Genomic DNA, 56,577 nt, shown 5'->3' with positions numbered 1-56,577 from the left:
GACTTTACACTTTCCGGCCAGTCTGAAAAATCATCGACACCGACCAGAAGATTCGTCAGCCCGAGAAATTCCATGATTTCGGTATTGCTGGGACATAATGATATGACTCTCAAATGATTCACCTGCTTTTAATCTAATTCAACAATCCAAGCATTAAAGGAAATAGTGAAGAAGCAATGTCAATAATATACCTGTCAACCCGCCGAAAAACACTTCGATTGGCTTGTGGCCAAGCAATTCTTTCAGTTCTTTCTGTTTCTCTTTTTCAGGCTTATCCTGCCAGCCTTTTGCCTCCTGGGCGAATCGGCCGAAATCTGCCACAAGCTGGTTCAGGACGATGGCCTGCTCTCCCGCCTGCCTGCGGACACCGGATGCATCAAACATCGTGATAATCGCAAAAACAGCTGCGACTGCGAAAACGGCTGAATCCAGCCCGGTTTCAAGCGCTACGCCAGTTGCAAGTGCTGTTACCGCAGCAGAGTGGGAGCTAGGCATTCCCCCTGTACTCGTCAAAAGCGACCAGTCAATTTTTCTCGTCGCGATATATTGAATCGGAACCTTTACGAACTGCGCGAAAAAAATCGCAGCCAGTGAAGCCCATAATGGGAAATTCGTTAATAATTCCATGGCTGTGCCCCCTATATATATAAAAGTACCTTTTTAAGTAATACCCAAGTTCAATTATAACATTACAGCAAATTTTCAAGGTTTGATAAAATAGTTTTAAAACTTCAGGATTGGGGTGAAGGATTTTGACGGACTACCCAGCTGAATATTACGAGTTCTTTATTAAATTCAACGAAGGGGACTATTATACCTGCCATGACTTGCTTGAAGATATGTGGATGACCGACAAAGGCAATTTATTTTTAAAAGGACTGCTGCAGATGAGCGTCGCGATTTACCACTACAGTTATGGAAATGTGAAAGGAGCCCGGCTGATGATGCAGGCGGCTCACGACTATTTGCAAACGTACCGTCCTGTATACTGGGGACTTGATTTGGAAAAGGTCTATCCCTTCATCGAAGAGTGCCTGAGCACATTCCCAGCAGAGCTTGATCGGGTTCCGTATGAAGATGTTGCGATCCTGCCAGAGCTTCCGGTTTTATATTTGTATTTGGATGATTAAAAATGTACAGCAAGATTAGGAAGTCGAAATATTTTAAGAGTTTCGATATAATGAACTTATCAATGTGTAGGGGTGAATGATTTGTTTAAAGTGGAGAATCAATTTAATTTTTCAAACAGCCATGAGTGTCTGGTGATTGGCGTGTTCAACAAGCCGTCCGGTCTTGAAGGCGCCTTGGGAGAAGCCGACCAGCTTTTTGACGGACAGCTGACCGAACTGGTGAAAAGCGGTGATATTTCAACCAAGAAAAAAGCGATTTCCAAAATACATACTTTCGGTAAAATTGGTGCGAAAAAAGTTTATTTTGTCGGCCTTGGACATGAGAAGGAATATAATTTCGAATCATTAAGGGACGCATTTGGCCGCTTGTTCAAAACGGCAAAACAAGAAAAATGGACCGAAGCTGCCGTGCTTTTAGATACTTTTACAAGCGAGAAGGTTGAGCTTAATGATGCAGCGCATGCGCTAGGGGAAGCGTTCCCTATGGCCACGTATGAATTCGAAGGCTACAAGCAAAAGTCAAACGAGCCGGAAAAGCGGATCGAAAGCCTGACTGTATACAGTGCAGACGAAGAAGGCGAAGTGGAAGCAGCGGTTGAGGTTGGCTATATTTTTGGCAAAGGAACCAATTCGGCACGTACACTCGTGAATACTCCAGGAAACCTTTTGACTGCGACAGACATGGCTGAATATGCGCTGAAGCTGGCGGAGAAATACGAATTCGAAGCAGAAATTTTAGAAAAAGAAGAAATGGAAAAGCTAGGCATGGGCGCGCTTCTGGCAGTCAACCAGGGATCTACACAGCCGCCTAAGATGATTGTCCTGAAGTATCAGGGAAAAGAAGAATGGAAGGATGTAATCGGCCTTGTCGGCAAGGGTATCACCTTTGACACAGGGGGTTACTCAATCAAAACGAAGTCTGGCATCGTTGGCATGAAGTCCGATATGGGCGGCGCGGCAGCGGTACTTGGCGCAATGGAAATCATCGGTGAAATTAAGCCGGAGCAAAACGTAGTGGCGGTCATCCCATCGACAGATAATATGATCTCAGGTACAGCATTCAAGCCGGATGATGTCATTACATCCATGAGCGGAAAAACAATTGAAGTGTTGAACACAGATGCTGAAGGCCGACTTGTACTGGCAGACGCGATGACATACGCGAAGCATCATGGTGCGGACTATCTGGTGGATATTGCAACCCTGACAGGCGGTGTCATTACGGCGTTAGGGCTGCATACATCCGGAGCTTTGACGAACAATGAAGCGTTTTTTGAACAAGTGCTTGAGGCTTCATATGAATCAGGAGAGCCAATCTGGCGCCTGCCATTGTTCCAGCGTGACATTGAACGTGTCCGCGGCAGCAAGATCGCAGACCTGAATAATTCTCCTGGCGCTGAAGGCCATGCAATCATGGGTGGAGCGTTTGTCGGCGAATTCGCAGAAGGCACTCCATGGGTGCATCTGGACATCGCCGGAACAGCGACTACAAGTAAAGAGTATGACCTGGGACCAGCAGGCGCCACCGGCGTCATGGCCCGCACACTGGCATTGCTTGTCGAAAGATTCGAGACATCAGCTGAACAAGAATAATACATGGAAACCCCCGAAGCTGCGGCTTCGGGGTTTTTTATTGCACTCCGAACCCCGTCCTGGCTATAAATTATCATCTATTTCCAAATACTATTACAAACAAACCCATTGACATAAAAAACAATTCTATGATAATTTAATACTTGTCATTTTAATTCTCTACCAATTTACCAGACTAAAGTAAAATAAACATATCACCGAGAGGAGAACTCATTATGAATGCAGTTGTGATTGCTGTCCTGGCCATGCTGATCCTGAGCCTGCTTCGTGTCAATGTTGTACTGGCATTGATTGCTGGAGCGCTGATTGGCGGTTTGACTGGCGGCTTAAGTATAGAAAAGACGATTGAAGTATTTACTGGAGGGCTTGGAGGCAGTGCTGAGGTAGCGCTTAGTTACGCGCTGCTTGGGGGTTTCGCAGTTGCGATTTCCAAGACGGGCTTGCCCAATCTGATTGTTGACAGGATGGTCGGCATGATTGGCAAGAACGGAGAGTCGAAAGCCAAGACGTATTCTAAAGTGATTATAGTCATCCTGATCTTAATGATGTCGATTTTTTCGCAAAACTTGATTCCAATCCATATCGCGTTTATACCAATTTTGATTCCGCCGTTGTTGATCATCTTCAACGAACTGAAAATCGATCGCCGTTTGATTGCGTCTGTCCTGACATTCGGCCTTACGGCGCCATATATTTTGCTGCCGGTAGGATTCGGCGGTATTTTCCACGATATCCTGGCTACGAACATGGCTGACAGCGGACTGGACATCGATATGGGCGATATCCCGACAGCGATGATGCTGCCTGTTGCTGGTCTTGTTGTTGGTTTGTTGATCGCCATCTTCGTATCTTACCGAAAGCCTAGAATCTATCAGGATCATCAAGTGGTCCAGGTTGAGAAAAGTGAGTATTCCAAAGCCGGAATCATTTTCTCAATCATTGCGATTGTCGCAGCGCTTGCTGCCCAGCTTTACTTTGGCTCAATGATCATCGGTGCACTCGCAGGTATCATTGTCGTGTACGGTAGCGGTGCGATCAAGTGGCGAGAAGCCGATAATCTTTTAACAGAAGGCATGAAGATGATGGCGTTCATTGGATTCGTCATGCTTGCTGCTTTCGGTTTCGCCGATGTCCTGAAGGAAACAGGCCACGTTGAAACACTAGTAGGGCAGGCTGCTGACGCAATTGGCAATAATAAAGCACTAGGAGCACTTGCGATGCTTGTTGTCGGACTGCTCGTCACTATGGGGATTGGCTCTTCATTCTCGACAATTCCGATCATCGCCACAATCTTTGTACCACTAAGCCTTCAGCTAGGATTCAGCCCGATGGCAACAATTGCGATTGTTGGAACGGCAGCTGCACTTGGAGACGCAGGTTCGCCTGCCTCTGACAGTACACTTGGACCGACCGCCGGTTTGAATGCTGATGCACAGCACAACCACATCTGGGACACGGTTGTTCCTACGTTTGTTCACTATAATATTCCGCTGATCATTTTCGGCTGGATCGCCGCAATGGTTTTATAGTTCTGAAAATAAGCCGTCTTGCTCATCGGGCAGGGCGGCTTTGTTTATTTTAAAATGAACTTTCGGTAGGATAATAAAAAGGGGTGATCAATCATGTATTTCGGAAAAAAACGAAAAAAGGGCCCTTCGGACAGAGTCCCGCCGAACCAAAATGTCACGACCTCTTTCCCTGTCCTGCATTATGGCAATGTGCCGTATTATAAGAATCTGGAAGAGTGGAACTTGAAGATTTTCGGTCTTGTAGAAAAAGAAGTGATTTTATCCTATAAAGAACTGATGGCCTTGCCGCAGACGACCTCTGGCAATGACATCCACTGTGTGACTGGCTGGTCCAAGCTTGATAATGTCTGGGAAGGAATTGCCACTCAGGAGATAGCTAAGCTTGCCATGCCAACGGAAGCAGCTAAATATGTCATTCTCCATGCTGAAGAAAATTGGACGACGAATCTGCCGATCGAGGATTTTCTAAAAGAAACGAGTCTGCTTGCCCATTCCCATAACGGGGCGGAGCTAACCCCGGAACATGGTTATCCATTGAGGGCGGTCATTCCGCATTTGTATTTTTGGAAGAGCGCAAAATGGGTCAGGGGCATTGAATTTTCATCTGAAAACCGGCCCGGTTTCTGGGAAGAAAATGGCTACCACATGTACGGAAACCCATGGAAGGAACAGCGGATGACCTGGGACTAGGCATTTTTTCTAGTTCCAATGGACAAACGCCCATTCCATACCCTCAATGTTCGCATATGAAGTAATGTAGGCAAATATATGAGGGAGGTAGCTTTATGCATAGAAGAAGACCATTCTACGGTGGCAGACGTCCATTTGGTTTTGGTTATGGTGTTGGAGGTCCATTCATTGGAGGAGTATTGGGTGGCCTATTAGGCAGCGCATTACTATATCCACGTCCATATGCTTACGGATACGGCGGTTTCCCGCCATACGGCTATGGATACGGATATGGATATCCGTATTATTAAAACTCGAAGTTATGGCCGCTGTATGGAACAGCGGCTTTTTTTGTTCTCATTGCCATCTCAGCTGGGTGATGATATGGCAGCATTCCTTATCTCCTGCAAAATCCACAAAGTTCATCGTGAGTCCGTCCGGATTGTAAGTAATTTTGGGTTTCTTCTTAATCCCGGTTGACTCAATCAATCTTTCAACTTCTTTTTGTTGAGATTTCTGTGCGGCAGCCATTAATTCATTAGAGAAAGATGTGGATGTAGTGATTTTCGTCATCACAAGGTTAGCATCTCCCATTAAGGCGATGGCTTTATCAGCTGAAGTCCTGAACAGTGTCGCGTTCACTTCTGGAAATGGACGAGCTGAATCATTCCCCACTTTCCTGTTTTTTTGAAAAAATAAACAATGCATAAGCAGCTTCCCCTTCCTAACGGGTAAGTTTCCGACCTTTTTCAATGTATGAACATAAGGCCTTAAGTATGTAGACAGGAAAAGCTAAAGCACTTCAAAAAGGAAAAAAAAGAGGTGAATGACGGGGAGAAGGAGAATTCTTATACATATTAACTTCTATTGTGAAATAGAATCGGACCAAGGTGGGATGGAGGGAGGAGACCTATGGACCTGGACCTGGTTATCCATGTTATTGAAGATAATGGCTATTTCGGGTTGTTTTTTTGGCTATGGTTCGGGGTTTTCATTATTCCTGTTCCCAATGAGGTTATCCTGATGACTGTGGGCCTCGCTTCGGCTAAAGGGGCATTGAACCCAATGCTCGCATTTTTGGTCACGTATATGGGGATTTCTGCAGCCTTTACCTCAAGCTATTTGCTGGGAAGAATAATAGGAAGAAGAGTGCTTCGGTTATTGAAGAAAAAGAAGCGATTCGGCAATTCAATTGAAACTGCGATGAAGCTAATGGAGAAGTACCATGCTTTTTCCTTATCGTTAAGCTGCTTTGCTCCAGGAATCAGATATGTGCTGCCAATGATGTATGGCTTCAGCAGGCTCCCATTCAAAACCTTTGCTATTTTTGCCTATAGCGGCGCTTTCGTGTGGGTCTCCATCATTTTTGTGCTAGGCTATCTATTTGGAGACAAGATGGACATAATCATGAAGTACAACAAAGAAGCCTGGCTGGCAATCATCGGTTTCGCGTTCATCACCCTTGTTATCTTCCTCCGCCGGAGAAAAATAAAGAATGCAATTGTGCCTGAAGAAGTGGTCCTGCAGGAAAGGCAGCATAAATAACTGCCTTCCTTTAGGAACAGTTCATTAGAGGGTAATGCCTTTGATCTCATCCATGTTAAGCGGACTTGCTAAAACTCGTTTCGGTGCTCGACTAGGTCAATCGCACCCAGAACGATATGGGCCAATCCAAAACCGAAAATGGTGTTGGAAACCATTTTATCGATTTTACGATTTTGTTTCATAGCGTAACCTGCTGCTGTCACTGCCGTTCCTAGCACCGCAGGAATCATGCCTTCACGAACTCGGTTCATAGGGATCACCTCATATTCATGATGCGTCCTTTTAATAAGGACAATTATAGTTTCTCCTGGTCTTGAACGTAAATTGTTTGCCAAATATAAGGAGGTAATGAAATTGGAACTTAATAACACACTGCTTGGCTCACTGGGAATAGAAATAACAGACCTGCAAAAGGGAAAGGTTGTCGCTACAATGCCTGTCGATGACCGGACAAGGCAGCCATTCGGCCTTTTGCATGGAGGAGCCTCTGTAGCACTGGCTGAGACAGTCGCCAGCGTTGGAGCATTCGAACTGGTCGATAAGGAAAACGAAGTAGTCGTCGGCCTCGAAATCAACGCCAACCATATAAAGGCAAAAAGAGAAGGTGTAGTCACAGCTGTCGGAACCGTCCTCCATCAGGGAAAAACAACCATGGTTTGGGATATAAAAATCACCGATGAAGAAGAAAACCTTGTTTGCATTTCAAGATGCACAATCGCCGTCATAAAACGCAGAAAATGAACCAGCCGACTACGGCTGGTTTTGTTTTTGCGGAAGGGCAGCCTTAATAGCTCCGGGGACATCACTTGTGATTGAGGCAGGTTTGGTGGGAGAAGGAGAAAAGCTGTCAAGAAAAGCTCGTTATTGTGACAGGTTTGGTGGGAGAAAAGGGAAAAGCTGTCAAGAAAAGCTCGTGATTGTGACAGGTTTGGTGTGACAAGGAGAAAAGCTGTCAAGAAAAGCTCGTTATTGTGACAGGTTTGATGTGTGAGGGAGAAAAGCTGTCAAGAAAAACTCGTTATTGTGACAGGTTTGGTGTGAGAGGGAGAAAAGCTGTCAAGAAAAACTCATTATTGTGACAGGTTTGGTGTGAGAGGGAGAAAAGCTGTCAAGAAAAACTCATTATTGTGACAGGTTTGATGGGGGAAGGAGAAAAGCTGTCAAGAAAAGCTCGTTTTTGTGACAGGTTTGATGTGTGAGGGAGAAAAGCTGTCAAGAAAAACCCGTTATTGTGACAGGTTTGGTGTGAGAGGGAGAAAAGCTGTCAAGAAAAACTCGTTATTGTGACAGGTTTGGTGTGAGAGGGAGAAAAGCTGTCAAGAAAAGCTCGTTATTGTGACAGGTTTGGTGTGAGAGGGAGAAAAGCTGTCAAGAAAAACTCGTTATTGTGACAGGTTTGGTGTGAGAGGGAGAAAAGCTGTCCAGAAAAACCCGTTATTGTGACAGGTTTGGTGTGAGAAGGGGAAAAGCTGTCAAGAAAAACTCGTTATTGTGACAGGTTTGGTGTGTGAGGGAGAAAAGCTGTCAAAAGAAGTCTCAAGTTCAGACAGCTTTTACAGGAATACCGGCAAAGCTGTAAGAAGAAGCCCCAGGTTCGGACAGCTTCCACAGAAAATCCAGCAAAGCTGTCAAAAGAAGTCTCAAGTTCAGACAGCTTTCAAAGAAAATGCAGTAAAGCTGTCAAAAGAAGCCCCAACTTCAGACAGCTTTCACAGAAAATCCAGCAAAGCTGTCAAAAGAAGCCCCAACTTCAGACAGCTTTCACAGAAAATCCGGCAAAGCTGTCAAAAGAAGCCTCAACTTCAGACAGCTTTCACAGGAAACCCGGCAAAGCTGTCAAAAGAAGCCCTAGGTTCTGACAGCTTTCACAGAAAATCCAGCAAAGCTGTCAAAAGAAGCCTTAGGTTTAGACAGCTTCCACAAGAAATTCCCGCTAACCTGTCAAAAGTCACTCTAAATACAAACTATCCATATCTCCTTCGATCTCAACTACGTTCCGCAGCCTGGCATTATGATAGGAAGAGGGTGTCATCTGCAGTAGTTTGTTACGGAGCGAGCAAAGACCGGGGAAATCAATCCGCGCTGCCAATCCGTATAGTTTCATTTCCTCTTTAATAAGTTTCATGCGCTCCTGTCTGTGTGTTTCGTATTGTGAGAAAGCTTTATCAATGGTTTCTTCGGTCCTGATCCATTTTGCAAGGTATACAGCATCTTCAGCGGCCTGTGATGCTCCCTGGCCTATATTGGGCATGGATGCGTGTGCTGAATCGCCGAGCAGCAGGATTTTTCCCGTATGATGAGGTGTTAAAGGCTTCAATTCATATAAGTTGTCGTAAATGATATGGTCAGGAGGGGTGTTTTCCAAAATTTCCTGTATGGGTTCATGATAGTAGAAATAGTTGAACAGTAAATCGATAGGGGACCATTCTTGCATGTCGCTGTTTTCTGTAGAGGATTTTTTCAATGCGTACCAAAACACTTGATTATCTGTTAACGGAGCAATCCCGAATCTTCCCCTCGGTCCCCAGGTCTCCGTATAGGCTTCCACCTTCATTGGCGGATCTTCTAAAATGCCTCTCCAACACGAGAAACCGGAATACACCAGGCTGCTGTCTGGAAACAGCTTTTTTCGGACCTGTGAAGCTGCACCGTCGCAGCTAATAAGGCAGTCTGATTCAACCAGGGTGCCGTCTTCGAAAAATAATGTCATACTCTCATCTGTTTTAAAATCAATCATATGCTTATCCAAATGAAAGGAACCAGGAAGGAGTGCATCTGCCAAAATTCTATGAAGTTCAGAGCGGTGGATGAAAAGATAATTTGGGATGTGAGATGGTGCATGATAGTCGAACTCAGCGATGGTCTTGCCAGAATCAGATTTTAGCAAACAGCCGTCAGCATCTAATCCGCACTCACGCAATTTGGATCCCAACCCCATGATGTAGAAGGCCCGAATGGCATTGCCGCTTAGGATGATGCCGGTATCAGGTTCAAGTATCTTTTTCTCTTTTTCATACACCTCTGCCTGCATTCCTATTCTTTGAAGAGCAATCGCTGTACTTAACCCGCTGATTCCGCCGCCGACAATTGAGATTCTTGCATCGTTCATAATACTTAACCTCCATTCCGCAAAACAGGAATCCTGATACTTACCTTAACTATACGTGACTAATCCTTTGCTTGGTATGGATAAAAATTGAATTTTCCATGGACAAAAAAAGCCACCAGGTGGATATACCTGATGGCGCTTGATCATGATTATTTTAAATGTTCTTCAGCTTTCATCTTTTTCCGTGCTTTTGCAAGGTCGTCCTGGACTGTCCGGTCTGACAGCTTAACTCCGCTGTTATAGGCGGCCCTCGCAATCAGATGTCCTGCAACAGGAGAGGTCAGGAAGATGAACAGAACTCCCAGCAATAATCGGGAATTGAAATGATGTTCAATAAACCAGAAGTATATAAAGGTACCCAGCAATACGAGCATGACTCCCATGGTGGCACTTTTCGATGCTGCGTGGTTCCTTGTATAAACGTCGGGAAGCCTGATCAGCCCAAAGGCTGTCACAAGACTTAGGAATGCTCCGATCAGGATGAACAATCCTGCAAAAAACTTAACGATCTCCATTTCTGTCATATTCCATGATTTCTCCCTTCTCAAGGAATTTTGAAAAGGCAACTGTCCCAATGAATGCCAGGATACCAATCAACAGGATGATATCCAGGAAAGCACTCGTTTCAAGAAACACGGATACTAGAGCAACCACAGAAACGAGACTGATGCCGATTGCGTCAAGGGCGACTACCCGGTCAGCCACAGTCGGACCCTTGATCACACGGTAGATCAGGCCGATCATTGCAAGAGATATGAAGGTAATTGAAATCCACATAACAGCTTCGAACATTATCGGCTCACCTCCATAATCGCTTTCTCAAACGTATTTTTGATACTCTGGATCGCTTCATCCGCATCGCTGATATCCATCGCATGAACATACAATATCCTGTTGTCAGGTGAAATATCGACGACGAGGGTTCCCGGAGTCAAAGTGATCAAGTTTGCGAGCATGGTAATTTCCCAGTCTTCCTTCAATTCTGTTGGGAATGCGAAGATGCCTGGTTTGATATTAAGCTTAGGCCTAAGTACAGCCTTTAAAACTGATATATTCGAAAGAATCAGTTCCAAAGTGAATATATATATCAAGTTCAATACGGCGCTAACTCTCAATAAATAGAACCGTGAAGTGAAGAAGCGCCGGAATATATAAATGATGAGCAGGCCAAAGAAATACCCGACGAAAAAGGAGGCCGGGGAATAGGATGTCTTAAGGAACATCCAGACAAAGGCCAGAATGAAATTCAGCAAGATTTGAAAAGCCATAGCTCATCACTCCTTTAAAACAGCATTAATGTAGATTTCCGGATTGGCAAGAGTTTCGGCGGCTGTTGAGATAACCGGATAAATTGCCTCAGTTCCGAACCCATATAAAACAGCAAACACGGTGAGAATAGCTGGTGCTGCAAGCAGCCATTTTACAGGTGCTTCATCTTCATTCTTAAAGGCTCTTGGCGTTCCCCAGAAGCCTCTGATGAAGATTCTCATGACTGAAAACAGTACAAGCAAGCTTGACATTAGTACAACAAAAGCACCGATATAGTTTTCTGTTTCAAAACCAGAACGGACAATCATCAGTTTGCCTGCGAAACCGCTGAGCGGCGGAATTCCCGCAAGCGCTGCTGTGGCAACGAAGAATGTCCACCCAAGTGCAGGGTACCTGTTGATCAACCCACTGATTTTTTCAAGGTCGCTCGTTCCAGTGATAATGATGATAATCCCGATCAACAAGAATAGCGTCGCTTTTATGTTCATGTCATGAATCAAGTAAAAGACTGAGCCAGTGAGTGATTCGGGTGTCAGGACAGATACGCCGAACAGGATGACACCGACTGCAACGATAATGTTGTAGATAATGATTTTTTTGATATCAGTATAAGCGAGAGCGCCAATGACACCGGCAATGATTGTCATGACAGCAAGGATTTGCAGCAATTGATGCGTATAGCCTGCATCATGGTAAAAGAATAATGTATAGGTCCTTGTGATTGAATATACGCCGACCTTGGTCAACAATGCCCCGAACAGCGCCATAACAGGTGCTGGCGGCGCGTAATACGAACCAGGCAGCCAGAAATAAAGCGGGAAGATCGCACCTTTTAATCCGAAGACAATCAGGAACAGGATAGCGATGACTGTGATGATTCCTGCACTTCCAACCTCGCTAAGCCTTACTGAAATATGCGCCATATTCAGGGTGCCTACGACTGAATATAAATAGGCTACAGCAATGACGAATAGTGCTGACGAAATGACGTTCACGAGTATGTATTTAATCGATTCGCGGAGCTGGATTTTCGTCCCGCCCAGAACAAGCAATACATATGATGACATCAGCATCACTTCGAAAAATACAAACAAGTTGAAAATATCACCTGTCGTAAATGCCCCGTTGACGCCAACAATCAAAAAGTTGACGACCGGATAGTAGAAAAACCTTTCACGTGCCTGTCCTATTGATTTGAAGGAGTAAAACAAGGACGCGAAAGCGATAATGCTTGTCGTCAAAACAAGCAGGGAAGAAAGCATGTCCGATACAAGCGTGATACCATATGGTGCTTCCCAGTTGCTGAGATCCATAGTCTGGATGCCATTCCGATAAACATGGTTTGCCAGCATGAAAGAAGCAACAATCGTGATCAATCCGCTTATCGCTGAAATCCAACGCTGGGCCATGATGTTTTTACTGAAAAAAATAAGTACAACCCCTGTAATCAGAGGAATCAAGATAGGTAAGATAATTAGATTATTCATGTCCTTCCTTTCCTCTCAAGCGATCCATATTATCGGTTCCAAGCTCCTGGTAGGCACGGTACGCCAAAACCAGGAAGAATGCCGTGACGCCAAAGCTGATGACGATCGCTGTCAGAATCAACGCCTGTGGCAGCGGATCGACATAGGATGGAGCATGTTCCCCCAGGAGGGGAGCAGCACCTCTTTTTAACCCTCCCATTGTAAGCAGGAGTAGATGGGCGCCGTGACTCAATAGCCCTGTTCCGATGATGATTCTGAGCAAGCTTTTCGAAAGCATGAGATAAGTGGCTGTCATAAATAAGATTCCTATTAGAAAAGCCATTAAAATTTCCATTATTCGCTCTCTCCAATCGTTTGAATAATGGTCATTGTCACACCAATGACGACCAGGAAGACTCCTGTATCAAACAGGACCGCTGTGTGCAAAGATGTTTTGCCCAAGAGCGGGAAGTCCACATAAGTATAGGCATGCGTCAGGAACGGCATATCAAAAAATAACGCTCCGGCACCTGTTCCAATTGCAAACAGCAGACCGACCGCCACGACTTTAATATAATCGACCGGCAAAATCGTCTTGACTGTCTTGATATCGAATGCAAGCAGGAGCAGTACGATTGCTCCTGAGGTCATCAATCCGCCGATGAATCCGCCACCCGGATAATAGTGGCCTGCGAAAAACAGGTGGATGGAAAACAGGATGATGACAAATAAGGTGAACTTCGTGACAGTCTGGAGGATTACATCATTTGTTTTCATCCAATTCTTTCCCCCTTGTCAGCCGAAGCTTGATCATCGCGAATATCCCAAGGGCTGCGATGCCAAGGACGGCAATCTCAAACATCGTATCAAAGCCGCGGAAATCAACAAGGATAACGTTGACCATATTTTCGCCGCCAGCTTTTTTATAAGTATTTTCAATATAATACTCCGAAATGGAGCTGAACATCTTGTTGCTATGGGCAGATAAAGCAATCACCGTTACAATTGCCCCTACGCCAATCGAAATTAAGGCGTTTGTAGCCTTGAAGCGGATTCTCTCTTCATCTCTCCTGATTTGCGGCAAATGGTAAAACGCAAGCAGGAATAGAGCAACAGATACCGTTTCAATGACCAGCTGTGTCAATGCTAGGTCCGGTGCCCTGAATATGACGAAGAACAATGCGACCGTATAGCCAACAGCGCCAAGAAGGATGATGGAAGTCAGCCTGGATTTGGCGAACAGGATGGTAATCGCTGAAACGGCCATGATTAGTACAAGCACGACCTCAAAAAAGCGGATAGGTGCTACTTTGCTCAAATCAAGCTTGAATGCGTCCTTGTAAATCATGGTCGCAGCCAAAGCCAAAATTAAGAATGAAAAGATATAAACGAGATATGACCGTATAAATCCGGTCATGTACGACTTTGTAAAGTTTCTTGATGTAAGCTCCATGAGTTCCAGGCCTCGATCATAGATACGATTCAGTGCCAGGCGCTCAGGGAATTTACGGTAAACTCCAGTCCATTTAGGCATGAACTTATAGAGCAAAATCCCAATCGTGATAACACCGATTGTCATGAACAATTCAGCCGTTGGTCCGTGCCAGTGAGAGATATGGACATCGAAACCTTCCCCGCTTTCTAGCAGTGATGGCAGGATCGAACCCATTGCCGGCGAAATGATGTTATGTGACAGTACATTCGGGAAAATCCCGAAAATGATCACAAGTGAAGCCAGGATGACTGGTGAAATCAGCATTCCGATCGGTGCCTCATGCGGCTTCTTCTCCAGCTTTTCAGGCTGGTATTTGCCCATGAAGGTCTTGAATACATACATCATGCTGTACAGGAAAGTGAAAACACTGGCTGTCCAGGCAATGACAGGGAACAGGATGCCCCATGTGTCCATATTGAAAATATCCATTTCGGCAATGCGCAGCATGCCAGTAAAGAACATTTCCTTACTCAGGAATCCATTGAACGGAGGAATTCCGGCCATGGAAAAAGTCCCGATGACCGCAAGCGTAAATGTGATCGGCATGAAATTCATCAAACCGCCAAGCTTGCGTATATCCCTTGTCCCTGTTTCATGGTCAATGATCCCTGTTACCATGAACAGGCTGCCCTTGAATGTGGCATGATTGATCAGGTGGAAGACAGCGGCTGTGACGGCAACAATATAATAGCCATTTTCAATCGTTCCATAATGCAGTGCAGCAGCGCCGGCGCCAAGAAGTGACATGATCATGCCGAGCTGGCTGACGGTTGAAAAAGCAAGGATCGCTTTTAGATCCGTTTGTTTTACGGCAGAGAACGAACCCCAGAATAATGTGATGACCCCAACACCGGCAACCAGCCAGACCCAGGTGCCAGAATGGGCGAACACAGGAGTCATACGGGCAACAAGATAGATTCCCGCTTTGACCATCGTGGCAGAGTGCAGGTATGCACTGACAGGCGTTGGTGCTTCCATTGCATCAGGAAGCCAGATGTGGAATGGGAACTGAGCTGATTTTGTAAAAGCCCCCAGCAGGAACAGGATCAGTGTCGCCGTGAATAAAGGATGATTCATGACTTCATTGGACATTTGAATTGTTTCGGAAATGCTGAAAGTGCCTGTGATGATATAGAGCATCAAGATGCCCCCAAGCATTGACAGTCCACCGAAAACCGTGATCAGCATCGATTTTTGCGCACCGTAACGAGAACGTTCACGATGGTTCCAGTAGCCAATCAGCAAGAAAGACGAAAAGCTGGTCAATTCCCAGAAGGTATAGAGAACAATCAGGTTGTCCGACAAAACGACTCCCAGCATCGCGCCCATGAACAAAAGCAGGTAGACATAGAAAGTATTGAGTTTTTCTTTGTCCGGATTTAAATAATAAATCGAATACAGCACAACCAATGCGCCGATTCCGGTGATCAGCAGGGCAAACAATAGCCCAAGGCCGTCAACTTTTAACGTGAAATCAATCCCAAGCGAGGAAATCCAGGGTACGGTCTCCATTACCGTTCCGCCATGTCCTGTTGTACTGATGAACTGCAGGAAATAGGCAAACAGCACAGCCGGAAGCGGCAGCAGGAACCATCCCGTATGAATACTCTTGAAATACTTATGTAAAAATGGAATTAAGATCGCGAGTAAAAGCGGTGATAAAACTGCAAGGTGAAGTAAAGACAAAAGATAATACCTCCTTATTTAATTCCGTATTCATGGCTTAACATTATATTTTTTGCCAAATAAACCTAGTTCATGCCCTCAACCCACTGATGTGAAAATTATATCGTAAAAAAGTTGGGGATGCATGTCATCGACCTTGAAGAATCAAGGTTTTATCCATTGCTGAATAAAAACATGGTTCTTTTTGCATACTAACAGTGAATAGGGGGGATAGCCATGGCCCGAAAGCTGATTGTATGCGTTGGGATATTCCTGAGTTTGTTCACGGGGTTTATGTTTCTTGATCGTATGGATGAAAAAGAATTGTCAAATAAAGGTCCTGGGGTGCTGAAAATCCAGCAATCAGATTTGGACGAGGTTGAAACAGCGACTTATGTACCGTTCGGTTCAAGAGAATACGTCCGGATTGTTCCACAGTAACACCAACCTTTTTATACGGACGAGACGCAAAAAGGTTTCAATAAAAATTAAAGTTCCTGCAAAGGGGCTTTTTTTCTTTGGAGAGTTTTTCTGTCAGTTGCTTCTTGCGGTGTTTTGCATTTCATATTATTGTTGCCGGTCCCCGTCATTTCTTTCATAATGATAAACAGGAAATGAAAGAATTGAGTGAATCGTTTATATGAGAAACCCTTACCTAACAAGCTACTTCCCATTGCTGTCGATCATTATGTTCAGTCTGGCCCTGTCACTAAGGACTGAAATCGAGTTAGTCTCCATCCTAAAAAATGCCGGGATTTATGATGGCATGCTGGAATTCTTTTCAGACACAGGAATTAAGCTATCACTGCTGGCATTGCTGATGGTGGTGTATTTCATGGTGTTCGCAGCTCTGAAGCTGATTGCCGATACAATCAATGAGGTCAGCCTCTTATTATTTTCGAGGGATCACGAAGGTGAAAGCCTGAAATTGATTCGCAAAGGCTCTGTTATTTATTTTGTTGGCGGGATTGCAGCACTGGCCAGCTTCTTTAGTTTCACCGGGATCGGCTCGATATTTTTATTGGCTACATTGGTCTATTTCATTTATTTCGTCTATAAAATCAGCCCTAATCTTACATTTGCCGGCATTATCGGAACAGTATTCTTCCAGGTCATCCTCTGGAGTACCCTCGTACTTGGCGTAATGTATCTCGCGGTAAAAGTATATAACAGCCTGCTCGCAAGCTTACCGATTTAGAACGTTAATTGCAGTTCTTTACCCCCGGTTATGCCCGTCCAAAGGAAGATGACAGACAGGAATAAATAAGAGCAGGGAAAAAATGCATCATAGACGTGATGACGGACAGAAATAGAAAAGAGAAGTAAAAAAGTGTCCATCATAGACGTGATGACGGACAGAAATAGAAAAGAGAAGTAAAAAAGTGTCCATCATAGGCATGATGACGGACAGAAATGGATGAGAGAGACAAAAGTGTCCGTCATAAAAATGATGACGGGTGATTTACGATGAACCGGGCGGAAATTTTTCTGCCCGGTTTATTTTTTCATGATATCGCGCCAAATTAATAGATGCGGCGACTGATGGTTGATATATTCCATGCTTTCCGGCTTGTCTTTGCCGATCCATACTCCTGCTGTGTAAGGGCCGTTGAAGCCGATGAACCAAAAATCTTTGAAGTCATTGGTTGTGCCAGTCTTGCCGCCAGCTCCAAGTCCTGCACCAGCTGCTTTTCTTGCTGTCCCGGTGGTAACCGTCTTTTGCATCAGGCTGCGGACTTTTTCAGCGGTGCTTGGATTCCATGCCTGTACTGGCTCGTCATTCCATCTATAAAGAACCTCTCCATCCGCCCCTGTTACCTTGGAGATTGCCCGTGGTTTAAGATATAGGCCTTTATTGCTGAAAACTGTATAAGCTGAAGTCATTTCAAGTGGACTAACCCCGGTCGTGAATCCGCCAACTGCCGCGGCCAGCACATGGTCCTGTGTTGTTACTTTTTTTAGTTTAAAAGGTGCCAGGTCACTGAAGGCTTCATCCACGCCAACCTGCTGGAATATCCGAATTGCCGGTGTATTGTAGGAATGGATGAATGCCTTTTCTAGGGTGACCATTCCGTAGTTTGATCCCCCGTAGTTCCTTGGGCAATAACCCTTGATGCAAAGAGGACCGGCGTTGATTGGAAAATCTTTGTTTGCTTCGAATCTTTCAAAATAAGGTGCATATACAAGCAATGGCTTGATTGAAGAGCCTGGCTGGCGAAAGGCCTGGTATGCGCGGTGGAAGTCACCGCTCTGATAACCCTTCCCTCCTGAGACCGCCACAATCTGGCCTGTTTCATGGTTGATCACCACGGCAGCACCTTGAACCGTTGCATCTGGGAGACGGGATTCAACAGCCTGGACTGCCTGTTTTTGCAGTACAATATCCAGATTTGAATGGATAGTCACCCCTGAACGCAGCAATTCTTCCACCCTTGTTGTTAGTTCCTCGTTGTCATCAAGATTTTCCTGTTCGGAAACCAGTTCCCTCAGCTCGTGTAGAGCATATGAAGAATAATCCGGGTATGAATTTTTTCTGGAATCGACTTTAAGGGTGATAGGTTCTTTCTTTAGATTTTCGGCTGTTTCAGGTTTGATTTTTCCGTGTTGTGCAAGCTGGTCGAGAAGCCGTTCCTGGCGTTTTTTCGCCCGGTCGAAATGCTCGATCGGGTCATAATAGGACGGATTATTAGGAATCGCAGCAAGGAAAGCCTGTTCGGCCTGTGACAGGTCCAAAGGGGCTTTTTTAAAATAAAAGTCCGCTGCAGCCTTAATCCCATATGCATTATTGTGAAAATAAATCGCATTCATGTATTGTTCGAGAATTTCCGGCTTGGTAAAGGTCTTCTCCAGCTGGTATGCATATAAAACTTCACTCAGCTTGCGGTTATAGGATTTGTGATGGTTCAGGTACTGGTTCCGCGCCAGCTGCTGGGTAATGGTGCTCGCGCCTTGTTCAATGTCGTCTGAGTGAATATTGATCGCGAGCGCGCGGCCAATTGCCGGCAAGTCAAAACCGGGATGCTTTTCAAAATTCCGGTCCTCAGAAACAATGAATACCTCTTTTATAAAATCAGGGATTTCATGCCCGGCAGCATAGCTCCTGTTCATTGGACGATGGATCTCTGAAATGACTTCGCCGTTATTGGCAAGGATCAAACTCGTCTGTGAAAGCTTCGTCTCCGTTAGATCGATTTTTTCATCAAGGGTTTTGCTTATGCTTACCGCATTTCCCGCTTCTGTATAGGTTAAAATCACAACTGCAATAAACGCAGGGATCAATAGTAGTATCAAAAGATAGCCTGTTATAATCCTCACGGCAATTCCTTTCTGCATTCAATTTGTTTTTTTGTCACTCATCATAATATCGGAACGAATGAGAGGAGATTTACTTTCTTTTTCAAGTTGAAAAAATGCTGGATATAAATTGCAGAAAATTTAAAAATTTATTAAAAAACATGCTATAATAGATAAAATAATCGACCGAAAAGCATATACTGGTTACATACAACTACTGGCTTTTCAGAAAGTTGGGGAAGCATGAGCGAAAAAGAAAGGACAACATTATTTATTGATTTTGAGTTTACGATGCCTGACCGGAACAGCAGAAGAAAGGGCTTTTATCCTGAAATCATTGAAGCTGGCGCTGTCCTCGTCGAGAATGGCAAGGTGGTTGAACAATTCTCATCTTATGTTCGGCCGCTGCGTTTTCCCATTTTGACAGAACGCTGCCGCTCGTTCCTGAACATCACTCAAGAGCAGGTGAATTCAGGCATTACTTTCAAGGCTTTGGTTGATAAGCTTAAGTCAATGGGTGGGAACAAGAATTGCCAGATTGTCACCTGGGGCAATATGGACATGAAGGTCTTGCAGCAAAATTGCCAGCAAGCGACCGTGGGATTTCCGCTGCCGGGAAAGCAAATCGATCTTTCGATGGAATACAAGCGTTTCTTCGGCGACCAGAATCAAACAGGTCTATGGAAGGCCGTGCAGGAGTATGGCAGGGAAGGCACAGGCAAACACCACCGCGCTCTTGATGATGCATTGACGACCTACCATATTTACAAGCTCGTCGAAAAAGACAAACAATATCTTCAGAGACCCGAACCCGCAACAATTGGGGATATGGTCGATTTTTCCAAACTGCTCAATAAATTCGCATAAAAAAGCCAGATTGGAATGAACAATCTGGCTTTTTGCGTCTGTGCTGTTTTTGGTTGAATACAAAATGACCCTTATTTAAAATAATCTTTTTCCAAAGACTCTAGGTTTCTCAGGCTTTGCTGTGCCCAGGCAGAATCATCGCCTTCAAGTTCGGCACGCAGCTTGCTAGTCGCTTCTTTTAAGGAGTCGAGGTAATCAGGGATTTCGCCCTCGAATGGCTTGACCATTTTTTCCGGGATGTTGGCCTGTTCGCGGAAGGACAGTGCTTTTCTTTCATGGAAAAAACCAACACCTGCGTCCTTCGGATTATGGAGGTCTCCCTGCATAGGATGTTTTGCGACAGCCAATACGCGGACAAGATAGTGCTGTGGACGGCGTTCCGTGATTTCGCCTATGTATTTGCCGGTTTTATAAATGGCGGTAACTTGATCGCCAATGTTTAATTCAGCCATGTTGAAGCTCCTTTCGGGTTCGTGATAATTTCTTATATTATAGCAAAAAAGACAGATGCAAAACATTTTGTAATCGTTTAAAGTGACTATAGGAGGGATACATACAATGACTAAAAAAATATTGGCAGTACTTTTTGCAATGATGCTAGTCCTCGCTGGCTGCGGCAGCGCTGACGAAAAGCAGGAAGCAGACAAGCCGAACGAGGACAAGACGAATGCTGGACAAGCTGTCGAGGAAGATCTCGATTATCCGCAAGCGACAGCAGAGGTCCAGGATGGTGAGAGGCTTGTGGAAATGGTCACGTCCATGGGAACTGTTAAAATCAAGCTTTTCCCTGAGCAAGCTCCAAAAGCGGTAGAGAATTTTATTAAGCACAGCGAAGAGGGCTACTATGAAGGAGTCACATTCCACCGAGTGATCGATGGCTTCATGATTCAGGGGGGAGACCCTGATGGAACCGGAATGGGCGGCGAAAGCATTTACGGGGAACCGTTCGAAGACGAATTCTCCAAGCAGCTTTTCAACATCCGTGGAGCATTATCAATGGCCAACTCGGGTCCGAACACGAATGGCAGCCAATTCTTCATCGTCCAAAACAAGGGGCTGGATGCTAGTTTGCCTGAGCAGATGAAGCAGGCAGGTTATCCTGAAGAAGTCCTGAAGATGTATGAAAATGGCGGCACCCCTCACCTTGATGGCAGGCACACTGTATTCGGCCAGGTAGTCGAGGGAATGGATGTTGTTGATAAAATTGCCGCTGCTCCAACTGGCGCTGGGGACAAGCCAGAGGAAGACGTCGTCATCGAAAAAATCAATGTGTTGGAATAGGAAGTTGTTTGCGGTTGGACGTAAATCCAAACCTTGATATAATGTTTGGAGAGCTGAAGAAAGGAAGATGAGAATGAGTAAGTGGTTTGTCATCTCATTATTTTTATATTTTCCGGAAGACAAGACAGAATATATCCCGGCCGCGATCACGTCACTCGTTTTCCTGATCGGTGCTGTCCTGACGATGAGATACATCATCAAAGTTTCAAAAAGGGAAGCGAAGAAAGCAAAGGAACACGAGCAGGCAATCATGAAGCAAATGAATGATACCAAGGAGAACAGCTAATATTATTGGCTGTTTTTTTTTGGGTAAATAATTGGAAAGATTTTTAGGTTCCAAAAGGATTTCGAGGTATCCAAAGTTTAATTGACTAATTAAAATTAAATATATGGCTCTGTGAAGCTAATGCTGATTTTTACATCCTGTTGATTGTAGTGGAAGGCACGTAGACTCCTCCGAAAATGCTAACGCATTTCCCTCGTGCGTGGGCTCTGATTCGTGGAAGCTAATCAATGTCCTGCGGGAGGCCGGGTGAGACCCCGCAGGAGCTTGCCCGAGGAGGCTCAGCGCTAGCCCCGCGGAAAGCGAAGTGCCTGGAACGAAAATCAACAGTCTTATTTGACAGAGGCAGAATATAACAAAATTATTTATAAAACAGGTTTAACAACAACAAAACCAGGGTAAAAGTCATGTTTTCATTATTTTACTAAAACGTTATAATACAATTTATATTCTAAATTAAGGTTAGGGGTATAAATTGAAGAACTTACAGATAGAGAAGATTGTCGATCAGATTCTTGTTCAATCTGGCAGCAGTGTGAAAGTGGAACTTGAGGATTTTTTCCCGGGAGACCGTTTTGCGGGCGGGAAATATAATTTCGGAAGTCATACAATTACTTTATATATTGAAGAGATCAAGGCGCAATGCCTGCAGGTCTTTTCGTCTATGGATCAATTTGAAGATTATCTTGCTATTGTGTTTGCTCATGAGATTGGGCATGCGGAGGATTGCGAACTTGCGGAGCTGATCCAGAAGATGGAGGAAGCCGGCAATGATGTGCTGAGGAAGAGGATTGCCCTCCAGATTGAGAGGAATGCCTGGGATTACGCACGCATGCTGATTTCGCAAGATCTACACCCGTTGATGGACACGATCATAAGCTATTCCTTAGAGCCATATTACGAAGCGCTGGAAGTGAGCGCATAAAAATGGAGCTGTCCCGAATGGGACGGCTCCATTCTTGCTTTCAAAAAGTCTAGCTGAATGCCCTTTTCAGCCTTTCAAGTCCTTCATTCAAGGTTTCACGCGGGCAGGCGAGATTCATCCGGACGAAGCCTTCGCCGCCTTCGCCATACTTCGTACCAGGTTCCAGTCCGAGTTTGCCTTTTTCGAGCAGTTGATCCTTGATTTCCTCGTCGCTCAAGCCAAGCTCACGGCAGTCGATCCACAGGAGGTAAGTCGCATCGGCTTTCATCGGCTTGAGTACTGGCAGGTGTTCGGCGATAAAATCTGTTGCTATTTTCATATTCTCATCCAAGTAGTCAAGCAGCTGCTCCAGCCATTCTTCGCCTTCTCGGTAGGCAGCTTCCATCCCGGCGACCGCAAAGGCATTCAAAGTGAAGAATCCTTGCTGCTCCTGGACCTTTTTGAATCTTTCCTTCAGCTCCTTGTTCGGGATGAGGGCAGCGGATGCCTGAAGCCCGGCCAGGTTGAAGGTTTTGCTTGGCGCAACGAAAGTAGTGGTAATCTCCCTGAACTCTTCTTTGATCGAGGCGATGGGAATATGGACATTTGGCTTGAACACGAGATCTGAATGGATTTCATCGGAAACAATCAGAACGTCATACTTCACACACAGGTCACCGATCTTTTCCAGCTCATCCTGCGTCCAGACCCTGCCTCCAGGATTATGCGGGTTGCAGAGAATGAACATTTTCACGCCATCCTGCAGCTTGGCTTCAAAGTCGGCAAAATCCATTTCGAATCGTCCGTTTTCAATCAATAAATTGGAAGTCAGCAGGGTGCGTTCATTATTTTTGACCATGTTGAAAAAAGGTGTATACACGGGAGAATGAACAAGTACCTTATCGCCTTTTTCCGTAAAGGCGCGGATAGCCGTGCTGATTGATGGAACGACACCTTCGCTGAAAACGATCGATGATTTCTTGAATTCACAATCATGGCGCTTTTTCATCCAATCCTGGATGGCTTCTGTCACAGACATCGGGACAAAGGTGTAGCCAAATATACCATGTTCAATCCGCTCCTGCAGTGCATCGGTAACTGCCTTTGGAGGATGGAAGTCCATATCTGCAACCCACATTGGCAGAACATCATCCTTGCCGAAAACCTTATCAATCGCATCCCACTTTACTGAATGCGAATTGTTCCTGTCCACTACCTTGTCAAAATTTATTCTTTCCACTATGTACGCACCGCCTTCTCCTTGAAAAATTTATCCTACTCTTACTTTATGATAAAATATTTTTAAAAAATAATCAGGTGATTGAATTGGAATCGAAAGAACTTAGCTATAAATTAATAGATGTTTTGAATAAATGGGACCCTTTCAAGGTAGGCGCAGGCCAGTTCGACCCGGAAATCGCCGATATCCTTCAGGCTGTCCATGATTACAACGAAGCAGATAAAATAGCCCGCAGGATCCAGTCCGTTTTCGAGTTTTCATTCGAACAGGTCCTGCCGTTTGACCAATGCTTTTCAGTCGCAAACACTCTTCTGGCGATCAAAAATGAAGATGTATGCTCCTTATAACACTTCCTATACGAATTGAAACGGCAGCCATCAGCGGCTGCCGTTTGCTGTTGCTTCAGCTGTTTCCTCTGCTGCTATGAACCCGTTGATCAGTTGATGGACATCTTCTGGGCGCTCCTCGGGCACGAGATGACCGGTTTCTTTTAAAATGACGAGTTCTGAATTCCTCAAATCCTTGTTCAACTTTCGCCCGATCATGACAGGGACGACTTTATCGTGTTCGCCCCAAATCAACAGGCAAGGTGCTTTGATTTTCCGTAAATCTTCTGCTGACAGGTCGCCCTCCCGGTGGCGGATCATCATCGTCAAGGCTTTGAAAATATCATCCTCCAGGAATGGAGAGAGATAGCCATATAGCATTTCATCATTGATCATCGAATGGTCATACACGACGTTCTGCAGGTTTTGTTTTACACCAGATCGGGCCAGGTGAAACTTGACATACAGTTGGAAGTACGGGATGTAGCTTGAAAGGACTAGCGGAAGCTTTGCCTTTTTCAAATATCCCGAACTGCAAAGCAAGATGCCTTTTTTCGCATACTCCGGATGATGCAATAGAATATTCATGGCAATTTGGCCTCCCATCGAATGCCCTACGACATTGAATTCGCGGACGCCAAGGGATTTCATGAGCTCGACGACTGTTGCGGCCAGATTCTCATAGGAATATTTGAAGCTGGAGACCTTACCGCTCTTTCCAAAAGGGGGAAGATCTACCGAAATGACGTTATAATCCTCTTTTAAAAGGGGGATTAAATGCCTGAAGCTGAAAGTAGAGGAAAGAAAACCATGCAGCAGAACCAGGGTTTCCTTTGCGTCTGGGTTCTGATAGTGCTCATAGTAAAGGTCGATTCCTCTTACGGTTTTATTCCTGGCGAATTCCATCGGCTCTCACTCCTGACATGATTAGCGAATTAGGCAAGGTATGCCTTTTATTTTCCCCGCAAAACGAAACTTCACACAAAAAAATGCCATTAAACCCAAAAAAAATATGGACACCAATACAGGTGCCCATTAAAAAGGGGGGAATACTAGAAAGCCTTATGGGACTAGGATAACCAGATTGGCAGAATAGTATACATTTATTTTCAAGTTTTTTGCGAACTGATGAAAAAATAAAGCAGGCAGAGATCTCTGCCTGCTAAGGAGCATTGTGATTTTGCGTGTTACAAGCTGCTTGGCCTTTGGTCGAGTTCTGGCGGTGCAGCGTAATAAATTTCTCCCATCAATTCTGATGCAGGGACATCGAGGGCTGTCGAGATCTTTAGAATCGTCTGCAATTTAGGTGTCTGCTCGCCGCTTTCGTATCTTTGGATTGTCCGCGTACCTACCCTGATTTTTAAAGCGAGCTCCTCCTGGGAAATTCCGACTCGTTCACGGCACATCTTGATATTCTGTCCAATTGCAGTCATCGCTCATCACCTCCAAAAATAAATATCTCTTACTATAAGTTTATCATTAAATTTTTGAAAATATCGACAATAATGTGAACGTTTTCTTAACTTTAGATTATACCAATGGATTGCAGAAAAACAATGCCGATACCTACTGGTACGATGTAGCGGATGGAGAAGTACCAAATGTTGAATAATAACTGATTGCTTTCAGTGCCCTCATCCATTTCGCGCCTGACCATTTTACGTGGAAGCACATACCCGACGAATATAGCAATGAAAAAAGCTCCCAGCGGCAGGGCAATATTGCTGGTCAGGAAGTCGGCGAGATCGAAGAAGGTTTTTCCGAAAAATTTCACGTCGGATAAAACACCGAAGGATAGGGCATTCGGAATTCCTGCAGCAAAAACAAGCAGACCTCCAATCCAGGAAAACTTTTTACGCTTATTCTTGTCTCCTTTTGACAGTACGGCAACGATGATCTCGAGAATCGAGAATGCGGATGTCAATGTCGCGAAAAGCAGCAAAATCAAGAAAATCGTCAGGAATACCCCGCCAAATGCCAGTTCATTAAAAACGGCAGGCAGTACAACGAAGACAAGTCCAGGGCCAGCTTCCGGTTCGAAACCGAATGCGAATACAGCCGGGAAAATGACAAGTCCGGCGAGCAGCGAGATAAGAATATTCAACCCGACTACTGAAAACGCTGATTTTGCCAGGCTTTCACCTTTGGACAAATAGGAAGCATATGTCACCATGACAGAAAGTCCGACACTTAAAGCGAAAAATGACTGTCCCAGTGCCATTAAAATAGTTTGCCCTGTAACCGCTGACCAGTTTGGCTTCAGGAAAAACTCTACCCCTGCCATCGCTCCATCCAATGTCAGGGACCTGATTACCAGGATGATAAAAAGAATGAACAGGGCGGGCATCATGTATTTGCTCGCTTTTTCAATGCCCTGCTGGACACCGCCCTGGACGACCCATATGGTCAGGACAAGGAATAGGAGCTGAACAGCAACAGCTTCAACAGGATTGGATATGATGCTTTCGAATGTTGCTCCGTATTGAGCCTGTGTCAATCCTGACAGTGAACCTGTGAAGCTCCGGCCTAAATAGGAAAGAATCCACCCACCAACTACACTATAGAAGGACAGGATCAGGAAAGAAGCAATGACACCGCCATACCCAAGCAAAGGCCATGCGCTTTTCGGAGCCAGGTGTTTATAAGACATAACGGCGTCCTTTTGTGTGTTCCGGCCAATGATAAATTCAGCCAGCAAAATAGGTGCGCCTATAAATATAGTCATCAGCAAGAAGAAAATCAGAAAGATTCCGCCGCCATTTGTACCTGCCATATAGGGGAATTTCCAAATCGCTCCGAGACCAATGGCCGATCCCGCAGCAGCCAGAATGAAACCTAGCTTTGAAGTCCATTGTTCATGCTTATTCATAGAGAAAACTCCTTTATATAAAAGTCTGAATATTTATATTTTCTGACAAAATAAAAAAATACCTTTTCATGTTACTATTTTTTCAGGAAAAAGCATAGCATTTTCAGGCTTTAGTCAATTATTTAGCTTTTTGTTATTTTTTTGAAACAAAAGAGGAAATACGCCGTTTTATAGGTAAAGTGATTTTCGCTTTAAGGCGACGGGAACGCAAGCGGCCGCAGCCGTCGCTGTTAAAATCTTAAAAAGATAGGTAACCAGTTTGGGGGATCCAAAATGAATGATGATGAATTAGTGTTCCGGGCGAGGAATGGCAATATGCAGGCTTTCGCGGAGTTGATCGATATCCATACTCCAACCGTCAAGCGCTTTGCCTTCCAGCTTGGGAACAAATACGACGACATAGATGATATCACCCAGGAAGTGTTCGTCAGGGTCTACCGCTTCCTCGACCAATTCTCACATGCGAAGTTCACGACCTGGCTTTATAAAATCACATTGAATGTGACGAGGGACTTTGCCCGGAGTAAGCAAAGGCAGATCAAGAAAGTGCTGAAGATTGGCAAGGAACGTTCATACGACGGGAAGACAGCAGAGGAAAGCATCCTTCGGTATGAGGAAGACAGGACATTGCATGAGTGCATTCAAAAACTTGATGAGAAATACCGCATCCCGATTGTCCTCTTTTATTTTCACGATAAAAGCTATGACGAAATCGCGGAGATTACCGGTGCATCACTGTCAAATGTAAAGACGAGGATGTCCCGAGGAAAGGAACACTTGAAGAAGCTGCTCACTCTAGCTCAAAAGAAGGAGGGTGCAAACCATGGATGATCAGTTATTGGAGAAGCGACTGGAGAGCTTGAAAAGTGCATACGACGACATGCCAGAAGATGAAAATCGTTCAGCGATCCTTGCGGCGATCAAAAAAGACCAGAAGAAGCAGAAACAAAATAAGTGGTTTCACTTGCGGTACGCCGCAAGTTTTATAGGTGTCGGGATGATTGCTGGTGTCCTGATGATGCAATATATCGGAGATCATGCACCTTCTGAAGAGGAAACTGAACAGCACCAGGCAGCATCCAGTGAAAATAGTTCCGGTGAGTTGGAAAAATCAGATGTAAAAGAAGTATTTGATGACTTGGAAGAGTATTATCAGGAGCGGGAACTCCAGACGAAAGAAAAGCTGGGCTTCTTATCGGGATTTGAAAATTATCTGTATCGAAATATTCCGATGGAACTGAATGACTCGGAAAGTGCTTTCCTATCAGACCTGGAAGCCTATAAGCAAACAGATTTGGAGGATACAAGGAAAAGGCTTACCAGTGAGATTGATCAAGCTTTCACCATGCCATCAGAGATGATCGATAAGCTTTTGCAAGAAAAAAGTGACGATGTTTATATAAGTGGGCCGGAATTCATTCTCCTTAACCAACTGGAGTCTTTTTTGGGGGCCTATTATCTTTCGATGACCTATTATGAAGATGATATAAATAAAGCCATTGAGAAAGAAAATGCCGATGAGGTTGTGAAGAAGATGAATGCTGGCGGAGAAGGTCTTTCTTCCCCAGGTTTAAAAGAGATGTCATCCAAGGCTGTTGATAATGGATATGCTTTTAGGGAAGAAGAAGGCAGGATCGTACCATATGTGAATTTTAGCGGCCTTGCAGACCGCCTTCGCGGTGCGGTGAATGAAGATTTTATTAAGTATTTGGAACTTAGGACCAACAGAGTTCAGGATCGAAACGGAGAGATTATATCCTTTGAGGGGCTGGCAGATTTACTGGTGAAGCTCGAAAAAACGATATCAGCAGTGAAAAATCCAATCATCGAGGAAAGAATGAGGAATGACGCAAAGTCGCTATATGCCCTTTTCGTTGTAAGCCCCTATATTTATGACAAAAATGAAGAGTTAAAAAGTGAAGCGAAACAATCATATTTATATATGCTGGAAACCTATCCAGAGACCGATACAGCAGCTGCGGTGAATAGTATGTTCAAAAAGATGCAAAGCAACCAATTCCAAAAGCCTGCAGATGGCGAGAAGCTTGATTACCCAAGGTATTTGGAGATTCCAGCTCATTTAAAACGAGAGGACGTCATTGACAAAAAAGTGCTTCCGCTGCCGGATCCATTGCTTTCGAGCTATAAAGAATTCGCAGCCAAGAAGGATTTCAATATCCTGAAAAATTACGGACCGTTTGAAATTATGCAATTGTACTTTCATGCGGATGAGACTGGTGATTATGAAACCAAATATGCCCTGTACAGCAAGAATGGCGGCCAGCCTCCAAAAGATCAGTATATTGAGGAGATGAAGGCGGCGGAAGTGGACATCAGCGTAATCTTAAAGGGATATGAGTATGCTACACTTTACTACTCAAACGATGATCCGGAAAAAATCATCGGGATCCAGCTCCTTTACAATGACCGCACTGATGCCCCGGTCTTTCAGATGGTCCAGGAGGACGGATTCTGGAAAGTCCAGTTTTTGCCATTACAATAATGGAAACACTCATATAGAATTATCTTATTCCTTTTGATAAATGCTACAGAATATGATATAATTTTTAATTGCGTATTAATGGGATAAAATAAAACAATATTTAGGAGTGTTTCCATGTCAGAAAATATTCAAGTAGGCAGCGTTTTAACAGGTAAAGTTACAGGAATCCAGCCATACGGCGCTTTCGTAGCATTAGATGAAAATACACAAGGTCTAGTGCACATTTCCGAAATCACACACGGTTATGTTAAGGACGTTAACGAGCACCTTTCTGTTGGCGATGAAGTGAAAGTGAAAGTTTTGTCAATTGATGAAGCTGCTGGAAAAATCGGCTTATCAATCCGTGCAACTGAAGAAGCACCAGAACAGCCACAACGCGCTAAAAAGCCACGCAGCAAGCGTCCAGCAGCTGTAGTTCAGCACCAGGACGACTCAGCTCAAGGCTTCAACACTTTGAAGGATAAGCTTCAAGAGTGGATCAACCAGTCAGATATGGCTAAAAAATAAGCTTCAAAGCGAAAAACCGGACATTTTTGTCCGGTTTTTTATTTGTTATATATCGATGACTTCGGCAAGGAATCAGGAGTGAACACAAAAGTGGTAAAAGGTAATCTTGTGGCTCGAACGGAACCCTTATGTATGAGAAATGGCAAGCATAAGGGTATCTATCGTGTAGAACGGAACCCTTATGTGGGTGGAATGGCAAGCATAAGGGTATCTATCGTGAGGAACGGAACCCTTATAGAGAAGAAAAGCGAAGCATGAGGGCCTCTTGCGGCTCGAATGGTACCCTTATGGAGAAGAAAAGCGAAGCATAAGGGAGTCTTGCGGCTCGAATGGTACCCTTATAGAGAAGAAAAGCGAGGCATAAGGGTATCTTAAGGCCCGAACGGTACCCTTATGGAGGAGAAAAGCGAAGCATAAGGGCCTCTTTCAGCCCGAACGGTACCCTTATGGAGAAGAAAGGCGAAGCATAAGGGTGTCTTTCAGCCCGAACGGTACCCTTATAGAGAAGAAAAGCGAAGCATAAGGGTGTCTATCAGCCCGAACGGAACCCTTATGGAGAAAAAAAGTGAAACATAAGGGTGTCTATCAGTCCTTTAGGGAATAAAACCTCGAAACAAACCCGCTACCTAGTGTCCACCGGCCTCACCCTCCCATCCCTCGCAGAGAAAACTAGCTGAACCGAGGACATCCTCTTAAAATAAACCAACTTTTGTCCGTCATTCTTTTTTAGGGGGTTAAAATGAAAGAGCTTACAGGTTACAATATGATTGTCTAACCAATTTTTTCATTGGAACGGAGGAAAGTTCATGACGATAACAAAAACTAGCTCGCTGATCGAGCAGACTCAAAAATACGGTGCGAATAACTATCATCCGCTGCCAATCGTGATTTCGAAAGCAGAGGGGGTTTGGGTAGAGGATCCTGAAGGCAACAAATATATGGACATGCTGAGTGCGTATTCGGCAGTCAACCAGGGACATCGCCATCCAAAGGTCATCCAGGCGCTTAAAGACCAGGCTGATCGTGTGACTCTTACTTCAAGAGCATTCCACAATGACCAGCTAGGACCGTGGTATGAAAAGATCTGCAAGTTAACGAATAAGGAAATGGCTTTGCCGATGAACACTGGAGCGGAAGCTGTTGAAACAGCTATAAAAGCAGCTCGCCGCTGGGCTTATGATGTCAAAGGCGTTGCGGACAACCAGGCTGAAATCATTGCTTGTATCGGCAACTTCCATGGCCGCACAATGACAGCGGTTTCCTTATCATCTGAAGAAGAATACAAACGAGGATTCGGCCCAATGCTGCCAGGGATCAAACTGATTCCTTATGGTGACCTAGAAGCATTGAAGGAAGCAATTACTCCAAATACTGCAGCGTTCCTGATTGAACCGATTCAGGGTGAGGCAGGAATCGTCATTCCGCCGGAAGGCTTCATGAAAGCTGCATACGATGTATGTAAAGAAAATAATGTCCTGTTCATTGCCGATGAAATCCAGGCCGGTCTCGCAAGGTCCGGAAAAATGTTCGCGTGTGAATGGGAGGGGATCGAGCCTGATATGTACATCCTTGGAAAGGCATTAGGCGGTGGGGTGTTCCCTATTTCATGTGTAGTCGCCGACAATGATGTATTGGGAGTATTCAACCCAGGTTCCCATGGATCCACTTTTGGCGGCAATCCAATGGCTTGCGCAGTTTCCATCGCGTCCCTTGATGTATTGATTGATGAGAAGCTTGCGGACCGTTCGCTTGAACTGGGTGAATATTTCATCAGCAAGCTTCGTGAAATCGACAATCCTATCATCAAGGATATCCGCGGCCGCGGCTTGTTCATTGGCGTCGAGCTAACAGAGCCTGCACGCAAGTATTGTGAAGAGTTGAAAGAAGAAGGCCTGCTCTGCAAAGAAACGCATGATACGGTCATTCGTTTTGCTCCGCCGCTCGTCATCAGCCAGGAAGAACTGGATTGGGCAATACAGAGAATAAAGAAAGTTTTATCATAAAAATGAGAAAACCCGCCTTCATTGGCGGGCTTTTCATTTGATCCCAATTATCGAGTAGCCCTTGGTTCTGCCGCTCTCTCTTCTCTTTCGCTTGGTGCGAATAGAAGTCCGATGTTTATAAGACCGGCAAGACCGACTAACCCATAGATGATTCGAGCCAATGCTGAATCCTGTCCACCGAAAATTGCTGCAACAAGGTCAAATTGGAAGAATCCTACTAAACCCCAGTTGATGGCCCCGATAATGGTAAGTACTAGTGCTGCACGTTGAATACCGCTCATGGATGTTTCCTCCCTTAAAATTAAATTTGTTCTTTTATAGATTGTTTCAGCACGAAATGAATTATTCATTCGTCCTATTTTTATTACCTACCCTCATGAAAAAATTTGTAACATTTCGCAGCACATTGGAGCACATTAAGAAGTGTATTTTTTGCAATGGTTTTAGAAAAAGAACATAATAATCCCTAGAGGAAGGTGATTTAAATGGATAACTTTACTTTTTACAATCCAACGAAACTGATATTTGGCAAAGGCCAGCTTGAGGAATTGAAAAACGAAGTCCCTCAATACGGAAAAAAAGTCCTGCTGGTATATGGCGGTGGCAGCATCAAACGAAATGGTCTTTATGATTCTGTCATGGACACTCTTAAGGAAATTGGCGCTGAAGTATTCGAGCTTTCCGGCGTTGAGCCAAACCCTCGTCTGTCGACTGTCCATAAAGGCGTGAAGATTTGCAAAGATGAAGGAATCGAATTCTTGCTGGCAGTTGGCGGCGGCAGTGTCATTGACTGCACAAAAGCAATCGCTGCAGGTGCGAAATATGATGGAGATGCCTGGGATCTGGTCACAAAGAAGGCTTTTGCAGCAGAAGCCCTTCCTTTTGGCACCGTACTCACTTTGGCAGCTACTGGCTCTGAAATGAATGCAGGTTCTGTCATCACAAACTGGGAAACGAATGAAAAGTATGGCTGGGGAAGCCCGGTCACATTCCCGAAATTCTCCATCCTTGATCCAGTGAACACTTTTACCGTTCCGAAGGATCAGACGATTTATGGAATTGTGGACATGATGTCACATGTATTCGAACACTATTTCCACCTGACCGAAAACACGGAGTTCCAGGACCGCATGTGTGAATCCTTGCTTTTAACAGTGATGGAAACAGCACCTAAACTGCTTGCAGACCTGGAAAATTACGAATATCGCGCAACGATCCTTTATTCAGGAACGATGGCCTTGAATGGAATCTTAAACATGGGTTACCGCGGTGATTGGGCGACTCATAATATCGAGCACGCTGTATCGGCCGTGTATGATATCCCACATGGAGGCGGCCTGGCGATCCTGTTCCCGAACTGGATGAAGCATAACCTTAAGGTAAAACCGGAACGTTTCAAGAAAATGGCTGTCAGGGTCTTCGGTGTGAATCCAGAAGGCAAGACGGACGAAGAAGCTGGTTTGGAAGGAATCGAAAAGCTGCGTGAATTCTGGAACAGCATAGGTGCCCCATCAAGACTTGCCGATTATGACATCGATGACAGCAAGCTTGAAGTAATGGCTGACAAAGCAATGGTCAATGGGGAGTTTGGCAACTTCGCAAAATTGAATAAAGATGATGTACTGGAAATTTATCGTATGTCATTATAAAAAAGCTGTAGGACCCAGGAGCATAACCTGGGTCCTTTCTTTGTAAGGCTAAAATAAGTCATCGGGATCATTTTTCAAGGATTTTCGAAAGAGTGATCGGGATTATTTTTCAAGGGATATTCGAAAGAGTGATAATTTCACTATATACGGATAAAAAGAAAGTATAATGGTTTAAAATCTGCAATCAGGGAAAAAAATAACGGAGTCATCTAAAGAGTAAAAAATAATTCACATTGTGTACGCTTACATCTGAGAGTGTTTCTTGATTATTGGGACCCATTTCGATAAAGTGATAGAGAATATAAAATAATGGAGGATCAGACATGACACATGTTCGTTTTGATTACTCAAAGGCGCTTAGCTTTTTTGGTGAACACGAAGTTACATACTTAAGGGATTTTGTAAAAGTAGCCCATCATTCATTACATGAAAAGACTGGTGCAGGCAGCGACTTTTTAGGCTGGATTGATCTGCCTGTCGACTATGATAAAGAAGAATTCGCACGCATCCAGAAGTCAGCGGAAAAGATTAAGAGTGATTCTGATGTCCTGCTTGTGGTTGGGATTGGTGGCTCTTATCTTGGTGCACGTGCTGCGCTTGAATTTTTACAGCACAGCTTCTATAACGCTCTTCCGAAAGAAAAGCGCCAGACACCGCAAATTATTTTTATCGGCAATAACATCAGCTCAACTTATATGACAGATGTGATGGATCTTTTGGAAGGCAAGGATTTCTCCATCAATGTCATTTCAAAATCAGGAACAACGACGGAGCCTGCGATTGCATTCCGTATCTTCCGCAAATTGCTTGAAGAAAAGTATGGAGTCGAAGAAGCACGCAAACGCATTTATGCGACAACGGATAAAGCACGCGGTGCATTGAAAACTCTTGCTGACGAAGAAGGCTATGAATCATTTGTGATTCCGGATGATGTCGGCGGACGCTATTCTGTTTTGACAGCAGTAGGCTTACTTCCGATCGCTGTCAGCGGTTCAGATATCGAAGCGATGATGAAAGGAGCAGCACAGGCGAGGGAAGACTTCGGCAAATCAGAGCTTGAAGAAAACCCTGCCTACCAATACGCTGCAGTCCGCAACGCTCTTTACAATAAAGGCAAGACAATTGAAATGCTGATCAACTATGAACCATCACTTCAGTACTTCTCTGAATGGTGGAAGCAGCTGTTCGGCGAAAGTGAAGGGAAGGACCAGAAGGGAATTTATCCTTCTTCCGCTAACTTCTCAACAGATCTTCACTCCCTTGGACAATATGTCCAGGAAGGCCGTCGTGACCTGTTCGAGACCATCATCAAGGTGGAAAAGCCTCGCCACGAAATGACGATTGAAGAAGCTGGAAGCGATCTTGACGGCTTGAACTACCTTGCTGGCAAGACAGTTGATTTCGTCAACAACAAAGCGTTCGAAGGAACGATGCTTGCCCATACAGACGGAGGCGTACCAAACCTGGTTCTGACGATTCCACAGCTAGACGAGTATACATTCGGATACCTTGTATACTTCTTCGAAAAAGCATGTGCAATGAGCGGCTACCTGCTTGGCGTGAATCCTTTCGACCAGCCAGGCGTTGAAGCATACAAAGTGAATATGTTCGCATTGCTTGGAAAACCAGGCTTCGAAGAAAAGAAAGCAGAATTGGAAAAGCGACTTAAATAGAACTGAAAAAGGAGTACCCTGTTGGGTGCTCCTTTTTTACGGTTCGAAAACTGGAAAAAATCGCACGGAATTTCCAAGTCGCCAATAAAATTGAATTTTCGCCAATAAACTTGTGAAAATCGCCAATATAAATATTAAATCGCCAATAAAATGATGGAAATCGCCAATAAAATTTTATTTTCGCCAATAAAGGTAAAAATCCAGCAGCTACTACCCGCTTAAAGATGGTTTCCAAGCTAATCGAATCGTTCATCGCTCATTAAATGGCCGCTTTTGGTTAAAACTAAGCAAAAACACTTGGAAAGGCGGAAACGACCATTGATTGAGATACAATCTGAGCTTGAGGGCAAACATTTTGATCTTTTTAAACTGGAGCAGATGCTGAAACCGTTGGGGTATTCGATCGGAGGAAATTGGGATTATGACCATGGCGCGTTCGATTATAAGATAGATGACGAAGTTGGGTACCAATTTTTGAGGCTTCCATTCAAGGCAATTGATGGGCAGCTTGATTCGAAAGGCTGCACTGTCCAATTTGAACGGCCTTTCCTGTTATCGCACAAATATCAGCGAGGGATCGATGACCATGCGGAGATTGGGAATGCCAGCGCATCCTTCAACCAGTTCCAGGAACCGGTCGATAAGGATGCGAGCTTTCCGGAAAAGTACATCGAAGTAGGTCGTTCGCTTGTCCGCGAAGTAGAATCTGCTTTGTTGCATTAATCGTCATTTAAAATGGCGAGTAACTGATCATCGTATTTAATTTTGATATTGTTTTTGGGGTTGACGATCACGTCATCCCCTCTTTTACGTCCAATTAATATAATATTCCGTTCTTTCAGCAAAAAGTGGCTAGCATCCTGAAAATTCTTGTCAATCAGAGAAGCTTCAGCCTCTATATACGTCAGTCGTTTCCCATTCAATTCCCCCAGCAAATCCAATAAAGGGTTCACAACCTCGGCGGAGGCGATGCTGTTCAAAAGTACTGCACTGGTTAGGGAATTCGCGGGAATCAGCTCATCAGCTCCCGCTCTTCTCGCATTATTGATTTGTTCGCTCGTTTGTATTTCAGCAATACAGCGGATTTCCGGGTTCAATCCTTTTATGGCTAGAAGCGTGAGGATCGTATTCATATCGGCCTGCAGCTCGTCCAGGTTCTGGTCTGAAGTTATAATGACTTTTCTGGCTGTAGTGATGCCTGCATTCAATAAAGTTTCATCCTTGTTCGCGCGGCCTCTGATGAAATGGACATTATCGTCTTTAATGGGGTTTGACCCCAGTGTATCGTCTACCAGTATGATGGAGTCATCCGCCTCTATCAGCGAGTGGATGACTGAACGAGACCTTTCGTTCCATCCGATGATGATAATATGGCGATTTCCGCGATAGCCTACCTTTCCCTCAGCATATGCATTTTGTTTGGTCACCGTCGCAGCTGATAGATGGATGAAATACGATGATAAAAATCCTGTGCCAACCATAAGAAGCAGGATTGCTGTGATTCGTCCCCATGTAGTTACGGGGTAGAAATCTCCGAATCCCACTGTTGATGCAGTAATGATCGCCCACCAAACACCATCAAAGATAGTCGGAAAGCTTCTTGGTTCTACATAATGAATGACTACACCAAACAGAGTGATCATTAAAGCGGCAATCATAAGGATCCTTGCTAATATTGGCAGCTTTATGAAGCGCATATATAAGTGATTAGTCATATCTTACTCCCCCTCTTATTTCTCGTATTATGTATGAAAACAATATTTACTTTTCCCTCGTTTTTGCCTTCAAAAACGGAATTAACCAGATTTATGTAATTCTATTTTCGTCGAGCAGATTCTTTTTTACACAAGAAAATTCAAGAATAGTCACTAGCCCGTACCCAAATTGCAGTATATACATATCTTAGGAAGTAAAGGAGGGATTATTATATGTCATTCAATTGGGGATCCAATGTGCTTCTTTTCGTTGCTTGCATGCTTGCAGGCTGGGTATTGATGAAATTCGGACCGATGCTGCTGACCCTTCCCGGAGGTCTCTTTGGGATTATCGGCGTTATTGTCATCGTACTCTTCGCTTTTGTCATTATATTTATTGGACTGAGGGTCTTATTCAGAGGCGGCTGGCGCAGCTGACGTTTCCTTTTAAAAGAACCTGTCTAACCGGCAGGTTCTTTTTCTGTGCGCCCGGCATGGGTGCAGTCTATAGGGTGTAAGTCCCGAGCCATGAAGGCAGTAGTAGTGGTTAGCTTAACGCAAGGGTGTCCGCGGTGACGCGGAATCTGAAGGAAGCGAGCGGCAAACCTCCGGTCTGAGGAACACGAACTTCATATAAGGCTAGGTACCATTGGATGAGTTTGCAGAACAAAACAAAGTCCTTACTGCCGAAGGTGGTACAGAGTAAATGAAGCAGATAGATGGAGGGAAAGACTGTACTCTTACCCGGGGAGGTCTGATTGGAAAGCCAAGTACACTTGGTAACCTATCTAGCAATAGATAGCTGAACAATCAGAAGTCAGCAGAGGTCATAGTACTTTACCGGCTCGAGACGGTAAGGGAAGGACTGAACAATTAGGAAGAACGAGAACTAGGCATACAATTCCTGTGTAGAAGCAGACAATCCGAAAGGACTTACTTGAAGGAGGAAGTGGTGAATCCACAGGGGACTTCATGAGGGTGGAGCAGGAATAACATAATTAGATTTCTACGTTCACGTCGAAAGGAAATATCACATGTTAATGAATCTGATTCTATCACGGGAAAACTTAATAGAAGCACTTAAACGTGTGGAGAAGAACAAAGGGAGTCACGGCATAGATGGAATGTCCGTAAAATCCCTACGAAGACATCTCTATGAGAACTGGGACACCCTTTGTGATTCTTTAAGGAAAGGTACCTATCAACCTAACCCAGTACGTCGAGTCGAAATCCCGAAACCGAACGGTGGAGTAAGGTTACTTGGAATACCTACCGTGATAGATCGTTTCATCCAACAGGCAATCGCCCAAGTTTTAACTCCGCTTTTTGACCCAACCTTCTCGGAACATAGTTATGGGTTTAGGCCAAGCCGAAGAGGCCATGACGCTGTACGTAAAGCAAGGGGATATATAAGTGAAGGTTACAGATGGGTGATTGACATGGACTTGGAGAAGTTCTTTGACAAAGTGAATCATGACAAGCTGATGGGGATATTGGCAAGCAGAATCCAAGACCGATTGGTCTTGAAGCTAATTCGAAAATATCTCCAAGCAGGAATCATGATAAATGGTGTAGTCTACGATGCAGAAGAAGGAACACCACAAGGAGGTCCCCTGAGCCCTCTTCTTTCGAATATACTTTTGGATAAGCTTGATAAAGAACTAGAAAGGAGAGGTCACAAGTTTGTCCGATACGCCGATGATTGTAATATTTACATGAAATCGAAGAAAGCTGGAGAACGAGTAATGAACTCCATTACATGCTTCATTGAGCAGAAATTAAAGCTCAAAGTAAACAGAGGGAAATCAGCGGTTGACCGCCCGTGGAAACGAAAATTCCTTGGCTTTAGCTTTACGGTTAATAAGAAACCGAAGGTTCGAATAGCCAACGAAAGTGTTAAAAGGCTAAAAGCTAAAATACGAAAGTTAACATCCCGTTCTAAACCAATCCCCATGGAAGTTAGAATTGAGAAATTGAATCAATTTCTAACGGGATGGTGTGGATATTTTGCATTAGCTGATACACCAAGTAAATTCAAAGAATTTGATGAGTGGATTAGAAGAAGACTCCGTATGATTGAATGGAAACAATGGAAGAACCCGAAGACAAGAGTAAGAAAACTCAAAAGTCTTGGCGTTCCAGACCAAAAGGCATACGAATGGGGAAATTCCAGAAAGAAATTTTGGAGAATTGCCTCAAGTCCAATCTTACACAAAACCCTCGATAACTCTTATTGGAGTCATCGAGGGCTCAAAAGTCTATATCAAAGATATGAATTTCTACGTCACACTTAATTGAACCGCCGTATACCGAACGGTACGTACGGTGGTGTGAGAGGTCGGGGGTTAGTCACCCCCTCCTACTCGATTGCCCAAAGTGAGATAAACTTGGACATTCATAAATATATTTTTAAAGAGTGAAAGGGATTGGAGTGATGCACATGCAGGAATTTATTTTGGCTGTGTTGGACTGGCTGTCGAGCCTTGGCTATATTGGGATTGCAATCGGGTTGATGCTTGAGGTCATCCCAAGTGAAATCGTCCTTGGTTATGGCGGGTATATGATTTCAGAGGGGACGATCGGTTTTACCGGTGCGGTCGTTGCTGGGACGATTGGCGGGACAATTGCACAGCTATTCCTCTATTGGTTGGGCTATTTTGGCGGCCGGCCGATGCTGGAGAAATACGGGAAGTATTTATTGATCAACAAGCACCATCTGGAAGTATCCGAAAAATGGTTCAACCAATATGGTTCAGGGGTCATTTTTTCAGCAAGGTTCATACCGGTGGTCAGGCATGCGATTTCAATACCTGCGGGAATTGCGGGCATGTCATCCATAAAGTTCACGTTCTATACCATTGCGGCAATGATTCCATGGACAGTATTCTTTCTTTATCTAGGCATCGTCCTCGGTGAAAATTGGTCAGAAATCAAGGACATTGCAAAGCCGTTCATCATCCCTGTCAGCATTATCGCGTTAGGGGGAGGTGCAGTATACATACTGGCAGCCCGAAAACGAAAGAACCTTTAACGAGCTCAGGATTTTTCCTGAGTTTTTTATTTGGCCAGAACTCATAAATCATAGCAGTTTAGTAAAAGTTAAGAAAAGGAAATAATCAATCCGAATGGCAGGGAGTAGATGGAATTTGTTAAAGGAAATGCTCAGGCTGCTCAAGAAACAGCAAAAACAACCTGCTCCCCCAGCGGAAAAACTGACAGGGGAGCAGGATTCCCTGAAGGAACAGAAGTTTTCACGAAGTCTTGAAGACAATTTGTCTGTGATCAAGAAGCTTTATAGCATTCCTGACAACAAGGATGTAAAATTGCGGGAATTGCACCTTGAGGGTTTTGGTAAAAATGCCGCTCTTATATTCATCAGTACAATCTCAGATGTTAAGAGTATTGAAGAAAACATCCTAAAGCCTTTGACGGAAAATACCTCATCAAGTAAAAAAGTTAAGGATGTAGTTTCCATCCAGATGGTCCATGAAATAGATATTTTCAAGGATGCTGTCAAGGATGTGAATAAAGGAAATGCCCTGCTGATATTGGATGGTGAAGCAAAGGGCTATATCCTTGACTGTCCGGAATTCCAAAGCCGGGCCATTGACAAACCCGAAAGCGAAATTTTAATCAAAGGTCCGAAAGAAGCTTTCAATGAAAAAGTAGTGGCAAATATCTCGCTGCTCAGGAAGAAAATCAGAAATGAAAACCTGATTGTCGAAGTCATCGAAGTATCGCAGCGCTCACACAATGATGTTTACATTCTTTATATTCGTGGCCTTGCCAATGAAAAGCTGGTGGACAATATCAAGGAACGATTGGGCAGTCTTGAGGTTAATGCGGTTCAAAACCTTTCGCTGCTCGAGGAATACATCGAGGAGAGGAATTACTCGCTGTTCCCGAGCGTGTTGACGACAGAACGCCCTGATCGGGCAGCCTCTTTCCTTGAAGATGGTTATATTGCTTTACTTATGGACAACTCACCTGACAGCATGGTCCTGCCGGCAACGTTCTGGTCTTTTTTCCATAGTCCGGAAGATCACTATTTGAGAATTCATTATGGCAATTTCACAAGAGCCTTAAGAATGGTTGCACTTTTCATTACGCTTTTCACTTCAGCCATCTATGTTGGGATAACTACGTTCCATGCGGAAATGATTCCACCAGACTTGCTGCTCGCGATTGCCTCTTCCCGTGAAAAAGTGCCATTTCCTGCAGTTATTGAAATTTTGATTATGGAAGCTGCTTTTGAGTTGATCCGGGAAGCGGGACTGCGTGTTCCCAGTCCAATCGGTCCGACGATCGGCATCGTTGGGGCGCTGATCCTTGGACAGGCTGCCGTTGAGGCGAATATCATCTCTCCGATTGTCATTATCGTGGTGGCATTAGGAGGCCTAAGCTCCTTTGCTGTTGCGGATTTAAGCCTGAATTTCGCTGTAAGGCTCATCCGTTTTGCTTTTATCTTGAGTGCTGCTTTATTTGGCATATATGGGATGACAGCATTCTTTGCTGCGGGTATTTTTTATTTGGTGTCACTCAAATCCTTCGGTGTTCCATACTTAGCACCGCTGTCTCCAACTTATCAATCTTCCAAGGATACTATTTTCAGGCGGCTGGTGAAAAATGAAAAATTCCGGCCAGGTTTTTTGAAAACCGCCGATTCACAAAAAAAAGCGATGGGGCAAAAGTAATGAAACAAACAGAGGGGAAAATTGGGATAAAAGAATATGTGGCGATCATTGCCTTGACAGTTGGCACCAAGCTTAGTGACGATACTCCAACAATTATTTTTGAAAATGCAAGGAATGCTGGTTGGATTGTCGTATTGCTAATGGGGGCAATGGCTTTTATTCCAGTTTTCCTGTTGATCAAAGTTTTTTCAGCTCATAAAGGAAAGAATTTGCATGAGGTTATCATCCACATATTTGGAAAATTTTTCGGAACTATTATTTCAATTCTTCTCCTGGTGGGAGGAGTTGCTTTTATTACCGTTGATTCAGGTATATACGTTGATATAATCGGAACCATGTACTTTACGAAGTCCCCTCCCAGTATCATTTATGTCATTTTGATGCTTGTCTGCGCCTACGGGGCAAAAAGGGGAATTGAGCAGATTGGAACCGTGGCTTGGGTATTGCTGCCGTATTTAAAAATTACATTATTAATAGCGCTGATAGTCAGTATGAACGCTGGACATTTTGGTTTTATTTTTCCGATTTTGGGCGAAGGCAGTATGGAGATTCTGAAGGCCTCTGCCAAAAATATATCAATCTTTGCGGATTTATTTTTTATCGGGTTGATTGCTCCGCTGGTAACATCTTTCAAGGATTTTAAAAAAGGCACGATTTTTGGACTGATCATGGTCACAGTGGAAATAAGCCTGGCGATGTTCACATTTGTGATGCTTTTTGATTACACAACTGCCGAGATGCTTAGTTACCCTTTCCATGAAACAATCAGGTATATCCAGATTGGCTTCCTGCAAAATGTGGAAACCTTATTTTTCCCTTTCTGGCTCGTGGCTACATTTATAAGGTTTTCGTTTTATTTATATATCAGTGCGGTGCTTCTGGGAGGAATCCTGAAAATAAAGGAATTTGAATATTTGATTCCATTAATAACAACCATGGTCATTTTAATTGGTTTTGCACCAGAAAGCCCATCAATCGTCCTTTTTAACATGAGACAGAACCTGTTGATGCTGCTCAGTCCGGCATTTTTATTCCTGCCGCCGCTAATGTGGCTAATCGCGAAGATACGGGGAGATTTTAAAAATGGAACAGTACAAGAATCTAATTAAAATCTCTATTATGGTCATCATCATCCTTTCTCTGACAGGCTGCTGGGATAAGAAAGAACTGGACCAAAAAGCCTATGTGATTGGCATTGGTCTCGATACACATGAAAAGGAAGGGAAAATTACAGTGACTTATTTAATCGCCAATCCTGAGGTAGGCTCGCAGCAATCGGGAGGCGGAACACCTGAATCACCGGAGGAAGTCATATCGTTGGTGGCCGATGATTTCATCAGTTCGCGGAATACAGCGAATACAGTCATCTCAAAGGAAATTTCTTATGACTTGTTAAGTGTCATCATTGTATCGGAGGAGTTAGCAAGGAAACCTGATTTTATCAGGGTGATTTATTCTGCAGCAAAAGACAGGGAAATTAAAAGAAACACGGATTTGCTTATAACAAAAGAAAGCGCCGAAACATTCATCTTGAACAATAAACCATTGCTTGAGACCAGGCCTCATAAATTTTTTGAATTCATGATCGGCAGGGGAAAAGAGACAGGAATGATTCCAAACACAGATTTGAATGATTTTTTCAAGGTGGCAGAAAGTGACGCAGATCTATTCCTGGGAATTTACGCTACTACTGAAAGGGGACGAGATAAAGACATCACTTCTGATGATGATTTCATGGCAGGGGAAGTCCAGTTTGGCGGAAAAACGAATGATGCACAGTTCATCGGATCTGCTGTTTTTAAAGAAGGAAAGATGATTGGCAAAATCACAGGAGAAGAAACACGGATATCATCACTGCTGGACAATACATGGAAACTGGAAGATTTTAAAACAACATTCAAGGATCCATTTGATGAACGGTATCGAATTTCTGCAAGATTCTCCAAGCAAAGAAAGAACAGGCATACATTCAAGCAGCGGCACGGTAAAGCAATCATAGATATCAACGTTCCGGTCTATGTTGAAATACTCAGTGATCCGAGTATGGTCAACTTTGCAAAAAATAAAGATAAAATAGCCGAATTGAAGAAGTCGATGACTAAAACAATGGAGGAACATCTATCACAATATATTAAATATACTCAGGAAGAGTTCAAAGGTGACACTTTCCATTTGTCAGTACCGATCAGGAGGGAGTTTTTGACCCTTCAGGAATTCCGGGATTTTGACTGGATGAAATCCTATCCTAACGCTGAAATAAACGTCAGTGTCGATATCCGATTCGGTGAGTTTGGCCGGCAGACGAGACTGCCAAGTCTTCAAGAAGTGAGGGACTAAGATGATTGTATTGATATGGGGAGCTGTGTTCCTGGTATCTGTTTATTCCTTCGCCTTTGCAGTGACCATCTGGAAGCAAAAAAACAAAGCAGGAGCGATTGTAGTTAGTCTGCTTTCAGTTGCTGTGCTGATCCTGCCTTATTTTACTTATATAAAATAAACAAACTGGATTGGGAAAAAAGGGTTAGCATCCGGGTTGTCTCTTCGGATTTTTAAAAGTTATTAACATTGTGATAATATAGATATAATTAATATTAAATGGGGTGTAGGGGATGAGCCTGGTTGGATATAACTTCGGGAAAATTCTTAGGTCTACTAGGGTTTTTAAAGGTTTGACTGAGACACAGTTGGCTGAGGGGATCTGTACTGAAGAGGATATCATTCAATTTGAAAAAGAAGAGAAATATCCAACAATCGATCAATTATCGAAAATGGCATCAAAGCTCGAAGTCGAGTTCAACCATTTCTTCGATATCGCTTCCACTGATACTTACAATTACGCCATCGGTGTTACCGAGTTAATAAAAAAGTATAAAAGAGAGCGGGATTACGCCGCAATCAATGAAATAATCCAGAAGGAACAGGATAATCCGCTGTTCAAACATACATCATTCAATCAATTCCTGGTATGGCACCAGGGGATATGCAGCTATTACCTAGAGGGAGATAGACAGAAATCTATTGACTTGCTGAGCAAGGCTTTGGACATGACCCATAAGGAAGAGGCTGCAATGACAGAACGTGAAATTGAGATTTTGACGAGCATGGCGATCATCGAAAAGGATAGCGGAAACCTGGACAAGGCGGTCGAGCTTTTTCATGAAGCTTTGAACCAGTTGACAGAGCTTCCTCAAGTCCAGGATTCAAAAATCTGGCTGAGGATTCTCTATGGCCTTGCCCAGGCACTGTCAAAACTTGAGAGATATGAAGAATCCCTCATTTATTCCAGCAAGGGAATCGATAATTGTATTTATGAAGAAAATATGTATTTATTTGGAGAACTTTATTATCAAACAGGCATGAATTACATCAAATTGGGTAAAGAAAACAAAGGCAAGGAATATCTTGAAAAAGCAGTCACGATTTTCAAGCTGCAGAAGAATGACAAGTTTGCTAGTTTAGTAAGAGATGAAATGGAAAAATTATTGAAGTATTGTTAATAGTTACACCTAGGCTTAGGAGGTATAAAATGAAGAGAACATTAATTCTGCCCCTTATAGCAGCTTTTGTTGCAGGAATGTTCGGTTGGAATTCAGCGGATAAGAACCTGGCCGACCTGCCATCCCAGCATTCGCATACCGGCACGATGATCGCCGATTTGCCATCGCAGCATTCACAAAACGGCACGATGATCGCCGATCTGCCTTCCCAGCATTCACAGGACGGTACGATGATTGCTGATTTGCCATCCCAGCATTCGCAGGACGGTACGATGATCGCCGATTTGCCATCGCAGCATTCACAAAACGGCACGATGATCGCCGATTTGCCATCACAGCATGAACTTAATAAAGCTTTAGTTTAAGGAGTTTTTGAAACAGCCTGGGCCATTTTGGTCGGGTTGTTTTTTAATGCATTAAAAAATATTTTTAGCTAAAATAAATCAAGTACATAAGAAAAAGGCTCTGGATTTTTTCCAGAACCCTAATTCGTGACAGGAAACAACCACTTCAATCAATGATATCCATATGGTTGTTATCCATCATATTAAAGTTTTTACTCTGCATGGCACCGTTTGTTCCGTGGCAATCATTGTACATTTGCTTGACCTCTTCAGCGGAGAGGCCTGGGTGCATCTTTTCGATCAAAGGCTTCATTTGCCCAAAATTAAAAGTACCCTTACCGTCTGTCCCTTCTTCTGCGAAGGCAGCAGTACTGGCTCCTAAAATTAATGCTGCGCCTAAAAAACTTAAGATCAGTTTTTTCATGCCTTGGTCAGCTCCTTTCGTTTCATATGGTTATTTTAGTGGGACAGTTTGCAAAAACTTAGCAGAAGCAGTGACAAATTTATGGATTTTTTACCGGAGGCATACAAATGACATTATTAGAAACTTTATCGAGCCAGCCGGTCTGGGTTGCAATTTTCATCAGCCTTGGAGTCAGTATCACCATTTCAGTCCTGGGGGTCATCCCCAGTGCGTTTGTAACCGCTGCGAATATCATTTATTTTGGTTTTGGTGGCGGTCTTGTCCTTTCAATCATTGGAGAGGCTGCAGGGGCGATCATCAGCTTCTTTCTTTATCGAAAAGGAATAAAAAAGCTTTCGCAAAAAGTCCCAAGCTCGAAATCGATAAAGAGTTTAGAACGTCTTAAGAACACGGCTGGCACTGAGGCGTTTGTCCTCGTGATTTTATTGAGGCTTTTCCCATTCGCTCCTTCAGGTTTAGTGACGCTTGCTGCTTCTTTCAGCAAAATGGGAGCATCTGCATTCATGGTATCCAGTACGATTGGAAAAATTCCTGCACTCTTCATCGAAGCCTATTCAGTCAATACCATGCTTGGCTGGAAATCGGAGTATCAGCTTGCAATGGCTGTCTTTGCGCTCTTGGCAGGTGTCTGCTACTATTATTGGAAAATGAAAATGAAGAAAAGAAAAACGGAGGAAGCAGAATGAGATATAGAAACAAGCTCTTGGCTGCAGCATTCGCCTTCATGGCACTGATTTTAACAGGCTGTGCTGACCAGGAGGAACAGCAGGAAACGAAGGAAAAAGCGAAGAACCAGGATACCCAGGAACCGAGGGAACAAGCGGAAAATCAGGGTGACCAGGAAAAGAAGAAACAAGCGGAAGACCAGCAGGACATCACCAGTGATATTTCAGAAGAAGAGTTCATCAGAAAAGCAACTCCGCAAAAAATAGAGCATGTACATGGAATTGGCTATCCAGGTAATGATGATGGCCTTTATGTTGCCTCGCACAATGGCCTGAAGATATACAAGGATGGGGAATGGCTGGAAACCGCTGCGCAAAACCATGATTACATGGGTTTCCAGGCTACAGAAGACGGCTTCTTTGCAAGTGGGCATCCAGAGAAAGGTGAGGATTTGAAGGACCCCCTTGGCCTTGTGAAAAGTACGGATAAGGGGAGGACGCTTGAAAAAATTGCTTTTTATGGCGAAAGTGATTTTCACTTCCTTTCTGCAGGCTATTATAACAGCAGCCTTTATTTAATCAATGAAGCGGCTAATTCCAAAATGGAAAGAGGCGTCTATCTATCCAGAGATCAAGCAAACAGCTGGGAGCCGGTTGAGATGAAAGGACTGGAGTCAAGTACGCTTGGAATGATGGCAGTACACCCGGAAAAAGGGGGTACCTTTGCAATGGCAACAAAGGATGGTGTCTTCATTTCGGATGATTTTGGAAAGAACATGAACAGAGCCGGACAATACGAACTGGTCACAGCCGCAGCCTTCTCAAAGAAATATCTATACATCTCCCCGGTTCATCAGCAAACAATCCAACTGTTCAGGCTGGAAGCGGAAGGGACAGGGAAAGCGGAGAAACTGACAATCCCGCACCTTAATCATGATAACCCGATCACATATATATCCGCAGACCCGCGTCAGGAGGGGAGGATCGCTTTCATGACCATCCTGAATGATTTATACGAGTCTGTAGATGGTGGTAAGACATGGAAGAGGTTGCTGGTGAACGGGAGGATTGAACAATAAGAGCAACAAGGTTACGAAGAGGGGCTTAAACAAATGATAAGCAGGAAGCAGCAGCCAAGACTAAATGGTTGCTGTTTCTTTTTATTTTTTTTACAATATACGCATAGTTTTTACCGTATAGGGTATATAAACTAGAGAGGATTTTTGCAGTATGGAATCCGTTAATTCATGAATACTAAACTTTAGGAAGGGGGATTACTATGTCAATTTCTGCGGATAAAGTACTTGATGCAAAAGGTCTTGCTTGCCCGATGCCGATTGTCAGGACGAAGAAAACCATGAATGAACTGGAGCCTGGACAAGTTATTGAAGTACAGGCTACTGATAAAGGTTCAACAACCGATCTGAAAGCATGGGCTGAAAGTACTGGCAATCAATACCTTGGTACGATCACTGATGGAGATGTGCTCAAGCATTATCTTCGCAAAGCCAGTGAAGAAGCAATGAACAATGAATCGCCACACCCACATACAGCTACACTTGAAGAAGTGCTGGCTAAGCTGGAAGGCGAAGAGAAGTTAACCATTCTCGATGTAAGGGAATCTGCTGAGTATGCTTTTGGACACATTCCAAATGCAAAATCAATCCCGCTTGGAGAACTGGAGCAGCGTTTCAATGAATTGAATCCTGAAGAGGATGTCTACATCATTTGCCGTTCTGGATCAAGAAGTGATATGGCAGCGAAAAAGCTTGCTGAAAAAGGATTTAAGAAACCAATTAATGTTGTTTCGGGAATGAAGGACTGGACAGGCCCTACCGAAACATCAGTTGAAAAATAAGGAGGAACCAAATAATGAAAGTAGCTATCATCGCCTCTAACGGCGGAATGTTCGATGCATATAAAGTATTCAATATCGCGACTGCGGCAGCAGCAACAGATGCAGAAGTAGGAATTTTCTTCACATTTGAAGGGCTTAACCTGATCCATAAGGAAGCGCACAAACAACTTCCTATGCCAGCAGGAACAGAGCACTTCCAGGAAGGTTTCGCAAGGGAAAACGTTCCTCCAGTTGAGCAGCTTGTTGAAATGGCAGCTGAAATGGGCGTCAAGATGATTGCCTGCCAGATGACAATGGACGTAATGTCTCTTCAAAAAGACCAGTTCGTTGATGGCATTGACGTTGGTGGAGCAGCTTCATTCCTTCACTTCGCAAGCGATGCAGACATTACATTGACATTCTAAAAATCAAAGCAAAACAGGAGGAATGAGATGGTAAAGACAATCACCGCAAAAGAAATAGCGCAAAAAGTCATTAACCATGAAGACCTGTTTATCATTGATGCAAGAAATACTGATGACTTCGATGATTGGAAAATCGAAGGCCGCAATGTAAAAGTCCATAATACGCCATACTTTGACCTGCTTGAAGGGATCGATCCAATAAAGGATGTTTTGCCTAAGAACCAGGAGATTTATGTCGTATGTGCAAAAGGAGGCTCTTCAGAATTTGTGGCGGAACAAATCGAAGAAGCCGGCTATTCAAATGTCTACTCTATTGAAGGCGGCATGAAAGCCTGGAGTGAGCATCTTGAGCCTATCAAGATTGGTGACCTTAAAAATGGCGGATCCCTCTATCAGTTTGTCCGTATTGGAAAGGGTTGTCTTTCCTATCTGGTTGAATCAAATGGCGAAGCGGCCATCATCGATACCAACAGGATGATTGAACAGTATGAGGATTTCATGTCAGGCAAGGACTTCAAACTGGTTGCTTTGCTTGATACCCATCTTCATGCTGACCATATTTCCGGTGGTAAGAAGCTTGCTGATAAAGTGGGAGCCAAGTATTACCTCCCGCCTAAAGATGCCGAAGAAGTGACCTTCCAATATGAACCTCTTCAAGATGGGGATGAAATCAAGGTTGGAAACACCGTGATCCAGGCTTTGTACTCTCCGGGACATACAATCGGAAGTACTTCGTTCATCATTGATGACCAATATTTGCTGACGGGTGACATTCTGTTCATCGACTCAATCGGACGCCCTGACTTAGCCGGACTGGCTCAGGACTGGGTAGGAGATTTGAGGAATACTTTATACAAGCGCTATAAAGAGCTTGCAGATGAATTGCTTGTCCTGCCGGCCCACTATATGGGAATCAATGAGATGAATGATGATGGCAGCATTTCCGAAAAACTTGGCGTGCTGTACTCCGAGAATCACGGATTGCAAATCGACAGTGAAGATACCTTCAGAAAGACCGTAACCGAAAACCTTCCGCCTCAGCCTAACTCCTATCAGGAAATAAGGCAGATGAATATGGGTAAAATCAACCCGGACATCGAAGAACAAAGGGAAATGGAAATCGGCCCGAACAGATGCGCAGTAAGATAAAAGAAAGGGGTACCTATGCAGGGTACTCCTTTTGTATAAAAGGTGAAAGGCTTTTTCCATAAGCCTCATGCAACAAATCAGGACGTTTATGGAAAGAGCTTTAGATCAATGGAGGAGAGGATACTATGACAAAATTGACGATTATACAGCAAAACGATACCCATGGGAGCCTGGAACTCCATCATGAATTATTTTGGAAAGAAAACCATCCTGAACTTCGCAAAACAGGGGGTCTTCCGAGAATCGCAAAATATATCAGGGAACTTAAATCCCAAAATGAGAATGTCTTATTCCTGGATGGCGGCGACCTCTTTCATGGAACACTTCCGTTGGTTGCTTCCAAAGGCGAAGCCATTTTACCAGCATTGGAAAAAATGGGGCTGGATGGCTGGGTCCCCGGGAACTGGGATTTCGCCTACGGAAAGGAGCAATTGTCTTCTCTGGTAAAAGCATTGCCTTTTCCCTCCGTCGCCTGCAACGTAAAAGATCAAGAAACAAATGAATTGTTTATGAAGCCATTTATCATTAAGGAGCTGAAGGGCGTCAAAGTCGGTATCATTGGACTGACTTATCCGTATGTCGATGAGACAATGCCTGAAAGCTTCTCGAGAGGTCTCGCGTTCTCTAGAGGTGTGGAGGAGACGCGTGATTGTGTGGAAGCCTTGAAGGGGCAGGCAGACCTGGTTGTGTTGTTGAGCCATATGGGCCTCCCTCTTGATGTAGAACTTGCAAACCTTGTAGATGGCATTGATATTGTTTTGTCGGGACACAGCCATGACAGGGTAGAAGAGCCGATCACCGTCAATGATACGCTTGTCGTCCAGGCTGGTTCAAGTGCTTCATTCCTTGGAAAACTTGATATTACCCTTGAAGGCGGAAGAATGGAGGATTATCGGTATGAACTAGTGGCAATTGATGAAAGCTTCCCTGAAGATGAGGAAATGGCGGGTATCATTGCCGACATATTAGAACCGTACAGTAAGGAGCGGGGCAATATCGTAGGAAAGACAGAGTCTATTTTACACAGAATGACCTTGAATGAAGCCCCGATGGATCAACTGATCACAGATGCATATATTCACGCCTACGATAGCGATTTGGCATTCTCACATGGGTGGAGGTATGGCACGCCAGTCCCAGCAGGGGATATTACCGAGTATGAACTGCATACCATCATCCCGACAAACCCGGAAATGTTCACTCTCGAAATGACGGGAGAGCGCCTGATGAATGCTTTAGAAAAGAATCTTGAAATGGTATTTTCGCGGGACCCGTTCATGCAAAAAGGCGGATATATTCTAAGGTCCTCCGGATTATTCATGTCCTTTAAGCCATACAATCCGGAAGGAAATAGAATCCAGAAACTGCTTGTTCGCGGACAAGAGATTGGCTTGAAAAAGAAATACAAAATTGCGGGGGCAGGCAAGCAGCTGTTCAAAGGTGCCGAAGCTGATAAAACCTACTATGGTGTTTTTGCAGTTGATGTTATTAAGCAATTTTTAAAAGAAAAGGGAACCTTCAAGGCCGCTGAGGAACAGAAGATCCTGAGCACCTAGATCCCGTAGGTTTAATGGACATTTCGAAGGCGAAGCAGCACCAAAATGTTTAGGAAAGAAGGTTTAATGGACATTTCGAATGCGGATTAGCGCCAAAATGTCCAAGAAAGAAGGTTTAATGGACATTTCTAAGGCGAAGCAGCACCAAAATGTCTAGGAAAGAAGGTTTAATGGACATTTCGAAGGCGAAGCAGCCTCAAAATGTCCAAGAAAGAAGGTTTAATGGACATTTCGAAGGCGAAGCAGCCTCAAAATGTCCAAGAAAGAAGGTTTAATGGACATTTCGAAGGTGGATTAGCGCCAAAATGTCCAAGAAAGAAGGTTTAATGGACATTTCGAAGGCGAAGCAGCACCAAAATGTCTAGGAATGAAGGTTTAATGGACATTTCGAAGGCGAAGCAGCCTCAAAATGTCCAAGAAAGAAGGGTTAATGGACATTTCGAAGGCGGATTAGCGCCAAAATGTCCAAGAAAGAAGGTTTAATGGACATTTCGAAGGCGGAACAGCACCAAAATGTCCAAAAAACCCAAGAACCAAGCAAAAAAGTCACGGCTCAGGCCGTGACTTTTTTACTTAACTCCAGTAAGGTCCTTCATCATATTCTCGTCCATCGGTCCGACGATTTTCTTTGTAATCACGCCATTTTCGTCGAGAATGTAGCTGGTTGGGATGGTGAATGCTTGATAAGTCGTCCCGGCGAATCCTTCTTCATCCATCGGGATCGTAAAAGTCAATCCATATTCGTCGACGAATTTCTGGACTTCTTCCTCGCCTTTGTCCATATTCGTCAGGTTGACGGCAAGAATTTCGACGCCCTGGTCATTATACTCTTCATAAAAATTTTGCATATGAGGCATTTCAGCTTTACATGGAGGGCACCATGTAGCCCAGAAGTTCAGGATCACTTTTTTGCCGCGGTAATCAGACAGCTTGATTGTCTCTCCCGCAAGGGTGTTCAGTTCGAAGTCAGGTGCCTCTGCGCCTTCACGCAATGAAGACAGCTTAGCTCCCGGAATATCCTCAGTTGTTTCCACAGAATCTCCTGTTGGTGCTGTTGTTTCCTTTTCGCCCTCGGTCGACCCTGGTTTCCAGATATTCACGACCAAAATGACGACAGCCAGTGCTAAAATCGCGAAAGATAAAAGATTTTTATTCAATGCTGAGCATCCTCCTTTTTAAAACGCTGAAACATGATCAAGTATAGTCCTAGTGCGAAAATCAGCAGGTTATCCAATGCGAGCAATTCGGAAAAAAGGCTGAGAATCAGAGCCTCGACCATCAGGAATAGTATCGCATACTCCATGTTCAGCTTCACTTTTTTAAAATAAAACGCCGCAAAGACAATGAATAATATTGCCTGTAATCCAGCGGCGATGAAATCCTCTGAAAACGCGAATAATCCGGTCCAATATAGCAGGAAGAAAAGGAAATAGCCAGGCAGAAATTCCGATACAAGCACCAGATTCTCCTTTTTCCTGGTAATCAGATATAAGTAGATCGCAATGCCTGTAAAAGCAAGGATCTGGCCTTCCGTGCCTCCGTTAAAATAGAGGAGGGAGAAGGGAGTATCCAGGAACATCTTAAAATTGAAAACGGCATAGCTAAGTTTGTAAACCGCTATGTAGATGAAGAAGCTGTTCCAATACCAGTCTCCTATGCTCTTTTTCTCCCTGGCCCGGTAAATCAGGGCTCCGATAAAAATGGCAGCAAACGCTGCAAGCAAATCTGCCGGCAGCGTGAACCTGCCAATCGTTATATAATTCAAGCAACATCACCTTTTTTTGGCTGGTCTGGCGTGAACTCAATCTGATATTGAATGTCGATGCTCCCAATGACAGATTGGATCATGCCGCAATTTTTCAGGACAAGACCGGCAATCTTCTCAGCTTGCTTTTGCTTATCCTCTGAGTCCGTCTGGACGGCCACATTGAATGTCAGCTGTTCAATCCGGTTTGCCTCTTCGGAGTTCCGGACTGCTGACACTTGGACGTCAATTCTTTTATAGTCTATTCTCTTCTTCGCAAGAATATTTGCCAGCACCGAGGTACTGCATCCAGTCAATGAGGATACAAAAAGTTCCATAGGCCTGTAGCCCATCTCGATATTCGGGGAAATTGGAAGGAACCCGTATTCCAAATGTCCGATCAGTTTTTCATTATAATAAGTGAATTCCATGAAAATCTCTCCTTCAATACAAAAACTACATTTACAGAAGAGTATGCAATCGTATTGTTAAGGATTGATTAAGAATTGGAACGCGTTGGAAGGCTTATCCAGAATGTGTGATGGTACCCATCTGTATCAAGGCTAATTTTGCCTCCATGGGCGCTGATGATACTTTTGGCGATGGCCAGGCCGAGTCCAGCACCTTCCACTTTAGTACTGCGGGATTCTTCAAGCCTGTAAAACCGCTCGAAAATAAGCTCTTTTTTCTCTGAATCAATGTAAGTTCCTTCATGGGTAAAAGTAATCCTGTATCCTTCAGCATCAATCTGCCCCTTGATATCAAGGTGACCGCCTCTATCATAAGCGATGATATTCTGCAGCAGGTTGGCAAGGACTTGCTTCAAGCCGTCCTTATGGCCAAGGACGGTAGCATGTTCAATTTGCTGGCTGAATGATTCAAACCTGCCGGACAGCTTGAGGTGGAAGGCTGCAATTGATTCGGCTATTACCTGTTTCATGTCCAATTCTTCAAACTGCTTCTCCGGGAATTGAGACTCCTGGCTCCAGGCATCTAGCTCAGCGATCAGATCGACAATCCTTGTAATCCTTTTGGATTCATCCAAAAGAGAGCCAAACAGCTCCCGGTCACCCGTCAATACACCATTATGGAGGGCTTCGAGATAGCCATTGATATTCGTCAGCGGGGTTCTTAATTCATGGGCGATGTCCCTTAACATTTCTTCACGCCTTGATTGTACAACAGAAAGTGTTTCCGTCATGGCATTAAAGCTTGTTACGAGTTCACCTAATTCCCCGCTTACAGGAACCTCGATTTTCGGCGGGATTTTGCCTGCCTTGACTTGATTGGCAGCAGTGGCCATTGCTTTCACAGGGTTCACAATCTTTCTGACTGAAAAATAATGCAAAAGCCCTGCTGCAACAAAAGCGATGATGCTTACTTTTATAAGGAAAGAATTCAAGGTATCGACTAGCTGCGCGCCGGTCACTTGTTCATGATTGACCAGGAAGCAGGCATAATCTTTTACGGATATTCCGGCCAGCATGATGACCAGAAGGATGACGATGCTATTGACGGCTACCAGCTTCGATAATAACAGGTTCGTGATCCTTTTAATTCGCCGCAAATTTATACCCCATTCCTCTCACAGTCTGAATATAATCCTTCGGCGTTTTTTCTTTGATTTTTTCCCGGAGGTTCTTGATATGCACATCAATTGTCCGCTCCGTTACGGCCTTTTCATTGTTTTCATAGATGGTGTCGAGGATTTGTGCTCTCGAGAGGATTTGCCCGGGATGCTGCATGAACATGTGAAGCAGCCTGAACTCAAAATTGGTCAAATCGAGTGCTTCGCCATCGACCATTGCCTGCCCTTTTGCCGGTTTAATGGTTAGTCCGGTAAAGGTCAGCTTTCCGCAACGGCTTGCCGTCCTTCTTAACACCGCTTCAATCCTGACCATCAACTCTGCAGGGCTGAAAGGTTTTACGACATAATCATCGGCTCCAAGCTTGAAACCCTCGATCCTGCTCTTTTCCGAAGCTTTTGCAGTCAGCATGATGACAGGCATCATGCTTTCCAGGTCATTCCGCAGCCAGCGGCAAATCTCCTCACCACTTTTACCTGGGAGCATAAGGTCAAGGATCAGGATGCAAGGATCATATTTCTCAATCATTTCCTGTGCCAAAATCCCATTGTCCGCTTCAAGGACCTCATAGCCTTCATTCGTTAAATAAATCGTTACAAGTGTACGGATTTTGGGATCATCTTCAACAACCAGTACACTTTTGCCAATCAATTCTTTCTTCACAGCTTAGGTCACTCCTTAACACTGCCTTGAATCAAGTTGGATGAGTTACAGCAAGATGCTTATACTCCAAATAAGCTGTAAGCAGATAGCCAGGCACTGATTTTCTGCATTTGTCCGGAAAGGACTAGAAAGCCCATTCCAACCATAATCATACCATTCACGAGTGCGAGCTTAGATAGATATTTGTTGATTTTCTTGATTGCTTTTAAGGAATAAGAAATAACAAAAGATATGATCAGGAAAGGAACAGCCATTCCAAGCGAATAGGAAGTCAGCAGATACATTCCCTGGTATAAAGTATCGGAAGAACTCGCTAAAAGCAGGATGGATGAGAGTGCAAGCCCGACACAAGGTGACCAGCCGCTCGCGAATGCCATTCCAAGGAATACAGAACTGAAGGCGCCTTTCGATTTCGTATCAGATTGGACCTTTTTCTCCATCATCAGAAATTTAATGTTCAGCAGACCGGCCATCTGCAGTCCGAAAATGATGATCAGCAATCCTGCGATTTGCATCACGATTGTCCGGTAATTTGCGAAAACCTGTCCAAGGAAAGATGCCGAGGCACCCATGACGATAAAAATCAGACTGAACCCGACAATAAATCCAAATGAACGGGTAAAAAGTGTTGCGCGATCAACTGCAACTTTTGAACCCTCAATCTTCCCGCCAGTCAAATGAGTTATGTAAGCAGGGAGGAGAGGGAACACACATGGTGAGAAGAATGATAAAATTCCAGCAGTAAAAGCAAAAAATAAACCGATTTCTGTCATTTTGAATAGTCACTCCTTTTCTGTTTTCTATTTTGTGGTGTATTTGTTAAGGTTTAATGAAGAAGAATGTATATATACCCATATTGGTATCATGTATTTTATTGTATAATTACTGTAGTTTAGTTTCAATTTTATTCTCTCACTTTTGCAGGCTGCGGTGATTATTTCTTTTTGATTGCTAGTATACTGCTTCAAGGAACAAAATAAAACCTAGGAGTTCTCCTAGGTTTTACTCAACTATATTTTTCTATCACAAACTTAAACCCTCTATGGTATAATGCCAATTAATGATTTAAATTTCTTCTGATCCCGAAATAGGTGAACAGGGACACAGTGGTTAAAATGGCCAATGAGGCGATTTCGAATTTAACATCTCGATATGTGACGGAATCATCCTTGGTAAAGTACATCAAGCCGAAGATAAAAACAGATAATACTATAACCGTAATGACGATATCTACTTTTTTCATTTTATTCCCTCCAATTCTTAAGTATAAAGGAGTGCGATCATATTGAATTTGGAACACTTAAAGACTTTCATTGCCGCGGCAAAATATGAGAGCTTCTCCCAGGCAGGGAAGATGCTGAATCTTTCCCAACCAGCCGTCAGCCATCAAATCAGCCAGTTAGAGGCTTATTATAATAAACAGTTATTCA

At 44.0% G+C, this 56,577-nt stretch carries 65 protein-coding genes (2 of these 65 cut by a window edge); 37 read left to right on the top strand and 28 right to left on the bottom strand.

The window, feature by feature from the left end; translation table 11 throughout:
* Positions 1-113, bottom strand: the beginning of a protein-coding gene (locus RH061_RS19800) for a cobalamin-binding protein (protein WP_311072523.1). It extends 655 nt beyond the left edge of the window; 113 of the gene's 768 nt are visible here — the first part of the coding sequence; its start codon is at positions 111-113; the stop codon falls past the left edge of the window.
* Positions 114-153: 40 nt separating this feature from the next.
* On the bottom strand, positions 154-627 hold the full coding sequence (locus RH061_RS19795; RefSeq protein ID WP_311072522.1) for a divergent PAP2 family protein: 474 nt from the start codon (positions 625-627) through the stop codon (positions 154-156).
* Between the two features lie 125 nt (positions 628-752).
* On the opposite strand from RH061_RS19795, the gene RH061_RS19790 reads away from it, so the two are divergent.
* From RH061_RS19790 to RH061_RS19770, 5 genes are all read left to right on the top strand, one after another.
* Positions 753-1,130 carry a DUF309 domain-containing protein gene (locus RH061_RS19790; protein WP_311072521.1) on the top strand — a complete coding sequence of 126 codons (378 nt, stop codon included), beginning with the start codon at positions 753-755 and terminating at the stop codon, positions 1,128-1,130.
* Between the two features lie 81 nt (positions 1,131-1,211).
* Positions 1,212-2,723: a leucyl aminopeptidase gene (locus RH061_RS19785; RefSeq protein WP_311072520.1), complete on the top strand. Its 1,512-nt coding sequence runs from the start codon at positions 1,212-1,214 to the stop codon at positions 2,721-2,723.
* A gap of 215 nt (positions 2,724-2,938) precedes the next feature.
* Positions 2,939-4,252: a Na+/H+ antiporter family protein gene (locus tag RH061_RS19780; RefSeq protein WP_311072519.1), complete on the top strand. Its 1,314-nt coding sequence runs from the start codon at positions 2,939-2,941 to the stop codon at positions 4,250-4,252.
* A 93-nt stretch (positions 4,253-4,345) separates the two neighbouring features.
* Complete coding sequence (locus RH061_RS19775) at positions 4,346-4,942, top strand: sulfite oxidase-like oxidoreductase (protein ID WP_311072518.1); 597 nt, start codon at positions 4,346-4,348, stop codon at positions 4,940-4,942.
* Between the two features lie 95 nt (positions 4,943-5,037).
* Positions 5,038-5,232, top strand: a complete 195-nt coding sequence (locus tag RH061_RS19770) for a hypothetical protein (protein ID WP_311072517.1) — start codon at positions 5,038-5,040, stop codon at positions 5,230-5,232.
* A gap of 46 nt (positions 5,233-5,278) precedes the next feature.
* Here RH061_RS19770 and RH061_RS19765 read toward each other — a convergent pair whose 3' ends face one another.
* Positions 5,279-5,629 (bottom strand): YuzC family spore coat inner layer protein, encoded by a 351-nt coding sequence (locus RH061_RS19765; protein ID WP_311072516.1) that lies wholly within the window; start codon positions 5,627-5,629, stop codon positions 5,279-5,281.
* A 204-nt stretch (positions 5,630-5,833) separates the two neighbouring features.
* On the opposite strand from RH061_RS19765, the gene RH061_RS19760 reads away from it, so the two are divergent.
* Positions 5,834-6,466: a DedA family protein gene (locus RH061_RS19760; protein ID WP_311072515.1), complete on the top strand. Its 633-nt coding sequence runs from the start codon at positions 5,834-5,836 to the stop codon at positions 6,464-6,466.
* Positions 6,467-6,534: 68 nt separating this feature from the next.
* Here the strand turns inward: RH061_RS19760 and RH061_RS19755 are convergent, their stop codons facing one another.
* A complete protein-coding gene (locus tag RH061_RS19755; RefSeq protein WP_167833633.1) occupies positions 6,535-6,717 on the bottom strand; it encodes an asparagine synthase in 183 nt (60 codons plus the stop codon).
* 103 nt (positions 6,718-6,820) lie between these two features.
* Here RH061_RS19755 and RH061_RS19750 point away from each other — a divergent pair, with 103 nt between their 5' ends.
* Complete coding sequence (locus RH061_RS19750) at positions 6,821-7,207, top strand: PaaI family thioesterase (RefSeq protein ID WP_311072514.1); 387 nt, start codon at positions 6,821-6,823, stop codon at positions 7,205-7,207.
* A 1,207-nt stretch (positions 7,208-8,414) separates the two neighbouring features.
* Here RH061_RS19750 and RH061_RS19745 read toward each other — a convergent pair.
* The 8 genes from RH061_RS19745 to RH061_RS19710 all read right to left on the bottom strand — a co-directional run bounded on the left by RH061_RS19745 (position 8,415) and on the right by RH061_RS19710 (position 15,491).
* Positions 8,415-9,575: an FAD-dependent monooxygenase gene (locus tag RH061_RS19745; protein ID WP_311072513.1), complete on the bottom strand. Its 1,161-nt coding sequence runs from the start codon at positions 9,573-9,575 to the stop codon at positions 8,415-8,417.
* A 149-nt stretch (positions 9,576-9,724) separates the two neighbouring features.
* Complete coding sequence (gene mnhG / locus RH061_RS19740) at positions 9,725-10,099, bottom strand: monovalent cation/H(+) antiporter subunit G (RefSeq protein ID WP_311072512.1); 375 nt, start codon at positions 10,097-10,099, stop codon at positions 9,725-9,727.
* Positions 10,077-10,352, bottom strand: a complete 276-nt coding sequence (locus RH061_RS19735) for a Na(+)/H(+) antiporter subunit F1 (RefSeq protein WP_396654903.1) — start codon at positions 10,350-10,352, stop codon at positions 10,077-10,079. Before RH061_RS19735 ends, mnhG begins: the two co-directional genes overlap by 23 nt.
* A gap of 14 nt (positions 10,353-10,366) precedes the next feature.
* Complete coding sequence (locus RH061_RS19730; protein WP_311072510.1) at positions 10,367-10,843, bottom strand: Na+/H+ antiporter subunit E; 477 nt, start codon at positions 10,841-10,843, stop codon at positions 10,367-10,369.
* Between the two features lie 6 nt (positions 10,844-10,849).
* Positions 10,850-12,331, bottom strand: coding sequence for a Na+/H+ antiporter subunit D (locus tag RH061_RS19725; protein ID WP_311072509.1), 1,482 nt, complete (start codon positions 12,329-12,331; stop codon positions 10,850-10,852).
* Positions 12,324-12,665, bottom strand: a complete 342-nt coding sequence (locus tag RH061_RS19720) for a Na(+)/H(+) antiporter subunit C (protein ID WP_311072508.1) — start codon at positions 12,663-12,665, stop codon at positions 12,324-12,326. The genes RH061_RS19725 and RH061_RS19720 overlap by 8 nt, the downstream gene beginning before the upstream one ends.
* On the bottom strand, positions 12,665-13,087 hold the full coding sequence (locus RH061_RS19715) for a Na(+)/H(+) antiporter subunit B (protein ID WP_311072507.1): 423 nt from the start codon (positions 13,085-13,087) through the stop codon (positions 12,665-12,667). The genes RH061_RS19720 and RH061_RS19715 overlap by 1 nt, the downstream gene beginning before the upstream one ends.
* Positions 13,074-15,491 carry a Na+/H+ antiporter subunit A gene (locus tag RH061_RS19710; protein ID WP_311072506.1) on the bottom strand — a complete coding sequence of 806 codons (2,418 nt, stop codon included), beginning with the start codon at positions 15,489-15,491 and terminating at the stop codon, positions 13,074-13,076. The genes RH061_RS19715 and RH061_RS19710 overlap by 14 nt, the downstream gene beginning before the upstream one ends.
* Before the next feature lie 216 nt (positions 15,492-15,707).
* On the opposite strand from RH061_RS19710, the gene RH061_RS19705 reads away from it, so the two are divergent.
* The gene (locus tag RH061_RS19705) at positions 15,708-15,911 is read left to right on the top strand and encodes a hypothetical protein (protein WP_311072505.1); all 204 of its coding nucleotides are present in this window, start codon (positions 15,708-15,710) and stop codon (positions 15,909-15,911) included.
* 199 nt (positions 15,912-16,110) lie between these two features.
* Positions 16,111-16,668 carry a DUF5366 family protein gene (locus tag RH061_RS19700; RefSeq protein WP_311072504.1) on the top strand — a complete coding sequence of 186 codons (558 nt, stop codon included), beginning with the start codon at positions 16,111-16,113 and terminating at the stop codon, positions 16,666-16,668.
* Positions 16,669-16,967: 299 nt separating this feature from the next.
* Here RH061_RS19700 and RH061_RS19695 read toward each other — a convergent pair whose 3' ends face one another.
* Positions 16,968-18,785 carry a transglycosylase domain-containing protein gene (locus tag RH061_RS19695; RefSeq protein ID WP_311072503.1) on the bottom strand — a complete coding sequence of 606 codons (1,818 nt, stop codon included), beginning with the start codon at positions 18,783-18,785 and terminating at the stop codon, positions 16,968-16,970.
* Positions 18,786-19,007: 222 nt separating this feature from the next.
* On the opposite strand from RH061_RS19695, the gene kapD reads away from it, so the two are divergent.
* A complete protein-coding gene (gene kapD, locus RH061_RS19690) occupies positions 19,008-19,631 on the top strand; it encodes a 3'-5' exonuclease KapD (protein WP_311072502.1) in 624 nt (207 codons plus the stop codon).
* Positions 19,632-19,702: 71 nt separating this feature from the next.
* Here the strand turns inward: kapD and kapB are convergent, their stop codons facing one another.
* Complete coding sequence (gene kapB, locus RH061_RS19685; protein WP_311072501.1) at positions 19,703-20,083, bottom strand: kinase-associated lipoprotein KapB; 381 nt, start codon at positions 20,081-20,083, stop codon at positions 19,703-19,705.
* A gap of 106 nt (positions 20,084-20,189) precedes the next feature.
* Between kapB and RH061_RS19680 the strand changes: the two genes are divergently transcribed.
* The 3 genes from RH061_RS19680 to RH061_RS19670 all read left to right on the top strand — a co-directional run bounded on the left by RH061_RS19680 (position 20,190) and on the right by RH061_RS19670 (position 22,120).
* The gene (locus tag RH061_RS19680) at positions 20,190-20,912 is read left to right on the top strand and encodes a peptidylprolyl isomerase (protein WP_311072500.1); all 723 of its coding nucleotides are present in this window, start codon (positions 20,190-20,192) and stop codon (positions 20,910-20,912) included.
* A 73-nt stretch (positions 20,913-20,985) separates the two neighbouring features.
* On the top strand, positions 20,986-21,198 hold the full coding sequence (locus RH061_RS19675) for a hypothetical protein (protein ID WP_311072499.1): 213 nt from the start codon (positions 20,986-20,988) through the stop codon (positions 21,196-21,198).
* Positions 21,199-21,670: 472 nt separating this feature from the next.
* Positions 21,671-22,120, top strand: a complete 450-nt coding sequence (locus tag RH061_RS19670; RefSeq protein WP_311072498.1) for a hypothetical protein — start codon at positions 21,671-21,673, stop codon at positions 22,118-22,120.
* A gap of 49 nt (positions 22,121-22,169) precedes the next feature.
* Here RH061_RS19670 and RH061_RS19665 read toward each other — a convergent pair whose 3' ends face one another.
* The gene (locus RH061_RS19665) at positions 22,170-23,339 is read right to left on the bottom strand and encodes a MalY/PatB family protein (protein ID WP_311072497.1); all 1,170 of its coding nucleotides are present in this window, start codon (positions 23,337-23,339) and stop codon (positions 22,170-22,172) included.
* Between the two features lie 86 nt (positions 23,340-23,425).
* Here RH061_RS19665 and RH061_RS19660 point away from each other — a divergent pair, with 86 nt between their 5' ends.
* Positions 23,426-23,686: a DUF1871 family protein gene (locus tag RH061_RS19660; protein WP_311072496.1), complete on the top strand. Its 261-nt coding sequence runs from the start codon at positions 23,426-23,428 to the stop codon at positions 23,684-23,686.
* Positions 23,687-23,716: 30 nt separating this feature from the next.
* On the opposite strand, the gene RH061_RS19655 is transcribed toward RH061_RS19660, so the two are convergent.
* From RH061_RS19655 to RH061_RS19645, 3 genes are all read right to left on the bottom strand, one after another.
* A complete protein-coding gene (locus RH061_RS19655; protein WP_311072495.1) occupies positions 23,717-24,571 on the bottom strand; it encodes an alpha/beta fold hydrolase in 855 nt (284 codons plus the stop codon).
* A 281-nt stretch (positions 24,572-24,852) separates the two neighbouring features.
* Positions 24,853-25,098, bottom strand: a complete 246-nt coding sequence (locus tag RH061_RS19650) for a helix-turn-helix domain-containing protein (protein WP_102264162.1) — start codon at positions 25,096-25,098, stop codon at positions 24,853-24,855.
* Between the two features lie 92 nt (positions 25,099-25,190).
* Positions 25,191-26,534, bottom strand: coding sequence for a sodium-dependent transporter (locus tag RH061_RS19645; protein WP_311072494.1), 1,344 nt, complete (start codon positions 26,532-26,534; stop codon positions 25,191-25,193).
* A gap of 273 nt (positions 26,535-26,807) precedes the next feature.
* Here RH061_RS19645 and RH061_RS19640 point away from each other — a divergent pair, with 273 nt between their 5' ends.
* The 4 genes from RH061_RS19640 (at position 26,808) to RH061_RS19625 (ending at position 31,547) form a co-directional block, all read left to right on the top strand.
* On the top strand, positions 26,808-27,365 hold the full coding sequence (locus RH061_RS19640) for an RNA polymerase sigma factor (protein ID WP_311072493.1): 558 nt from the start codon (positions 26,808-26,810) through the stop codon (positions 27,363-27,365).
* Positions 27,358-29,037 carry a hypothetical protein gene (locus tag RH061_RS19635; RefSeq protein ID WP_311072492.1) on the top strand — a complete coding sequence of 560 codons (1,680 nt, stop codon included), beginning with the start codon at positions 27,358-27,360 and terminating at the stop codon, positions 29,035-29,037. The genes RH061_RS19640 and RH061_RS19635 overlap by 8 nt, the downstream gene beginning before the upstream one ends.
* 114 nt (positions 29,038-29,151) lie before the next feature.
* A complete protein-coding gene (gene yugI, locus RH061_RS19630; protein ID WP_311072491.1) occupies positions 29,152-29,544 on the top strand; it encodes a S1 domain-containing post-transcriptional regulator GSP13 in 393 nt (130 codons plus the stop codon).
* Positions 29,545-30,350: 806 nt separating this feature from the next.
* Positions 30,351-31,547 carry an ornithine--oxo-acid transaminase gene (locus tag RH061_RS19625; RefSeq protein ID WP_311072490.1) on the top strand — a complete coding sequence of 399 codons (1,197 nt, stop codon included), beginning with the start codon at positions 30,351-30,353 and terminating at the stop codon, positions 31,545-31,547.
* Between the two features lie 47 nt (positions 31,548-31,594).
* On the opposite strand, the gene RH061_RS19620 is transcribed toward RH061_RS19625, so the two are convergent.
* Positions 31,595-31,828 carry a DUF378 domain-containing protein gene (locus RH061_RS19620; RefSeq protein ID WP_023626663.1) on the bottom strand — a complete coding sequence of 78 codons (234 nt, stop codon included), beginning with the start codon at positions 31,826-31,828 and terminating at the stop codon, positions 31,595-31,597.
* Positions 31,829-32,032: 204 nt separating this feature from the next.
* Between RH061_RS19620 and RH061_RS19615 the strand changes: the two genes are divergently transcribed.
* From RH061_RS19615 to RH061_RS19605, 3 genes are all read left to right on the top strand, one after another.
* On the top strand, positions 32,033-33,196 hold the full coding sequence (locus tag RH061_RS19615) for an iron-containing alcohol dehydrogenase (protein ID WP_311072489.1): 1,164 nt from the start codon (positions 32,033-32,035) through the stop codon (positions 33,194-33,196).
* Positions 33,197-33,519: 323 nt separating this feature from the next.
* On the top strand, positions 33,520-34,869 hold the full coding sequence (locus RH061_RS19610; RefSeq protein ID WP_311072488.1) for a glucose-6-phosphate isomerase: 1,350 nt from the start codon (positions 33,520-33,522) through the stop codon (positions 34,867-34,869).
* A 318-nt stretch (positions 34,870-35,187) separates the two neighbouring features.
* The gene (locus RH061_RS19605; protein ID WP_102264151.1) at positions 35,188-35,592 is read left to right on the top strand and encodes a YugN-like family protein; all 405 of its coding nucleotides are present in this window, start codon (positions 35,188-35,190) and stop codon (positions 35,590-35,592) included.
* On the opposite strand, the gene RH061_RS19600 is transcribed toward RH061_RS19605, so the two are convergent.
* The gene (locus tag RH061_RS19600; protein ID WP_311072487.1) at positions 35,589-36,584 is read right to left on the bottom strand and encodes a potassium channel family protein; all 996 of its coding nucleotides are present in this window, start codon (positions 36,582-36,584) and stop codon (positions 35,589-35,591) included. The two genes, RH061_RS19605 and RH061_RS19600, sit on opposite strands and share 4 nt — an antisense overlap.
* A gap of 213 nt (positions 36,585-36,797) precedes the next feature.
* Here RH061_RS19600 and RH061_RS19595 point away from each other — a divergent pair, with 213 nt between their 5' ends.
* The 9 genes from RH061_RS19595 (at position 36,798) to RH061_RS19555 (ending at position 45,119) form a co-directional block, all read left to right on the top strand.
* The gene (locus tag RH061_RS19595) at positions 36,798-37,001 is read left to right on the top strand and encodes a hypothetical protein (protein WP_311072486.1); all 204 of its coding nucleotides are present in this window, start codon (positions 36,798-36,800) and stop codon (positions 36,999-37,001) included.
* Between the two features lie 596 nt (positions 37,002-37,597).
* On the top strand, positions 37,598-38,857 hold the full coding sequence (gene ltrA, locus RH061_RS19590; RefSeq protein WP_311070432.1) for a group II intron reverse transcriptase/maturase: 1,260 nt from the start codon (positions 37,598-37,600) through the stop codon (positions 38,855-38,857).
* Between the two features lie 146 nt (positions 38,858-39,003).
* Entirely contained in the window at positions 39,004-39,594 is a 591-nt protein-coding gene (gene uptA / locus RH061_RS19585; RefSeq protein ID WP_311072485.1) for an undecaprenyl phosphate transporter UptA, read from the top strand.
* Positions 39,595-39,709: 115 nt separating this feature from the next.
* Positions 39,710-41,257, top strand: coding sequence for a spore germination protein (locus RH061_RS19580; RefSeq protein ID WP_311072484.1), 1,548 nt, complete (start codon positions 39,710-39,712; stop codon positions 41,255-41,257).
* Complete coding sequence (locus RH061_RS19575; RefSeq protein WP_311072483.1) at positions 41,257-42,366, top strand: GerAB/ArcD/ProY family transporter; 1,110 nt, start codon at positions 41,257-41,259, stop codon at positions 42,364-42,366. The genes RH061_RS19580 and RH061_RS19575 overlap by 1 nt, the downstream gene beginning before the upstream one ends.
* Positions 42,341-43,594: a Ger(x)C family spore germination protein gene (locus RH061_RS19570; protein WP_311072482.1), complete on the top strand. Its 1,254-nt coding sequence runs from the start codon at positions 42,341-42,343 to the stop codon at positions 43,592-43,594. The genes RH061_RS19575 and RH061_RS19570 overlap by 26 nt, the downstream gene beginning before the upstream one ends.
* 1 nt (position 43,595) lies before the next feature.
* Positions 43,596-43,754 carry a hypothetical protein gene (locus tag RH061_RS19565; protein ID WP_311072481.1) on the top strand — a complete coding sequence of 53 codons (159 nt, stop codon included), beginning with the start codon at positions 43,596-43,598 and terminating at the stop codon, positions 43,752-43,754.
* Positions 43,755-43,866: 112 nt separating this feature from the next.
* Entirely contained in the window at positions 43,867-44,754 is an 888-nt protein-coding gene (locus RH061_RS19560; protein ID WP_311072480.1) for a helix-turn-helix domain-containing protein, read from the top strand.
* Between the two features lie 29 nt (positions 44,755-44,783).
* Entirely contained in the window at positions 44,784-45,119 is a 336-nt protein-coding gene (locus RH061_RS19555) for a hypothetical protein (protein ID WP_311072479.1), read from the top strand.
* A gap of 145 nt (positions 45,120-45,264) precedes the next feature.
* On the opposite strand, the gene RH061_RS19550 is transcribed toward RH061_RS19555, so the two are convergent.
* The gene (locus RH061_RS19550) at positions 45,265-45,522 is read right to left on the bottom strand and encodes a hypothetical protein (protein WP_311072478.1); all 258 of its coding nucleotides are present in this window, start codon (positions 45,520-45,522) and stop codon (positions 45,265-45,267) included.
* A gap of 107 nt (positions 45,523-45,629) precedes the next feature.
* Between RH061_RS19550 and RH061_RS19545 the strand changes: the two genes are divergently transcribed.
* The 6 genes from RH061_RS19545 (at position 45,630) to RH061_RS19520 (ending at position 51,154) form a co-directional block, all read left to right on the top strand.
* Positions 45,630-46,208, top strand: coding sequence for a TVP38/TMEM64 family protein (locus RH061_RS19545; RefSeq protein ID WP_311072477.1), 579 nt, complete (start codon positions 45,630-45,632; stop codon positions 46,206-46,208).
* The gene (locus tag RH061_RS19540) at positions 46,205-47,266 is read left to right on the top strand and encodes a F510_1955 family glycosylhydrolase (protein ID WP_311072476.1); all 1,062 of its coding nucleotides are present in this window, start codon (positions 46,205-46,207) and stop codon (positions 47,264-47,266) included. The genes RH061_RS19545 and RH061_RS19540 overlap by 4 nt, the downstream gene beginning before the upstream one ends.
* Positions 47,267-47,466: 200 nt before the next feature.
* The gene (locus RH061_RS19535) at positions 47,467-48,045 is read left to right on the top strand and encodes a sulfurtransferase TusA family protein (RefSeq protein ID WP_311072475.1); all 579 of its coding nucleotides are present in this window, start codon (positions 47,467-47,469) and stop codon (positions 48,043-48,045) included.
* Between the two features lie 14 nt (positions 48,046-48,059).
* A complete protein-coding gene (locus RH061_RS19530) occupies positions 48,060-48,449 on the top strand; it encodes a DsrE/DsrF/DrsH-like family protein (RefSeq protein WP_023626682.1) in 390 nt (129 codons plus the stop codon).
* A gap of 27 nt (positions 48,450-48,476) precedes the next feature.
* On the top strand, positions 48,477-49,598 hold the full coding sequence (locus RH061_RS19525; RefSeq protein ID WP_311072474.1) for an MBL fold metallo-hydrolase: 1,122 nt from the start codon (positions 48,477-48,479) through the stop codon (positions 49,596-49,598).
* A 125-nt stretch (positions 49,599-49,723) separates the two neighbouring features.
* Positions 49,724-51,154, top strand: a complete 1,431-nt coding sequence (locus RH061_RS19520; RefSeq protein ID WP_311072473.1) for a bifunctional metallophosphatase/5'-nucleotidase — start codon at positions 49,724-49,726, stop codon at positions 51,152-51,154.
* A 569-nt stretch (positions 51,155-51,723) separates the two neighbouring features.
* Here the strand turns inward: RH061_RS19520 and RH061_RS19515 are convergent.
* The 7 genes from RH061_RS19515 to RH061_RS19485 all read right to left on the bottom strand — a co-directional run bounded on the left by RH061_RS19515 (position 51,724) and on the right by RH061_RS19485 (position 56,390).
* Entirely contained in the window at positions 51,724-52,311 is a 588-nt protein-coding gene (locus tag RH061_RS19515) for a redoxin domain-containing protein (RefSeq protein WP_311072472.1), read from the bottom strand.
* A complete protein-coding gene (locus RH061_RS19510) occupies positions 52,308-52,919 on the bottom strand; it encodes a hypothetical protein (RefSeq protein ID WP_311072471.1) in 612 nt (203 codons plus the stop codon). The genes RH061_RS19515 and RH061_RS19510 overlap by 4 nt, the downstream gene beginning before the upstream one ends.
* Positions 52,916-53,329 (bottom strand): OsmC family protein, encoded by a 414-nt coding sequence (locus tag RH061_RS19505; protein ID WP_311072470.1) that lies wholly within the window; start codon positions 53,327-53,329, stop codon positions 52,916-52,918. Before RH061_RS19505 ends, RH061_RS19510 begins: the two co-directional genes overlap by 4 nt.
* Positions 53,330-53,397: 68 nt before the next feature.
* Positions 53,398-54,465 carry a HAMP domain-containing sensor histidine kinase gene (locus tag RH061_RS19500; RefSeq protein WP_311072469.1) on the bottom strand — a complete coding sequence of 356 codons (1,068 nt, stop codon included), beginning with the start codon at positions 54,463-54,465 and terminating at the stop codon, positions 53,398-53,400.
* Positions 54,452-55,147 carry a response regulator transcription factor gene (locus RH061_RS19495; protein ID WP_311072468.1) on the bottom strand — a complete coding sequence of 232 codons (696 nt, stop codon included), beginning with the start codon at positions 55,145-55,147 and terminating at the stop codon, positions 54,452-54,454. Before RH061_RS19495 ends, RH061_RS19500 begins: the two co-directional genes overlap by 14 nt.
* A 59-nt stretch (positions 55,148-55,206) precedes the next feature.
* Positions 55,207-55,920, bottom strand: coding sequence for a cytochrome c biogenesis CcdA family protein (locus RH061_RS19490; RefSeq protein ID WP_311072467.1), 714 nt, complete (start codon positions 55,918-55,920; stop codon positions 55,207-55,209).
* Between the two features lie 284 nt (positions 55,921-56,204).
* Positions 56,205-56,390, bottom strand: coding sequence for a hypothetical protein (locus tag RH061_RS19485; RefSeq protein ID WP_311072466.1), 186 nt, complete (start codon positions 56,388-56,390; stop codon positions 56,205-56,207).
* Positions 56,391-56,432: 42 nt separating this feature from the next.
* Between RH061_RS19485 and RH061_RS19480 the strand changes: the two genes are divergently transcribed.
* Positions 56,433-56,577, top strand: partial view of a LysR family transcriptional regulator gene (locus RH061_RS19480; RefSeq protein WP_311072465.1) — the 5' end (the start) only. The gene runs 758 nt beyond the window's last position; 145 of the gene's 903 nt are visible here — the first part of the coding sequence; its start codon is at positions 56,433-56,435; its stop codon lies beyond the right edge, outside the window.

Source organism: Mesobacillus jeotgali (assembly GCF_031759225.1).
Lineage (GTDB): Bacteria > Bacillota > Bacilli > Bacillales > Cytobacillaceae > Mesobacillus > Mesobacillus jeotgali_B.
The sequence above is the reverse complement of the archived record's forward strand: the minus strand, read 5'-3'. Positions and strand labels throughout refer to the sequence as shown.

Bases quoted from the DNA above. Each gene is read 5' to 3' on its own strand.
- RH061_RS19735 (WP_396654903.1), bottom strand. From the start codon at position 10,352: ATGTGGATTTCAATTACCTTCATATCTCTTGCAATGATCGGCCTGATC.
- RH061_RS19550 (WP_311072478.1), bottom strand. From the start codon at position 45,522: ATGAAAAAACTGATCTTAAGTTTTTTAGGCGCAGCATTAATTTTAGGA.
- RH061_RS19620 (WP_023626663.1), bottom strand. From the start codon at position 31,828: ATGAGCGGTATTCAACGTGCAGCACTAGTACTTACCATTATCGGGGCC.
- RH061_RS19705 (WP_311072505.1), top strand. From the start codon at position 15,708: ATGGCCCGAAAGCTGATTGTATGCGTTGGGATATTCCTGAGTTTGTTC.
- RH061_RS19720 (WP_311072508.1), bottom strand. From the start codon at position 12,665: ATGGAAATTTTAATGGCTTTTCTAATAGGAATCTTATTTATGACAGCC.
- RH061_RS19795 (WP_311072522.1), bottom strand. From the start codon at position 627: ATGGAATTATTAACGAATTTCCCATTATGGGCTTCACTGGCTGCGATT.
- RH061_RS19730 (WP_311072510.1), bottom strand. From the start codon at position 10,843: ATGGCTTTTCAAATCTTGCTGAATTTCATTCTGGCCTTTGTCTGGATG.
- uptA (WP_311072485.1), top strand. From the start codon at position 39,004: ATGCAGGAATTTATTTTGGCTGTGTTGGACTGGCTGTCGAGCCTTGGC.
- RH061_RS19755 (WP_167833633.1), bottom strand. From the start codon at position 6,717: ATGAACCGAGTTCGTGAAGGCATGATTCCTGCGGTGCTAGGAACGGCA.
- yugI (WP_311072491.1), top strand. From the start codon at position 29,152: ATGTCAGAAAATATTCAAGTAGGCAGCGTTTTAACAGGTAAAGTTACA.
- RH061_RS19525 (WP_311072474.1), top strand. From the start codon at position 48,477: ATGGTAAAGACAATCACCGCAAAAGAAATAGCGCAAAAAGTCATTAAC.
- RH061_RS19640 (WP_311072493.1), top strand. From the start codon at position 26,808: ATGAATGATGATGAATTAGTGTTCCGGGCGAGGAATGGCAATATGCAG.
- RH061_RS19505 (WP_311072470.1), bottom strand. From the start codon at position 53,329: ATGGAATTCACTTATTATAATGAAAAACTGATCGGACATTTGGAATAC.
- RH061_RS19535 (WP_311072475.1), top strand. From the start codon at position 47,467: ATGTCAATTTCTGCGGATAAAGTACTTGATGCAAAAGGTCTTGCTTGC.
- RH061_RS19490 (WP_311072467.1), bottom strand. From the start codon at position 55,920: ATGACAGAAATCGGTTTATTTTTTGCTTTTACTGCTGGAATTTTATCA.
- RH061_RS19635 (WP_311072492.1), top strand. From the start codon at position 27,358: ATGGATGATCAGTTATTGGAGAAGCGACTGGAGAGCTTGAAAAGTGCA.
- RH061_RS19530 (WP_023626682.1), top strand. From the start codon at position 48,060: ATGAAAGTAGCTATCATCGCCTCTAACGGCGGAATGTTCGATGCATAT.
- RH061_RS19700 (WP_311072504.1), top strand. From the start codon at position 16,111: ATGAGAAACCCTTACCTAACAAGCTACTTCCCATTGCTGTCGATCATT.
- RH061_RS19560 (WP_311072480.1), top strand. From the start codon at position 43,867: ATGAGCCTGGTTGGATATAACTTCGGGAAAATTCTTAGGTCTACTAGG.
- RH061_RS19770 (WP_311072517.1), top strand. From the start codon at position 5,038: ATGCATAGAAGAAGACCATTCTACGGTGGCAGACGTCCATTTGGTTTT.
- RH061_RS19775 (WP_311072518.1), top strand. From the start codon at position 4,346: ATGTATTTCGGAAAAAAACGAAAAAAGGGCCCTTCGGACAGAGTCCCG.
- mnhG (WP_311072512.1), bottom strand. From the start codon at position 10,099: ATGACAGAAATGGAGATCGTTAAGTTTTTTGCAGGATTGTTCATCCTG.
- RH061_RS19600 (WP_311072487.1), bottom strand. From the start codon at position 36,584: ATGACTAATCACTTATATATGCGCTTCATAAAGCTGCCAATATTAGCA.
- RH061_RS19765 (WP_311072516.1), bottom strand. From the start codon at position 5,629: ATGCATTGTTTATTTTTTCAAAAAAACAGGAAAGTGGGGAATGATTCA.
- RH061_RS19520 (WP_311072473.1), top strand. From the start codon at position 49,724: ATGACAAAATTGACGATTATACAGCAAAACGATACCCATGGGAGCCTG.
- RH061_RS19545 (WP_311072477.1), top strand. From the start codon at position 45,630: ATGACATTATTAGAAACTTTATCGAGCCAGCCGGTCTGGGTTGCAATT.
- kapB (WP_311072501.1), bottom strand. From the start codon at position 20,083: ATGGCTGAATTAAACATTGGCGATCAAGTTACCGCCATTTATAAAACC.
- RH061_RS19540 (WP_311072476.1), top strand. From the start codon at position 46,205: ATGAGATATAGAAACAAGCTCTTGGCTGCAGCATTCGCCTTCATGGCA.
- kapD (WP_311072502.1), top strand. From the start codon at position 19,008: ATGAGCGAAAAAGAAAGGACAACATTATTTATTGATTTTGAGTTTACG.
- RH061_RS19610 (WP_311072488.1), top strand. From the start codon at position 33,520: ATGACACATGTTCGTTTTGATTACTCAAAGGCGCTTAGCTTTTTTGGT.
- RH061_RS19615 (WP_311072489.1), top strand. From the start codon at position 32,033: ATGGATAACTTTACTTTTTACAATCCAACGAAACTGATATTTGGCAAA.
- RH061_RS19745 (WP_311072513.1), bottom strand. From the start codon at position 9,575: ATGAACGATGCAAGAATCTCAATTGTCGGCGGCGGAATCAGCGGGTTA.
- RH061_RS19575 (WP_311072483.1), top strand. From the start codon at position 41,257: ATGAAACAAACAGAGGGGAAAATTGGGATAAAAGAATATGTGGCGATC.
- RH061_RS19595 (WP_311072486.1), top strand. From the start codon at position 36,798: ATGTCATTCAATTGGGGATCCAATGTGCTTCTTTTCGTTGCTTGCATG.
- RH061_RS19680 (WP_311072500.1), top strand. From the start codon at position 20,190: ATGACTAAAAAAATATTGGCAGTACTTTTTGCAATGATGCTAGTCCTC.
- ltrA (WP_311070432.1), top strand. From the start codon at position 37,598: ATGTTAATGAATCTGATTCTATCACGGGAAAACTTAATAGAAGCACTT.
- RH061_RS19570 (WP_311072482.1), top strand. From the start codon at position 42,341: ATGGAACAGTACAAGAATCTAATTAAAATCTCTATTATGGTCATCATC.
- RH061_RS19725 (WP_311072509.1), bottom strand. From the start codon at position 12,331: ATGAATAATCTAATTATCTTACCTATCTTGATTCCTCTGATTACAGGG.
- RH061_RS19565 (WP_311072481.1), top strand. From the start codon at position 43,596: ATGATTGTATTGATATGGGGAGCTGTGTTCCTGGTATCTGTTTATTCC.
- RH061_RS19650 (WP_102264162.1), bottom strand. From the start codon at position 25,098: ATGACTGCAATTGGACAGAATATCAAGATGTGCCGTGAACGAGTCGGA.
- RH061_RS19485 (WP_311072466.1), bottom strand. From the start codon at position 56,390: ATGAAAAAAGTAGATATCGTCATTACGGTTATAGTATTATCTGTTTTT.
- RH061_RS19555 (WP_311072479.1), top strand. From the start codon at position 44,784: ATGAAGAGAACATTAATTCTGCCCCTTATAGCAGCTTTTGTTGCAGGA.
- RH061_RS19625 (WP_311072490.1), top strand. From the start codon at position 30,351: ATGACGATAACAAAAACTAGCTCGCTGATCGAGCAGACTCAAAAATAC.
- RH061_RS19645 (WP_311072494.1), bottom strand. From the start codon at position 26,534: ATGAATAAGCATGAACAATGGACTTCAAAGCTAGGTTTCATTCTGGCT.
- RH061_RS19655 (WP_311072495.1), bottom strand. From the start codon at position 24,571: ATGGAATTCGCCAGGAATAAAACCGTAAGAGGAATCGACCTTTACTAT.
- RH061_RS19715 (WP_311072507.1), bottom strand. From the start codon at position 13,087: ATGAAAACAAATGATGTAATCCTCCAGACTGTCACGAAGTTCACCTTA.
- RH061_RS19780 (WP_311072519.1), top strand. From the start codon at position 2,939: ATGAATGCAGTTGTGATTGCTGTCCTGGCCATGCTGATCCTGAGCCTG.
- RH061_RS19760 (WP_311072515.1), top strand. From the start codon at position 5,834: ATGGACCTGGACCTGGTTATCCATGTTATTGAAGATAATGGCTATTTC.
- RH061_RS19675 (WP_311072499.1), top strand. From the start codon at position 20,986: ATGAGTAAGTGGTTTGTCATCTCATTATTTTTATATTTTCCGGAAGAC.